Consider the following 57,671-nt stretch of genomic DNA (forward strand, 5'->3'; position numbering starts at 1 on the left):
CCTGGGTTCGGCCCCGATCTGGAGCCATGACGAGATGCCGGTGATGCCCAAGGGGCGTTATAAGCTGATGACCGACTACATGGACCGCGTGGGCACCATGGGCAAGGTCATGATGTATCGCACCTGCACCGTGCAGGTGAACCTCGACTTCTCAAGCGAAGCGGACATGGTGCAGAAGCTGCGCGTGGCGCTGGCGCTGCAGCCGGTGGCCAATGCGCTGTTTGCCAATTCGCCGTTTCTGGATGGCAAGCCCAATGGGGTGAAATCCACCCGGGGTCTGGTCTGGCGGCATCTGGATGATGCGCGCACCGGCATGTTGCCCTTTGTGTTTGAAGAGGGTTTTGGCTTTGAGCGCTGGGTGCAGTATGCGCTGGATGTGCCGATGTATTTTGTCTACCGCGATGGCAAATACATTGACGCGTTGGGCATGAGCTTCCGCGACTTCCTCAAAGGCGAGCTGCCTGCGCTGCCCGGTGAGACCCCAACCCTAAGCGACTGGGCAGACCATCTCACCACCGCTTTCCCGGAGGCGCGGATCAAGAAGTTCATGGAAATGCGCGGGGCCGATGGTGGCCCGTGGCGGCGTCTCTGTGCCTTGCCTGCCTTCTGGGTGGGGCTGATGTATGATCAATCCGCGCTGGATGCGGCCTGGGATCTGGTCAAAGGCTGGGATGCGGAAACCCGTGAGGCACTGCGTGTGGCGGCGAGCGAACAGGCGCTGCAGGCCCAGGTGGGCAAGATCAACATGCATGAGCTGGCGCGCGAAGTGCTGAAGATCTCTGAAGCGGGCCTGAAAGCGCGCGGGCAGGCCGGAGCTGGCGGGCTGGTGCCGGATGAGACACACTTCCTCAGCGCGTTGCAGGAAAGCGTAGAAAGCGGTCAGGTGCCTGCCGATGAGCTGTTGTCGCAGTACCACGGTGACTGGGGCGGCGATCTGACCAAAATCTACGGCGAACACAGCTACTGATTTTAAGGCTGATTTGAAGGGCTGCCCCTCTCAGGGGAGGGCGGTCCTCAGAGGCGTATCTACAGCAGATGCGCTTCTTTCTGACAGGGCTCGGGGAATTGGGCGATCTCTTCGTCAGAGAGATCCAGAACGGCAAAGACCTCAGGATAGCCCTGCACAATCATGACATCGTTGTCGTATTGCATGGCCTGCGCGAGGTCGATGAACATATCGGCAAAGCCGGTTGTGGCCTTATCCGGGGCAATCAGGCAGACGGTGATCTTGTGACCGTATCTGGCATGGATCTCTTGTGAGGTTTTGGCAAAGGCGAGCAGCTCGTCAAAGCCGATGTCAAAATTGGTCACCGCGCTGAAATCCACAACCTCATTCATGCCGCGTTTGAAATCCGGAGAGGTGTAGGCCTCGCGCCAAGGATCTCGAAGACCCTCAAGTGTTACACGGCCGGAATACATAACATGCACCACGGAGAGCTCTGTGAGGATGTTGGCTTTGGAGGACATATTGTCGGTTCCGAAAATGTCTTGTCTCCGGTCAAGGCGGAGGGCGTGAATAATCTTAGCGGCTGGTGTGCCCAGTTCTAGAAGTTTGTTCTGCACAGGTGCAGTTAAACTTGTACTAAAACTATAGCTACTTCTCGGATCTCAAAGAAAAAAGAGTAAATTGAATGCAAATTTCTTTGCTGCCGGAGTTGCGTGGCGTTCCGGGCGGTCGGGGAGGTTTGGCATGCATACAGCCTTAAGGTGAATGTGCGCGGTCGCGATCTTGATTTGAGCCAGTGATCCACGGCCCTGATGCGGTGCATAAGCGTCGGACGCAAGGCAAGGTGATACCGATCCGGCCATTTTTTGTCTGACAAGCCAAGCCTTTGCGGATTTTAGGCATTTGCCTGTGTGAAAAGGGCGCGCGTGGCCGCTGATCCAGCTGCGCACATCTGCGGGATGTGCGGTACTGGTGCCGGGGCCGTTTCAGCATGAGAGATCTGGTGAGTTTGGCAGCTCTTTCGGCCGCGTGTATCGGGCGTCGCGCTGGACTTGGGCGCTGCCGCGTTAGTGTCTCGTAAATCAATCTGTGGGCATCTGGGAGGGACCAGAACAGAGCGCAGCCCGTGAGGTCAAAGGACGTCAAAGGCGCGCGTCATGCGGTCGCTTGGGCCGCTTGGACTAGCAGAGAGAGAACAAGAACAATGGGCGAAGCCGTGATGAACCTTGTAAGTCACTCCGTGCCGACACTGCAGTTGTCGGATGCGGCGCTTGATATTTATGAGGGTGTGCAGGCGCTGCCAATTGTGTCGCCGCATGGGCATTGTTTGCCGGAGTGGTTTGCAGAGAACCGCCCGTTCTCGGACCCGGCAGAAGTCTTCATTGATCCGGATGTCTCCGTGATCCGCATGTTGCTGAGCCAGGGTGTCTGGCTGGAAGACATCGGCATCGGTGTGCCCAGAGAGGCGCGTAACCCGCGCGCAGCATTCCAACTGTTTGCGAACCACTGGCACAAGTTCCGCGGCACGCCGAGCCATCTGTGGATTTCCCATGCGCTTGTGCATGTGTTTGGCGTGGCGATGCCGCTGAACGCGGAGACCGCAGACAGCATATATGATCGCGTGGATGCGGAGCTGAAATCCTCGCGCATGCGGCCTCAGGCGCTGTTGCAGAGCTTCAATATTGATGCGCTGGCCACAACCGACAGCGCGCTTGATGATCTGACCAGCCACAAGGCGGCGCGTCTGCAGAAGCTGCGCGGCAAGATCATTCCCACATTCCGTCCGGATTCCGTGCTAGACCCGACCCATCCGGATTTCCGCGCCGATGTTGCGACGTTGGGGGAAATCACTGACGAGAACACTGCAAGTTTTGCAGGATACCTTGAGGCGTTGCGTGAACGGCGGGCCTATTTCATGGCAAACGGGGCAACCGCCACGGATCATGAAGTGGGTGAGCTGGCCACGTGCTATCTGACGGAAAAGCGTGCGGCGACGCTGTTTGCCAAGGCGTTGGCCGGAAAGATCACACCGAAAGAGTCGCAGGGTTTTTACGGGCATATGCTGACCGAAATGGCGCAGATGTCAGTGGAAGACGGGCTTGTGATGCAGATCCGTGGGGGTAGCATGCGCAACACCAACAAAGTGCTGCACGGAAAATACGGCCCGCAGGTGGGGGCCGATATGCCGGTGGGCGCGAATTGGGTGCGCGGTCTGGATGCGCTTCTGGCGCGGGTGGGCAACGTGCGGGAAATGAACATCCTGCTCTTTACCCTTGATGAAAGCGCTTTTGCCCGCGAGCTTGCGCCGATGGTCAGCCATTGGCCGGCGTTGCGGCTCGGCGCACCTTGGCGCTATTCGGACAGCGCAAACGGCATCGCGCGGTATCTGGATCAGGTTGTGGAGACCGCCGGGTATTGGAACCTTGCCGGGTTCAATGATGACACGCGCGCGTTCATGTCCATTCCTGCGCGTCACGATATGTGGCGGCGCGGCGTGAGCCAGCATCTGGCACAACAGCGTGCGCGCGGTGTGCTGACCCGCTCTGATGCCAATGAGATCGCCCGGCTGCTGTGTCGTGATCTCGCGATTGACGCCTATAAGCTTGGCAGTGTTGTGTGATTTGTGAGCCGCCCGTTGGGCGGCTTTCTTTTTGCGCGCTTTCTGCCTGAGCGAGTCTCTGATTCTTTGCAAGTGATTTCTGCGGCCTGTGCCAGAGGCAGATTTTGCCCTGTGGCCTGTGTTTTGGGGCAGGTTTGAAGGTGGTATTTGCCTCAAATGCGCGGGGTTTGAGTCAGCTTTTGTTAAGGGTTTGGCGGCTGGATTTGTGGAGTTTTCGGGGCTTTTCGGCGCGTTGGAACGCGGTTTTCACGGCGGTGTGAAACCTGCAATGTACTTAAAAATATAGGAAAACTGCGCCTCTCTTCCTTGGGTTGAAAGACGGGCGCGACGCGATAGAGCGTCAGGCCCAATCTCTAGCGCCGAAGAGGGACTGCGGTACCGTCGCCTGCCGCTGGGGCAGGAAGGCGCGCGTCGCGCAGTCTGTGCCCCGAATTCTGCACAAGTGTTATCAGATCAGTAACCACTTTCGCCAAAAATGGAGCCACGGAGACAAGAAATGGCTTCGTGATCGCCGCCGTACAGAAGTGCATTTGGCGACAATGGAAAAAGTCCATTTGTACCATTGGGTTACGCCCGTTGGGCGCGAAACAGAAAGTTGACGACCAAAATGGATACAGACGTAAGAACCGCTGGTCTCAGGCATCATTCCGAAGAGCTTTCGGGATGTGCACTGGGCGGTGCGGCTGGGGGCGCTAACCTGATCGGGCAGGGTGCCCCTGAGGGTGCAATTCGCAGGTTAGCCCCCAAGTCTGGCCCTGACGGCACCGGCCAGCCGATGTTTCGCTCGCAACGGGTGGCGCAAACCAGCGCATAAAGGCGACGCCTGATGAATTTACACCCTCTGACACGTCCGCTTTGCCCCCCTCAGGTCTCTTTTCTGCTGCTGTCTGGCGGTGTGGGCGCACGGGCGGAACACCATGAACCCAAACAGTTTTACAAACTTGCCGGTCATCCGATGGTGGCGCATTCGCTGATTGCGGCGGTGCGCTCGCCGCATGTGGCCGAGGTGCTGATCAACGCGCCAGAAGGGTTTGAAGAGCGCACGCAACAGCTGATGGAGGCCTATTGCGGCAGCTTGCCGTTTCAGGTGGTGCCTGCTGGGGCAACCCGTCAGGAAAGCTGCGCGGCGCTGGCGGCGGCGGCGTCTCACGATGTTGTTGTGCTGCATGAGGCGGCGCGGCCGTTCATCAACCCCGAAATGCTGAGCGATCTGATTGCCTGTGAGGCCGAAAACGCGGGCTATTGCCACGCGATTGCCTTTTCCATGTGCCGGATTGATACCGAAACCCGCGAAGTGCGGCGCGGCGTGTCGCGCGACAGGGTGTTTGACATTCAGCTGCCGCAGAAATTTGACCGTGACACGCTGCGAAAGGCGCATGCTGCCGCGCGCAACACCGGGGCGGTTTACAATGAGGACAGCGTCATGGTCGTGGAAATGACCGGACAGCCGGTGCAGGCGCTGGAAGGGTTCAGCCGCAACCGGAAAGTGACGACGCCCGAGGATTTTGTCATCGCGCAAGAGATGATGAAGGGGTTTCACACCAACAGAAAGGCCGCCGCCCATGACTAAGACTGTTTTGATCAGCGGCGCCTCCAGAGGCATCGGGCTGGCCACGGCGCGGCGCTTTGCCCGCGGCATGGATGATGTGGCCTGTATCGTGATGGTGGCGCGCCGCTCAAGGCATTTTGACGATGCGGTGGCTGAGGTGCGCGCGATTGCTGGCAACCGTCAGATTGTGGCGGTTGAGGCGGATCTCTCTGATCCGCAGGCGGTGTCGGATGTGTTTGACCGGCTCGCGGCGGAAAACATCGCCATCACCGCGATTGTGAACAACGCAGGGTTCACCAAGCCAGCGTCGATTAATGAAACCGATATGGCGGATTTTCAGCGCACGATGCAGATCAATCTCTATGCGCCGTTCCGTTTTGTGCAGGAGGCGCTGTTGCGCAGCCATCCCCTTGAAAAGGTCATCAATATCGCCTCCACGGCCGGTGTGAGTGGGCGCTCTGGCTGGATGAGCTATTCCACCTCCAAGGCGGCGGTGATCAATATGTCAGAGGTTATGCGCGAGGAGCTTGCGCCTTACGGAATTGATGTGGTCTGCCTGAGCCCTGGGCGCTGTGCCACCGATCTGCGTAAGACCTTGGCCCCGGATGAAGACCCCAGCACGATCATGCAGCCGGAGCATGTGGCGGATGTGATCGCGATGATGTCCTCCCCCGCAGGCAAGATGCTGATGAGCGAAAATCTGGTGGTGCGCTTGTGATCTGATGCTTCTGGCGCGCACTCCCAATCCGGATATTTCCCCCAAAAAACCGGCTGCCGCGCCGGAACTTCAGGATATGGAGACGGGGCAATTGCGCGTGTCCGCGACGTCGGGAGGGTTGCCGGATCAGGCGGTCTATCTGGACAGTCCGGTGCTCTCAGCGGTGACACAGATCCGGCCGTTTTTTGAAAGCGGGGCCTTTGGCATCACCGATACGCCGTTGTTTTTGCGCCAGAAACCGCTGCTACGCTTTCAGCGTGCTTTGGGGCGGTTGCCTCAGGAACTGGATGTCAGATGGATCAGGGGACGGGCTGCGCGCCTGCCGGTGGCGGCGGGCGGGGTGGTGTTTTATCCGTTTAATGCGCGCTCCAATCTGCAGACGGTCACGCGGCGGGATATTCGCCATTTGCTGACCCTGCATGGGGAGAGCAATAAAGGCGCGTCGATGCGCCCGGCCGCACGGATTTATGATTATGTCTCCATCGCCGGTCCACTGGCACGGGACCGCTATCTGAAAGCGGGGATTTTCACCGCTGATGACGTGGACAGAGGGCGGCTGGTGATGATGGGCGACACCTTTGTGCAGCCCATGCCGGAAATCCGTGCCGCGCGCAGCTCTGATGCGGATCCGGCCCTGTTTTACGCGCCAACCTGGGAAGGCTTTGGCGGGCAGGCGGACAACTACAGCTCGCTCTCGGGCCTGCGCGGCTTTGCGGCGGTTTTGGCGGCGGCCAAGGCGACAGGCCTGCGCCGCGTTGTCATCAAACCGCACCCTTATCTGGGCCTGCTGCGCCCCGCGATCACCCGCAGCTTTGTCGCCGGGGTGCGCCAGTTGCGGCAGGCGGGGCTGCGGGTCTCGGTGATGATGGAAGACGCCAGCGTGCCGCTGCGCCTTGCGTGTCTGCGCTTGTTGCGCAAGGCGCAGCATTTTGTGCCGGATCGCGCCGCGCCGCTGCCGGTTGCGCTGGGGCTGTGCGATGTCTCCGGTATGGAGGCGATCTTTCTCAAGCAACGCATCGCCCATCTGGTTCTGAGCCGCGAAGACGCGGTGCCGCGCGATTTGGCCGCGCTCTATCTGCGCAAGGCGCTGCTGCCGGACAGTGATATGGCGCGGGTGCTGGCCCGCTATCTGGCGGAGGGTCAGGAGATCGACGCCGCCCACCGCGCGCAGGTGTTTGGCTGGACGGAGCCGTCGCTGGCAGACCGGCCAACCTTTGCCGCGCGCGGCTGGCTACTGGAGTATGTGAAACGTGATCCGTTCTGGCGTGTGGCAGGCGGGTGAGACGGCACGAGTGGGCAGGATTTGTGGGCGCATGTGGAGATGCTGACATTTCGTAAACCCTTCGGGCGTAAACTGGGCAGTAACCAATGGGGCGGGGGCCTCACATTCCGCCAGAAGGGGCCAGAAAGGGACGGCATGGCTGAAATCAAATTGCTCAAACCGGTGCCTGCGTTTGATGGCCCTCTTGGCGTTGTGCAGGCGGGGCCGAAAAACGCGCCGCATCGGCGCAGGCGCTGGGGGCTGCTGGCCTCTTTTGTGGCGCTGTTTCTGCTGCCGGTGGCCATGGCGGCGAGCTATTTCGGCTTTGTTGCGACAGACCGTTACGCGGCCAGCGCGAGCTTTGTGATCCGCTCTCTTGATGGCGGCGGCACGCCGGATCTGATGGCTTCGGTCACCGGATTTCCCGCCAGCAGCAGCCATACCTCTGACAGCTATGTGGTGCGCAACTATCTGGAAAGCCCGGACCTTCTGCGCGAGATCGATGATGAGCTCAATCTGCGCGGTCATTTCTCCCAAGACCATATTGACCCGATTGCCCGTCTGAAGCCGGAAAGCAGCTTTGAGGATATGGTGGAGTATTGGCAGTGGCGCATCAGCACGAGCTATGACAGCACCACGGGCATTGTGAGCTTTGAGGTGCAGGCCTTTGATCCCGGCACGGCGGTGCGGGTCGCGCGCAGCGCGCTGGCGGCCGCGGACCGGCTGGTCAACGACCTTTCTGAGACCGCGCGGCGGGACTCGGTGCAATTTGCCGCTGATGAGGTGGCCCGTGCGGAGGCGCGGGTGCGTGATGTGAGCCTTGATCTGGTGGCCTTTCGCGCAGAAAGCGGCGCGGTGGACCCGATGGTCAATGCGCAATTGGATGCGGAGCTGGTCTCGTCGCTGGAGGCCAAGCTGGTGAAAGTGCAGTCCCAGATTGATGAGGTGGCAGGCTCTGTCGGGGAGAATTCGCCCATCCTGAAACAGCTCAATCGTCAGGCCAAAGCCTATCGCCAGCAGATTGCAGAGCGCAAAAGCCTGATCGGCGCGGCGGGGCAGGCGGCAAGCGCCAAAACCGCGGAAACGCTCGCGGGCTATGAGGCGCTGGTGATCGAAAAGCAATTTGCTGAGCAAACCTATGCCTCTGCCATGGCCTCGCTGGAAGCTGCGCGGCTGGATGCGGACCGGCAACAGCGCTATCTCGGCGTGTTTACCCGGCCCTTTGTGCCCAGTGAGCCGGCTTACCCGCTGCGGCTTCGGGATTTCCTGCTGATTGCTGCCGCCGCTTTTGCCGTCTGGGCGATTGCCGCCCTTGTGGGCTTTGCGGTGCGCGATCATATGCGGTGAGGGCACGGAATGCTGCACGCGATCTGGTTGCAAATGCGGGTGGTGGCCGCGCTCACCCTGCGCGAAACGCGCATGACCTTCGGCACCTCGCATGTGGGCTATCTCTGGGCGATTGCCCAGCCGGTGATTTCCGTGGGCTTTATGGTTGGGCTGTTTTACCTGATCGGGCGGCAGGCGCCCTTTGGCGCGTCGCTGGCGCTGTTTTTTGCCACCGCCGTTCTGACGCTGGACCTTTATAACAAGCTCTCTGTGTCGCTGATGCGGGCCTTTACCACCAACAAATCCCTGCTGAGTTACCCGATGATCAAAGAGCCCGACACACTGTTTGCGCGGCTCACACTGATCGCGCTGACCTTTCTGGTGATCAATGCGCTGGTTTACGGCGGGCTGATGGTGGTGGGTTGGGCGGAGCTGCCTGCTCATCCGGAACGGTTGCTCTATGCCTTTGGCACCACGTGCTTTTTGGGTTTTGGCGTGGGGGCGATCAACGCCATGCTCTATCAGCGCACCCAAGCCTGGCAGCATGTGGAAAAGCTGGTGGCGCGGCCGCTGTTTTTCCTCTCTGGCGTGTTTTACATCCCCTCCGCTTTGCCGCCTGAGGCGGTGGCGGTGCTCAAATGGAACCCGCTGCTGCATATCGTGGAATGGACCCGCGAAGGATTTTACGCCAACTATCGCAGCGATGTGCTCAACATCGCCTATCCGCTGTCACTGGCCGCGGTGCTGGTGATCATCGCGCTGTTTGCAGAGCGGATCACCCGCAAGCAGAGGGCGTGAGCCGTGATCGCCTTTGAGCATGTCACCAAGGATTATCACGTCAAAGGGGTGCACAAACGCATTCTGGAGGACGCCAGCTATCAGTTTGCCGAGGGCAAAAACATCGCGTTGATGGGCCACAACGGCGTGGGCAAATCCACCATGATGCGGATGATTGCCGGGATCGAGCCGCCCACATCCGGTGCTGTGAAATGCACGGAAAAGGTCAGCTGGCCCATGGGGTTTTCCAAAGGGTTCAATGGCTTGATGACTGGCGTGGAGAACGTGCGCTTTGTCGCGCGGGTCTATGGCTGTGATACGGAACAGGTGCTGGCGCAGGTGCAGGAGTTTGCCGAACTCGGGCCTTCGCTGGATTTGCCGATTGAGACCTATTCCAGCGGTATGAAAGCGCGGCTCGCATTTGGGCTTTCGCTGGCGATCCGCTTTGAATGCTACCTGGTGGATGAAATCACCGCCGTGGGCGACCAGCGATTTCGCAAGAAAAGCGAACATGCCCTGCGTGAGCGGATCGAAGCGTCGCGTGTGGTGATGATCTCACATTCGGAGCGCACCATCCGCGAATTTTGCGACGAGGGCGTGCTGGCCTACGGCGGGAAGCTCTATCATTATGATGATCTCAACGCCCTGATCGCGGATTACAAGCGGTTCTGCTAAACGAAAGATTAGTCACGGCTTGCGCGGTCAAAAGCGCGTTTTGAACCTATCTTTGGTTTCGCTTTGCCTCCCAAAACGCGCCTGACTTGCGCGGATTCGCGAAACTCTCTTGGTATTTCTTTCGGTTTGATCTAGAAATCGAAAGAAACGGAGGGGAGATGATGAGGGCACGTGCCAAGACACGCGCGCGTCAGGAGGAGATCCTGAAGCTGCTCAAACAGGCCGGGCGTGCCATGGTTGAGGAGCTGGCGGAGCGGCTCGACACCACGCCGCAAACCATCCGAAAAGACCTGACCATGCTGGCTGAGGACAACCAGATCATCCGCTTTCACGGCGGGGCTACGCTGGCGGCGGGCACGGAATATGCGGGCTTTGATGTGCGCAAGGAAATCATGCGCGATGAGAAGGATGCCATCGGGGCCACCATCGCTACTCAAATCCCAAACCATGCCAGTGTGATCCTCAACGGCGGCACCACCACCATGGCCGTGGCCCGCCATCTGAGCCACCATGTCGGGCTGAGCGTGGTCGTGGATTCTGTGCATATCGCCAATATTTTAAGAGAATTCCCCGGTGTTCAGGTGATGATCCCGGCCGGTGTCGTGCGGGGGGCGGATGGCGCCATTCTTGGCGCCACGGCGGTTGATTTTATCCGCAAGTTCCGCGCCGATATCGCCGTTGTCGGGGCTGCGGCCATGGGGCGTGACGGGGATCTTGTGGACTATGATCTGGAGGAAAGCGCGGTTAGCGCGGCGATCATTTCCAGTGCGCGCAACGTGATCCTTGCGCTGGACAGTTCCAAGTTCGGAAGCTTTGCGCCGGTGTCCTTTGGCACGCTGGCAGACGTGAATTCACTGGTGACCGATGCGCAGTTCGATCCTGAGATGAAGGCCCTCGCCACGGCCCATGATGTGGGCTTTGTGGTGGCGGGGTGAGTCAAATGGGTTGACGCGTAGCTTCGTTTTGTGACCTAATCGAAAAAAACGAAATTACTTTCGATAGAAATGTGGTTTCGGCGCGATATTTTTGGGAGGATATATCGCAATGATGTTGGTCTTACGGCCTTTGGCGTGGGTGAATACCCACATTTTGCGCCTGTGCAGACGTCTGGGGGCTTTGACGCTGGCGCTGATGGTCATCGTGATTCTGACACAGGTTTTCTGTCGCTATGTGCTGAACAACGCCCTCGCCTGGCCGGATGAGGCCGCGCGCTTTTTGATGTTGTGGCTGGTTGGTCTGATGGCGCCTTCGGCGATGCGCTGGGGCGGGTTTGTGGCGATTGATACGCTGCCCAACATGCTGTCGCGGGTGCCGGGGCTGGTGCTCAATCTGGTGCTGCTGTGTTTCTCATTTGCGGTGCTGATGATCGCGGTGCAGCACGGTCAGGCGCATACATTTGGGTTTGGCGGCAACTTTGACAGCTCTTCGCTGCGCGTACCTCTGGAGTGGGTTGGCGGCGAGGGCTTTAAGATCAAGCTGCGTTACATGTATGGCTCATTGCTGTTTTGCGCGGTGATGCTCAGCGTCGTCACGGTTGAGCTGATCCTGCGCACGATCATGGCGCTGATCAGCCCGGACACCGAGCTTCCTGACGCCGATGAATTTGCAATGGCCATGGGGGCGGCGGACTGATGCTGGCGTTTTTTCTACCGCTTTTCCTGATCTTCCTGATGATCGGCCTGCCGGTGTTTTTTGCGCTGCTGCTTTCGCCCGGATTGCTGCTGTGGCTCAATGGGCAGGAGCGTGACATCGCGCTGCTGTATCGTAATGTTTACAACGGCATGGACAGCTTCCCGCTGATGGCGCTGCCGTTCTTTGTGCTTGCAGGTGAGTTGATGAACCGGGGCGGGATCACCACACGTCTGGTGGAGTTTTCCCAAGCTTTGATGGGGCATTTGCGTGGCGGGTTGGCGCATGTGAATATCCTTTCGTCGATCCTATTCGCGGGGCTGTCAGGATCAGCTGTGGCGGACACGTCTGCGCTTGGGTCGACGCTCATTCCGGCGATGGAGAAGAACGGCTATTCGCGCAAATTTGCGGCGGCGATCACGGCGGCAAGCTCGGTGATCGGGCCGATCATCCCGCCCTCGGGCATCATGATCATCTACGCTTATGTCATGGGCGAGAGCGTGGCCGCGCTGTTCCTTGCGGGGATCGTGCCGGGCGTGCTGGTGGGCGTCGGCCTGATGGTGATGGTGCGCCTGATGGCGGACAAATACGACCTGCCCAAGGCGGAGCGGATCGTGACCGCCGGGCAGACCATTAGCAAGACCGAAGCCGGTTTCAGCTTTGTGCTGTTGCGGATCAATTTTGCCGGTGTGCTCTTTGGTTTGTACTCGGCGATTGCGGCTATTCTTGCCTCCTCCGGGGTGAACATCGCGGTGAACGGCTGGCTCGTGTTCCTTGTGTTCCTGCCGATCGCCCATGTGATCCTGCTGCGCATTCGCAAGACGGTGAGCGCGGATTTCCGCATCATCTGCAAAAAGGCGGTGGTGCCGCTGCAGACGCCGATCATTATTCTGGGCGGTATTCTGGTGGGGGTGTTCACACCGACTGAGGCCTCCGCAGTCGCAGTGGGCTATGCGCTGGTTGTCGGGCTGTTCATTCTGCGCCTGCTGAAGGTGCGCGACCTGCCGGGCATTCTGATGCGCGCCGGGCTGGCCAGCGCGACCGTGCTGCTTCTCGTGGGGGCGGCGGTGGCCTTTAAGACCGTGGTGTCGCTCAGCCATGCGCCGGAGACCATGGCGGGCTTTATTCTCGGCCTGTCGGAAAACCCGCTGGTGCTGCTGTTCCTGATCAACGTGCTGCTGTTTGCGGTGGGCATGTTCCTGGATGCGGGGCCGGCGATCATCATTCTGGGGCCAATTCTGGGGCCAATCTTTGTCGATCTGGGTGTGCATCCGGTGCATTTCGCCATCATCATGAGCGTCAACCTGACTGTAGGTCTGGCGACGCCACCGATGGGGCTTGTGCTGTTTGTGGCCAGTTCGGTTTCCGGGGAACGGGTGGAGACCATCGCCAAGGCGATCCTGCCGTTCCTCGCTGTGGAGGTCTTTGTGATCTTCCTCATCACCTATGTGCCTGCCATTTCCATGACAATTCCAAGACTAACAGGATTTGTGCAGTAACATCAAACGCTTGAACCGTATCAGGGAGGATAGACATGTTCAGCAAAACCTTTAAGGCGGTGGCGACAGCCGCGCTGGTGGCTAGCAGCGCAATCGCCGCGCAGGCGGCGGATTACACGATCCGCGCGACCGCCAACTCCAATGAAAACGACGAGGATTATGACGGCCTCGTGGTCTTCAAAAACTTCGTGGAAAGCGCCTCCAACGGGGCCATCGAGGTTGAGCTGTTCATCGGCACGCAGCTCTGCTCCAAGGGGGCAGAATGTCTGCAGGGTGTGGCTGACGGCACGATTGATGTCTACATCTCCACATCCGGTGGCGCGTCGGGCATCTTCCCCTATGTGCAGGTGCTGGACCTGCCCTATCTGATGGCCAATGACCGCATTGCCGAGACCGTTCTGGCAGGTGATTTCACCCGCAAAATGCGCGAGATGGCGCTGGCAGATTCCGGTGACAGCATTCGCCTGATGACCATCGGCAACACCGGCGGCTGGCGCAACTTTGCCAACACCAAACGCCGCGTGGCATCGCCTTCTGACATGGAAGGCCTGAAGATCCGCACCGTGGTGGCCGACCTGCCGCAAGAGCTGGTGCGTGCGCTGGGCGCAAGCCCAACCCCGATCCCATGGCCAGAGCTCTTCACCTCGTTCCAGACCGGTGTGGTGGAAGGCTCCAAAAACGGCATCACCGACATCATGGGCATGAAGTTCCCGGATGCGGGTCTGCAGTATGTGACGCTGGATGGGCATGCCTACATGGGCGCGCTGTGGTGGATGAACAACCAGAAGTTCCTCAGCATGCCGGAAGACATGCGCCGCGTGGTTGTGGATGGCTTCTCCGCGCTGCAGCAGGCGACCTTTGCCTCACCAAAGCGCAAGTCGATCAAAGCCTATGAGGATTTTGTCGCCGGTGGCGGGGATCTCTATGTGCCAACACCTGCGGAAAAGGCTGCGTTCAAAGAAGCGGCGGCACCTGTCTATGACTGGTTCAAAGGCAACATCAAAGGTGGCGATGAGATCTTCAACGCGCTGACAGCTGCGGTGGCCGAAGCTGAGGCGGATATCGAAGCCGGTATGGCGTCTGACCTGAACTAAGGCGTTGATCTAAAAAAAGGATTGGTGTCGGGCCGACGCAGGATTGCCGCGGCCCGACACCCCCAAATTCATCGGAATGGATAGAGCCATGTCCGGTAGTCATCCACCAGAATATGGGCTTTCTGAATTTGCTCGTCCGTCATCTTTTTCACCACTTCCTCAAGGGAAATGGCCGCATCAGGATCGCCTCCGATCGCGGAAAGTGTGTACCACATGTAGGCGCGCACGAGATCGGGGGCGGGCATGCCCCGGCCGATTTCGTAGTACCAGCCGATGCCGCTTTGCGCGCCCGCGTGGCCCTTGAGCGAGGCGCGCAGGTACCACTCAAAAGCACGGACGTCATCGCGTTCCACCCCCAGCCCCAGGGCATACATAACGCCAATCAGTTCCTCGGCTTCCGCATTGCCGCTGTTGGCGGCTGGCAGAAGCTCCTGCATCGCTTTGGTGTACTCTTTGGCATCCATGTAATCCCGGCCGGTTTCAATCTCGGCCAAAACGGGCGTTGTGCTGGCCAAAAGTGCAGCAAAAACAAAGCGTTTCATTCTCTCTCCCTCATCGCAGTTCTTGGCGCTCTCACGTGTGCGCCCGCGTATGGGAGCCCGCTTCCGCAGCCGTTGCAAGAGGATGATTTTATCCAGTTTGATCCGCGTCAGGCGAAGATTGGCCAGCTCTTGTTTTTTGATCCGATCCTGTCGGGCAACCGCAACATTGCCTGCGCCACCTGTCACCATCCGGAGCTTGGCTCCGGCGACGGGCTGAGCCTCGGGATTGGTGAGGGCGGTGACGGGCTGGGGCGACAGCGGACGCCGGGCACAGGCGACAGCCGGATTGTGAAGCGCATCCCGCGCAATGCGCCCGCGCTGTGGAACCTGGCTGCGAAAGAGATCGACATCCTGTTTCACGATGGCCGCCTGTCGGTGAGCGATATTTACGAGACCGGCTTTGACAGCCCAGCGCAGGAATGGCTGCCGGATGGCTTGAACTCGATCCTCGCAGCGCAAGCGCTGTTTCCGATGACCGCCGAGTTTGAGATGGCGGGCAACCCGAAGGAAAACCAGATCGCAGGCGCGGTTTATGACCGGATCGACAATGTCTGGCCGATTGTGGCCAAACGGGTGCGGATCATTCCGGAATATGCGGAGATGTTCATTGCCGCCTATGACGATGTGGATCAGGCACTCGACATTAATATCACCCATATTGTCAATGCTTTAGCGGCCTTTGAAGGCACGGAGTTCAAGAGCTATGACAGCCCGTTTGACGCCTATCTGAATGGCGACGCGGCGGCGCTGAATGCCGACCAAAAGGCCGGTATGGATCTGTTTTACGGCAAGGCGATGTGCAGCAGCTGCCATGCGGGGCCGCTGATGACGGATCAGAAGTTTCATGCGCTGATGTTGCCGCATTTTGGCCCCGGAAAGACGCGGCAATGGGATCCGATTGTGCGCGATGTGGGGCGCATGGGGGCGTCTGACCGGCTGGAGGATGCCTACCGCTTCCGCACCCCCGCGCTGCGCAATGTGGCGTTGACGGCGCCTTATGGCCACAACGGGGCGTATGACAGTCTTGAGGGCATGGTGCGCCATCACATGGACCCGCGCGGCGCCTTTGCGGTTTGGGAGAAAGGCAATGCGGTGCTGCCGGAGGTGCCGTGGCTGGCGAAGGTGGATTTTCTGGCGTTCTCCGACACACGGGAGCGGGCGCGTTTGGCGTCGCGCACCGATATCGAGCGGATTGAGCTGGATGATGCAGAGGTGGCGCAGATCGTGGCGTTTCTGAACGCGCTGACGGGGACGGAGAGCATCAAGGGGCGGCTGGGCGTGCCGGACAGTGTGCCAAGCGGGCTGGAGGTGCCGGAATGAGCAGGATCCTGTGCGTCGGCGCGGCGGTGGTGGATTTTGTCTTTCACCTGCCAGCTTTGCCCAATCGGGCGGAGAAATACGGCACCGAAGAAGCGGACATCGTGGGCGGTGGCTGTGCCGCCAATGCCGCCGTGGCGATTGCGCGGATGGGCGGCGCGGCCGTGCTGGGCGCGCGGCTGGGGGAAGACAGCATCGGCGATATGATTGTGGCCGATCTGGCGCGCGAAGGCGTGGATGTCTCCAACGTTACACGCACAGAAGGGGCGCAGAGTTCTTATTCCTCGGTGCTGATTGATGCGCAGGGCGAACGTCAGATTGTGAATTTCCGCGGCGCGGGGCTGGCGCTGAAAACCGACTGGTTTGACGGCCTCACTGATCTGGGTGCCGTGCTAACGGACACGCGGCGGGTGGATGCGGCGCTGGCGGCGTTGGAGCTGGCCCGTGCGCGGGGCATTCCCGGCATTCTGGACGGCGAAGCGCCGATTGATCCGGCGCTGATGGAGGCTGCGAGCCATGTGGCGCTGTCGATGCAGGGGCTGCGCTCGCTCTATCCGGAGGCGGATATCGAAGACGCGCTTTTACAGATCGCCAAGGACCACGGCTGCTGGGCCTGCGTGACCGACGGCGCGGATGGCGTTTGGTTTACCGAAGGCGATGCGGTGCGCCATGTGACGGCCTTCCCGATCACCCCGATTGATACGCTGGGCGCAGGCGACGTCTGGCACGGCATTTTTGCGCTGATGCTCGCAGAGGGCATGGGCGCTGAAGAGGCAATCCGTCACGCAAACGGCGCGGCGGCCCTGAAATGTTTGACAAAAGGCGGGCGGGCCGGGGCTCCGAGCCGCGCTCAGCTCAACGACTTCCTTAAGGAGACGAAGGTATGATTTCCCTGACACCCGGCAAGCTGAGCGGGATGCGCCGCATGGCCGATGAGAACGGCATTTACAAGATGACCGCCGTGGATCAGCGCCCGCCGATCAAGGGCCCGATTGCGAAACACCACGGGGTGGAGACCGCGCCGTGGGAGGAGGTTGCGAAGTTTAAAGGCATGTTGGTGGAGACGCTTCAGGGGCATTCCACTGCGATGCTGCTCGACCCGCATTATGCCATTCCCTACAGCTTTGATGCGCTGTTGCCCCACAAAGGCCTGGTGGTCACGCTGGAGGACAGCCTGTTCAAAGAGACCCCCGGTGGGCGGCTGTCAGATAGCATCGACAATTGGTCGGTGGGCAAGATCAAGCGCATGGGCGGCGACGCGGTGAAGGTGCTGGCCTGGTATCGGCCGGATGCCTCAGACGAGGTCAATCAAGCGCAGAAGGATTACGTGAAGCAGGTGGGCGAAGCCTGTGCAAAATATGACATTCCGTTTCTGTTTGAGCTGTTGGTTTATCCGCTGGCCGCAGACGCCCATCAGACCAAGGAATACGTGGAGATGAAGGGCAAGAAGGCCGATGATGTGCTGAAGTCGGTCGAGGAATTTGCCAAGGCGGACTACGGCGTGGATGTGTTTAAGCTCGAAAGCCCGGTGAACGCGGCGGATGCGGATGGCTCTGCCGAGGTGCAGGCGGTGTTTGATGAGATGGGGCGTCTTGCCGGGCGGCCATGGGTGATGCTGTCGGCCGGTGCGGGCAAGGCGGAGTTCCGCAATGTGCTGGAGCATGCCTTCAAAGCCGGGGCGAGCGGCTTTCTGGCGGGACGGGCGATCTGGCTTGATGCCTTCAATGCCTATCCGGATTGGGACGCGGTGCGCACCGGGCTTGAGGGCGATGCGGTGGATTACATGAAAGACATCTCTGCCTTGGCGGATGCGCAGGCGGCCAATTGGGCGCAGCACATCTGTTATGGTGCAGGCGGCGCGCGGCTGGCGGCAGAGGGTGCCAGCTTCCGCAACAGTTACGCAGACATCTGAGGGCTTAAGCGCATGAAACTCGGCATTCTTCCATTGGGGCGTCCCACCTTTGACGTGCCCTTTGCAGAGGAAAACCTAACCGCGATGCTGGCCGCGCTCGACGCGACCGGCCATGAGATTGTTGGCCCGCGGGAGCTGCTGTTTGATGAGGCGGCGACCAAGGCAGGTATCGCGGCACTGAAGTCTGCGGAGGTGGATCAGGTGATGATCCTGCAGGTCACCTTCACCGATGCGTCGATGACCGTGGCGATTGGCGCGGCGTTTGAGCAGCCACTGTCGATCTGGTCGATCCCTGAGCCACGTTTGGGCGGGCGGCTGCGGCTGAACTCTTTCTGTGGTCTCAATCTGGCGAGCCATGCGCTTGGCTTAAACAACCGCGCCTTTGGCTGGCTTTATGCGGACCCGACAGGTGATGTGGCTGCGGACCTGACTGCCATGCTGGCGGGCGCGCGGCCTTCGGGCAAGCTGGCGCTGGGCGCGGTGCCGGAGGCCACGGAGGCCGGACGGGCGATTGCCAAAGCGGTCAACGGGCAGCGGATTGCGCGGATTGGCGAACATCCGGCGGGATTTGACACCTGCGCCTATGACAAGGCGGATATGAAGGCGCTGTCCGGCGTTGAGGTGGATGAGCTGGCGCTGGAGGATCTGTTTGGTCTGGCCCGCGCGGTGCCAGCCGAGGCCGCCGCCGAAGTGCGCAAACAGGCGGATGCGGAGCTGTCGGGGCTGGATGAGGTGGACCCGGAGGAGCTGGATCGCTCTCTGCGCCTGAAGGTGGGGCTGGATACGCTCAAGGAAAAAGGCGGCTACGGGGCCTTTGCCATTCGCTGCTGGCCGGAAACCTTCACTGAGTATGGCGGCGCGGTCTGTGGCCCGGCATCCATGATGGGGGAGGCGCGGGTGCCATGCGCCTGTGAGGCGGATGTTTACGGCGCGCTCACGCAGATGGTTCTGGCGGCGGCGGCGGATGCGCCGGTGTTTCTGACTGATCTGGTGGATATGGACGCGGATGATGACACCGGTGTGGTCTGGCATTGCGGGCAGGCCCCGATCTCGATGATCGAACCGGGTGTCGCGGCTGAGGCGACTATTCACACCAACCGCAAGCAGCCGTTGCTCTATCAGTTTCCGCTGAAGGCCGGTGAGGTCACGCTGATGCGGATCAGTCAGGCGCATGGGCGGCCCCATATGGTGTTGAGCCATGCCACCATGCTCACGCGGCCAATGGCCTTTACCGGCACCTCCGGGGTCTTGCGTTTTGGGCGCGGGGCGGGTGATGTGCTGACCGATATCATCGCGAGCGGGCTCGAGCATCATATGGCGCTGGCCTATGGCGATCATCGGGACGCCCTGCGTGGCGCTGCGGGGGCCATGGGGCTGCCGCTTTTGGAGATTTAAGATGACGATACGATATGGCCTGATCGGGTCAGGTATGATGGGGCAGGAGCATATCCGCAACCTCACCCTGCTGGAGGGCTGTGAGGTGACCGCGGTGAGCGATCCGGATGCGGGCATGCGCCAGCTCTCGGTGGACAGCTCGGGCGGGACGGCCAAGGCCTTTGGTGACTATAAAGAGATGCTGGGGTCCGGTCTGGTGGATGCGCTGTTGATTGCCGCGCCCAATGACACGCACCATGAGATCCTGCTGGATGTGCTGCAGACACCGCACCCGATTTTGGTGGAAAAGCCGCTGTGCACCACATCGGCGCATTGCGCGGAGGTTCTGGCAAAAGCAGAGGGGCGGGCGGCGCCGGTTTGGGTGGCGATGGAGTATCGCTATATGCCGCCGGTTCAGCGCCTGCTGAAGGAATTGAACGACGGCACCGTGGGCACGCCGCGCATGATGGCGATCCGCGAGCACCGCTTTCCGTTTCTGGAAAAGGTTGGTGACTGGAACCGGTTCAATGCACGCACGGGGGGCACATTGGTGGAGAAATGCTGCCACTTCTGGGATTTGATGCGGCTGACGCTGCAGAGCGATCCGGTGCGGGTTTATGCCAGCGCAGGTGTGGATGTGAACCATCTGGATGAGGCCTATGACGGCCGCACGCCGGATATTCTGGACAATGCTTTTGTCACAGTGGAATTTGCCAATGGCGCGCGCGGGATGCTGGATCTATGCATGTTTGCGGAAGGCTCTTACTGGCAGGAAACCATTGCCGTGACCGGCGAAAAGGCGCGGGTGGAGGCCAAAGTGCCGGGGCCTGCGCGGTTCACCCATGACGGCAAAGAGCGCCACAGCGAGGTGGAGATCAGCTTTCGCGCGACCAAAGAGGTGGTGCGCGAGGAAATCGAGGTGGATGAGGCTGTGCTGCAAGCGGGCGATCACCATGGCTCGACCTACTTCCAACACGAACGCTTCCGCGATCTGGTGCAGAGCGGGCAAGGTGACCCCGAAGTGAGCCTAGAGGATGGGCTGTGGTCGGTGCGTGTGGGCGAGGCGGCCGAAGAAAGCGCGCGCAGCGGGCAGGCGGTGACCCTGTGAGCGAGATTTGGGGCCATATGCCGGATGGCCGCGCCGTGCATCGGATCACAATTCAAGGTGGCGGGTTGACCGCCCATCTGCTGACCTATGGCGCTGTGTTGCAGGATTTGCGGCTGGCGGGGCATGACGCGCCCTTGGTGCTGGGCTTTCCTGAATTCGCGCCCTATCTGACCCATTCACCCTATTTCGGGGCCACAGCGGGGCGGTTTGCCAATCGCATTCGCGACGGGCATCTGGAACTCGACGGGCAGAGCTATCAGCTGGATCGCAACTTCATCGGCAAGCACACGCTGCACGGTGGGGCGGACAGCATGGGTAAGCGGCTTTGGGAGATCGTGGCGGAGGCGGAGGACAGCGCCACCTTGCAGATCACGCTGCCTGACGGCCATATGGGCTTTCCAGGCAACCTGACCGCGCGGGTGAGCTTTGCGCTCCTGGAGAGGGGCGTGCTGGACATTCGCATGCGTGCCGAGACGGATCAGACCACGCTCTGCAGTCTGGCGCATCACAGCTATTTCAAGCTCGACGGGGCGGAGACGATCTCCGAGCACAGTCTTGAGATTGCTGCGCAGACCTATCTGCCGGTGGATGCGGAGTTGATCCCGACCGGCGCGCAGGCACCTGTTGCGGGCACCGGCTTTGACTTCCGCCAAAGCGCGCCGATGCAGCAGGCCCATCCGGTGGACCATAATTTCTGTCTCTCTGTCGCGCGGGAGGCTTTGCGCCCCGTGGCGACGCTTAAATCTGCGGCATCCGGGGTCACGATGCGTTGTCTGACCACCGAGCCGGGCTTGCAGGTTTACGATGGGGAAAATATCAACATCGCACTGCCCGGATTGGACGGGCGGCCGATGGGGGCCTATGCCGGGATTGCGATGGAGCCGCAGGTCTGGCCCGACGCCCATCACCATGACGATTTTCCACAGGCCGTGCTGCGGCCTGGCGAGACCTATCAACAACATACGCAGTTCGTCTTTTCGAAAGGTCAGACATGAGCAATTTCAACGGATTGATGCAGCAAGCCAACCTGATTGGCGGGCAGTGGATGGGCGCTGATGATGGCGACACCACAGAAATCACCAACCCCGCCACCGGCGCTGTTCTGGGCACGGTGCCCAACGCCGGTCACGATGAAACCGAGCGCGCCATTGCCGCCGCATCCCAAGCATTCAAAAGCTGGTCCAAGACCTCGCTGGCGGAACGTGTGGGCCTGCTGCACAAGCTGCATGACGCGCTGATGGACAACCAAGAAGACCTCGCGCAGCTGCTGACTGCTGAGCAGGGCAAGCCGCTGTTTGAGGCGCGCGGTGAGATCGCGATTGGCGCGGCCTATGTGCGCTGGTTTGCCGAGGAAATCCGCCGCACAAAAGGCGAAATCATTCCGGCCCCCAGCAATGACAAGCGCCTGCTGGTGACCCACCATCCGGTGGGCGTGGTTGGCATGATCACGCCATGGAACTTCCCAAGCTCTATGCTGGCGCGCAAGATTGCCCCGGCGCTGGCGGCGGGTTGTACCGTTGTGGCCAAACCTGCCCCACAGACGCCTTACAGCGGTCTGGCCTGGGGCAAGCTGTGTCAGGATGTGGGCTTCCCGGATGGGGTTGTGAACATCGTCACCGGCGATGCGCCCGCGATCGGCGGCGCGATCATGAGCAACAAAGAGGTGCGCAAAGTGACCTTCACCGGCTCCACCAATGTGGGCAAGCTGTTGATTCGTCAGTCTGCGGATCAGGTGAAGAAGGTCTCCATGGAGCTGGGCGGCAACGCGCCGTTCATCGTGTTTGACGATGCCGATCTCGATGCCGCTGTCGAAGGTGCGATGATCGCGAAGTTCCGCAACATGGGGCAGACCTGTGTCTGTACCAACCGTTTCTATGTGCAGGCGGGCATTCATGATGCCTTTGTGGCCAAGCTGAAAGACGCGATTGCGGCGATGAAGATTGGCGATGGCACCGAGGATGGCGTGGTGCAGGGGCCGCTGATTGATGAGAATGCGGTCAAAAAGGTGGAAGGCATGATTGCCGACGCCAAAGCCAAAGGTGGCGAGGTTGTGCTGGGCGGCGGACGCCACGCGCTGGGCCAGACCTTCTTTGAGCCGACCCTGATCACCGGCGCGACATCGGAGATGCAGTTCACCACCGATGAGATCTTTGGCCCGCTGGCAGCGATCTACAAGTTTGAGGACGAAGACGATGCTGTGGCGGCGGCCAATGCCACCGACTATGGCCTCGCGGCCTATGCCTACACCAAAGATCTCGCCCGTGCGTTCCGCATGAACGAGGGGCTGGAATACGGCATGGTGGGCATCAACTCGGGCCTCATCACCACCGTCGAAGCGCCCTTTGGCGGCGTGAAGGAAAGCGGCATGGGCAAAGAGGGCGGCAGCCAGGGTTTGGAAGACTACCAGATCACCAAATACACCTGCGTGGCCGGGCTCTAAGCCAAACTGGGAAGGAGGCCTCTGATGATTTTGATCACGGAGTTCATGGATGACACAGCGGTGGGGCGGCTCAAAGCAGCCCACAGCACCACCTATGCGCCAGAGCTGGCCGATGCGCAGGACGAAATTCCTGCGCAGATGGCCGGGGTGCAGGCGCTGATTGTGCGCAACCGCACGCAGGTCACCGCCGCGCTCTTGGAGGCCTCCCCCGATCTGAAATGTGTGGGCCGTCTGGGTGTCGGGCTCGACAATATCGACGTGGCGGCCTGTGAGGCGCGCGGCGTGGAGGTCATGCCCGCGCTGGGGGCCAACACGCTCTCGGTGGCGGAATATGTTGTGACCAATGCGCTGGTCCTGCTGCGTGATGCCTATCACGCCAAACATGCGATGCTGGCAGGCCATTGGCCGCGCGCGCAATGTTCCGGCCGCGAGGCGGGCGGGCGTGTGCTCGGCCTGCTGGGCTTTGGCGCCAATGCGCAGGAAACCGGCCGTCTGGCGCGGGCCATGGGGATGACGCTGATTGCCTATGATCCGTTTTTGCCCGCCGACCATCCGGCGTGGCAGCACGCGGAGCGTGGCGAGATCGCCGATGTGCTCACCAAGGCGGATGTGGTGAGCCTGCATGTGCCGCTGACCGAGCAGACGCGGCATATGATGAACGCTGAAGCCTTTGCGCAGATGAAACCGGGCGCGGTGGTGATCAATGCGGCGCGCGGCGGCGTATTAGACGAGGCGGCCTTGGTGGCGGCCATGCAGTCTGGCCACATCGCAGGCGCGGCGTTGGATGTATTTGAGACGGAACCTCTGACCCAAGATGCGGCAGAGATTTTCAAAGGGGTCAGCAATCTGATCCTGACCCCGCATATCGCGGGGGTCACGCAGGACAGCAATGTGCGCGTGAGTGCGATGATTGCCGATCTGGTGCTTGACCGGTTGGCGTAGAGCTTGAGTTTAGGGAGGAACAATGGCCACACAAATGGATCAGCAGATCGTCAATGATCTGAAGGCGGCGGGGATCGACTATGTCACCTCGGTGCCGTGTAAACAGCTGGCGGGCGTGATTGAGGTGCTCGATGAAACCTCGGAGATCATGCACATGCCCTCCAACAAGGAAGACGAAGGCATGGGGCTCTGCGCCGGTGCCTATATGGGCGGCATGAAGCCCTGTATCGTGATGCAGAACACCGCGCTGGGCGTGGTGGTGAACACGCTGGCAACACTCATCCAGTTCTATCAGATCCCGCTGCCGATGCTGATTTCCTATCGCGGGGAGGTGGGCGAGCCGGTGGCCTGTCAGGTGGAGATGGCGTTGCACACCAAGGCGATCCTGAACCAGCTGCACATTCCGACCTATCACTTCCACAAGCCTGAGGATGCGGCTGAGCTGCCGGGCATTCTGGAATATTGCCAGATGTCCTCCAAACCGGTCGCCATTCTTTGTGACGCATCTTTCTGGAGGGCTTCCGCATGATCCGTAATGACGTATTTCAGACGCTGAAACCGATCATCAGCGAGCATCTGGTGGTCTGTAATATTGGCGCGCCGAGCCAGGAGCTGCATGCGATGGACGATCAGCCGTCCAATTTCTACATGCTGGGCACCATGGGGCTGGCGTCGTCTATTGGTCTGGGGCTGGCAGCGGCGCAGGACAAGCCGGTGATCGCGATTGACGGGGATGGCTCTGTGCTCACAAACCTCGGCACGCTGGCGACCATTGGCAACAATGCGCAGGGCAACTTCACGCTGTTGATCATCGACAATGGCTCTTATGGCTCCACCGGGGATCAGCCGACCTATGCGGGCATGAACACCGATCTTGCCGCCGTGGCCCGTGCCTGTGGCGCGCAGAATGTGCAGACGGTCTCTGCCGAGGACACTGCAGATGCGGTACAGGCGGCGATTGCCAGCGACGAGATGACCATCATCGTCTCCAAATGTGAGAGCGGCAATGTGAAGGTGCCGGTGATCAAGACCAATCCGATCGTGATCCGCGAGCGCTTCATGGAAGAGGTCCGGCGCTGAGCGCTTGGTTGGCTGATTTACTGGCTGAATAGAAATTCACCGAAACCCGGAGAGGCGCCGATTTTGGCGCCTTTTTTCATTGGGTCGGGCCGATTTAGGTCCAGATTTGCTGAAATATGAGGCGGTTGTGGCTTGATAATTTCCGCGTGGACGTGGATCATCGCGCCACCAACTTTATCAGGGGAGTGAAATTGATGAAGTTCAAAACAATGATGCTGGCGACCGCTGCGATGGTGGCGATGCCAATGCTGGCACAAGCTGAAACCCTGCGCTGGGCGCGTGCGGGTGATGCGCTGACACTTGACCCACACGCACAGAACGAAGGCCCAACCTCTGCGCTTGCACACCAGATCATGGAAACGCTGGTTATGCGCGACCATGCCGGTGCGATGGTGCCATCGCTGGCCACCGAATGGGGTCCGTCCGCGGACAATCCAAATGTGTGGGTGTTCAAGCTGCGCGAAGGTGTGACCTTCCATGACGGCGCGACCTTTGACAGCGAAGATGTAAAATTCTCGCTTGACCGCGCGATGACCGAAGACTCTGACTACAAAGAGTTGCTGGCCTCTGTGAAAGAAGTGCGTGCCACCGATGCCTATACGATTGAGATTGAGACCAACGGTCCCAACCCGATCATGGCCAACAACCTGACCAACATGTTCATCATGGACAAAGACTGGGCAGAGGCCAACAACGCCACCAAGGTTCAGGACTATGAAGGCGGCGAGGATACCTTTGCAGCCAAGAACGCCAATGGCACCGGCCCTTACAAGCTGGTCAGCCGCGAGCCGGACGTTAAGACCGTTCTGACGATCAACGAGAACTACTGGGGCAAAGATGAGTTCCCGCTTCAGGTGACCGAGATCATCTACACCCCGATCCAGAACGCAGCGACCCGTGTGGCGGCGCTTCTGTCCGGTGAGGTGGACTTCATTCAGGATGTGCCTGTGCAGGATCTGGGCCGTGTGGACAGCACCGCTGGTCTGGACGTGCGCACAGCCCCACAGAACCGCGTGATCTTCTTCGGGATGAACCAGGCGGCAGAAGACATCGTGAATGACGATGTGGACGGCATGAACCCGATGTCTGACGTGCGCGTGCGCAAGGCGATGTCCATGGCGATTGACCGCAACGCGATCATGAAGGTTGTGATGCGTGGCCAGTCCGCCCCTGCGGGCATGATTGCGCCGCCGTTTGTGAACGGCTGGAACGAGGCGATGGACAGCTCCTCCACCACCGACATCGAAGGCGCGAAGGCGCTGATGGCGGAAGCGGGCTATGCGGACGGCTTCGGCATCACACTGAACTGCCCGAACGACCGCTATGTCAACGACGAGAAGATCTGTCAGGCGGCTGTGGGCATGCTCGCCAAAATTGGCGTGAAGGTGAACCTGGACGCCAAGCCCAAGGCACAGCACTTCCCGCTGTTGAGCAATCTGGAAACAGATTTCTACATGCTGGGCTGGGGTGTTCCGACCTATGACTCCGAGTATATCTTCAACTTCCTCGCCCACTCCAAAGGTGAGAAGTATGGCTCCTGGAACGCGACCCGCTTTGCGGATGCGGATCTGGATGCGAAGATCGAAGCGCTGGCCGGTGAAACCGATCTGGAGAAGCGCAACGGCATGATCAACGAGATCTGGCAGGTTGTGCAGGATCAGCAGCTTTATATCCCGATCCATCACCAGGTGCTGAACTGGGGCATGAAAGAGAACGTTGGCACCATCGTGGAGCCGGAAGATTCTCCGAAGTTCAAATACTTTGAAATGAACTAAGCCCGCGGGTCTAGGACAATAAGAAACCCCCGCAGTTTGCGCTGCGGGGGTTTTCCTTTTTTAGCTGTGATCGCCGTTTAAGGCTTGGCCCAGAGTGCGCGGGCGGCCTCTGCGATGCTGTCGCGCGATGGCATGGTGGCGGCATAGGCCGGGCCGGTGGCGATAAAGCTGTCATGGGCGGCGATGCGGGCATGGGGCAGGGTGGTCTGCTCATGCAGCAGCGCCATCAGTGCCTCAGACTGGCTGCCCGTGGTGCGGCATTCATCCACGACCAAGACTTTCTCAGCCCCTTCAAGCGCGGCAAGGATACCCTCGGCAGGCAGCGGCGCGAGCCAGCGCATGTCGATCACGCGGGTCTGGATGCCCTCTTTGGCAAGGTCGGCGGCGGCCTGTGTGGAAAGATACCGCCCGTTGCCATAGGTCAGAATGGCCAGCGGGCCGTCGCCCTCAACGCCAACCTCACCCAGAGCGATGGATTGATCCGGCGCCGGATAGGTGGCCATCCAGCCGTTGTCTTTGTCCTCCAGCAGGTCGCGCATCGGGTAGAGCGCGATCGGCTCCACCATCACCACGACGCGGTTTTCCGCATGGGCCAGCCGCACACATTCGCGCATCATCCTGGCCGCGTCATCGCCGTGTGAGGGGCAGGCGATGATGATGCCGGGGATGTCGCGCAGCACCGCCAGCGAGTTGTCATTGTGGAAGTGCCCGCCAAAGCCTTTCTGATAGCCCAGCCCAGCAATGCGCAGCACCATCGGGTTGGCGAATTGACCGTTTGAGAAGAACGGCAGCGTCGCCGCTTCGCCACGCAGCTGGTCTTCGGCATTGTGCAGATAGGCGAGGAACTGGATTTCCGGGATCGGGACAAAGCCGTTGTGCGCCATCCCGATGGCCAATCCCAGAATGCTCTGCTCGTCCAGCAGCGTGTCGATCATGCGATCCGCGCCAAAGCGGTCTTTGAGCTTTTGCGTGACGCCGTAGACCCCGCCCTTGGTGCCGATGTCCTCGCCCATCATCACGATCTCGCCGTGCTCCAGCATCAGATCGGTGAGCGCCCAGTTGAGCAGGCGCGACATGGGCTGGGGTTTGTCCATCTGCTTGAGATCCGCGCCAAAGGCTTTTTCGCGGGCCTCCGGTGTGGGGCCGTTGCTGGCGGCGATCTCTCGGGCCGGTGGCACCAGCGACGCCATGACCTCGGTGGCATTTGAAAGACGCGGGGTTTTCACGGCCTTTTCCGCCAGCGCGGCGCAGCGGTCCTCGGCCTCCTGATAGACCGCAAGAGAGACCTCAGGCGTCTGCGCACCGGCCTCAGACAGCAGGCGCACGGAATGCAGCAGCGGATCATCCGCTTCCCAGGCCTCAAAGGTGGCTTTGGGCAGGTAGGCCTGCTGCATGTCAGAGCCGGCATGGCCGTAAAGGCGCACAAGCGTCAGGTGCAGGAAGGCTGGTTTGCGGTGTTTGCGCACATAGTCAGCGGCCTCCTGGGCGGCGCGGAACGTGTCATAGATATCAAGCCCGTTGGCGGTGAAATACTTCAGGCCGGGTTTATTGGCGAAATTGGCGTTGATCCAGCCGCCCGGCGTGCGGGTCGAGATGCCGATGCCATTGTCCTCGCAGACAAACAGCAGCGGCATGGGGGCGGATTGATAGGCCGTCCAGCAGGCGGTGTTGATTGCGCCCTGCGCGGTGGAGTGGTTGGCGGAGGCATCGCCAAAGGAGCAGATGACGATGCTGTCATCGGCCAGTTGTTTATGCTCGGGCGCGCGGCGCTTGGCGAGGCCGATAGAATAGGCGGCCCCCACGGCCTTGGGCAGATGGGAGGCAATGGTGGAGGTCTGCGGCGGGATGTTGAGCGCCTTGGAGCCCAGCACCTTGTGACGCCCGCCGGAGATCGGATCCTCCATCGAGGTGCAGAAGCTCAGAAGCATGTCCCAAGCCGCATCCACGCCTTCGACCTGCGTTGAGCGCATGGTTTGAAACGCGCCGTCGCGGTAATGCAGAAACGCCATGTCATCGGGGCGCAGGGCCGCAGCCACAGCGGCCATGCCCTCATGCCCCGAGGAGCCGATGGTGTAATAACCATTGCCCTCAGACTGCATTTTGCGCGAGCGGCGGTCCAGATTGCGACTGAGACACTGCGCGGCAAAAATCTCGCGGGCGCGCGCGTCCTCCAGCGGCCCTGATGCGGCGGCCCCCTGCGGCAGGGGCCCTTTGGTCAGGCGCTCTCTGAAGGCCTGATCGACAATATCGGCACGGTCCATTTGCTCTCCCCGTAGTTGTTGGAGAATGCGTAGCACCGGGACTGTGCAAAGGCCAAGAGCCTCTGTTTGGGCAGGACGTACAGTCTTTTGCGGTGTCGCGGAGAGACCTGCATCCAGAGCGGCAGTGGGGCGGACAGAATTTCGCCTCAAAAGAACCCGATTTTGCCCCAATCGGCGTCCTCATCGAGACATCTTTACATTTCATTCATGATTGACGAGACGCCCAGCAGAAGTTGGGACGCCGCAGTTTCTTGGGGGCGGCAGTACGAGGTGAAATAGACCTATGAGACATGGGTTTCGTTTGGGAGATTTTGATCCGGAGCAGCCGCAGGATGCGGTTTTCGGAGGCAAGGACAGCTTGGATGGACCGCCAAGCGATGACCGTCGTTTGATGCGTGAAGCCAAGCGCCGTATGGGGCGATTGTCCCTGCGCAAGAGCAAAACGCCAGCACTCTCAAATGTAGACCGTGCCATGCTGCGCAACGCCCCTGACCTTGTGTCGGCAGAAAAACGTGCCTTGGCGGAGCCGGAGATGGCTGATTGGCGCAGACGCTGGCCGCGCCCGCGTCTCTTGGCGCTGATTGTGGTGATCACACTGGCAGCCGTGGTGCCTTCGGTGGCCATGCGTCTGATGATCTGGCTGGTGATCATGCTGTTGCTGACCGCCGTGCTTCTGGGGCCGGAACGCGCCCGGGATGCGGTGCAGGCGGTGGCGATTCACTTTGCCCATGTCTGGGGGCGGGAGATCGGCCTGCTGCGCAAGCTTCTGGCACGCAGCGACTCCTGAACCTAAATCCTAGCGGGAACGCCGCGCGGCGCTTGCATCTTCCGGGTGGTGCGACACCGGAGTTGCCACATTTTTTCCCAAGTTTGACCGCATCAATGTCGTGATGGCCTTTGATTTTAGAGGGCTACCGCACCCTCTGTTTGGTGCACTGGTGATCTAGTAAAGCAGGGTAGAGAGATGAGTGAAGATCTGACACTTGCACGGCCCAAGAAACCGAATCAATTCGGCGAGGATATCATTCAGCCGGGCGAGCCCTACACAGACGCGACCTTGGACACCATTCGCGCCTTGTTGGCGGAATCCAATCCGGTGCCGGAAGCCAAACCCCTTTCACCAAGCAACCCCTTTGCAGCCCGACCGCAATACACTGGTGCAGGCTATGAGCCGCCCGTGCGTGCCGCGCCGCAGCCGTCCACGGAACGTGTGGCGCAGGTTGCAGCGGAGCCGCAATCAAGCGCGCCGCAAGCGCCTGAGCCCATCTATCCGGACCCTTACATCGACAACCTTCAGCCCGTGAAACGCAGCTGGCGCAAAATCGAGGTGGTGGAGGGCCGCACCGGGCGCAGCCTGCGCCGCGTGGTCACCTCTCCGCGCATGATTTCTTTCATGTTTCTGTGCAGCGTGGTGATCTGGCAGCCCTGGTTCATTCCGATGCTGATCCTCAGTGTGATCTCTGCGGTGCTGCTGATCGGCGCGCTGATTGGCCAGGACCGCATGGCGCGGATCGTGCTCTATATGCTGAAACGCTATGTCTGGGCCGATCAGTCCCGCGCACGCTTCCTGCAACGGATTTTGCCACGCCGCTGGCATGGCATTCTCAACCGCCCTGTGACGGAGGCCGATGCATGGGACGGGTTGGTGGATCCGAGCTTTGAAGCACGGCTGGCACGTATCAGAGGCTAAGCCCCAACCAATTGCCTGCGCATTGCCCCCGCTTGGGCCTTGAAATTGCCGCAAGCCCCAAGTATGTCAGCCTTTGATCAAGGCAAAGAAGAAGCGTCATGGCGAAAACCAATCCGATCACCTTTATTCAGCAAGTCCGCGCGGAAGTTTCCAAAGTGGTCTGGCCGACCCGTCGCGAAGTGCTGTTGACCACTGTGATGGTCTTCATCATGGCAGCGCTGACAGCGGCCTTCTTCTCGCTGGTGGACATTCTGATCCGCTCCGGCTTGCAAGGCATTCTGGCGCTTTTCGGCTAATCCCCACAGGCCTTCGCTCGCCGGTTGTCCCTTGAATTGAGCGGGCAAGGGCGGTAGGGACTGCTTCTACAAGATGCATGGCGTGTGGCGATTCGAGTTGCACGCCGATTTTTTGTTCCTGATAGTCTGATTTGAGACTTCGAACATAAACGACACTCCGGCCAGACGCCGGCAAGGACGGGAAGAACAACAGATGGCGAAACGGTGGTATTCGGTTAGCGTGCTTTCGAACTTCGAAAAGAAGGTCGCCGAAACAATTCGCACGTCGGTCGAAGAGCAGGGGCTTGAGGACCAGATTGACGAAGTGCTGGTGCCGACCGAAGAAGTGATCGAAGTGCGTCGCGGCAAGAAAGTGACCACCGAGCGCCGCTTTATGCCGGGCTACGTGCTGGTTCACATGGAAATGAGCGACCAGGGCTATCACCTGATCAACTCCATCAACCGCGTCACCGGCTTCCTCGGCCCACAAGGCCGCCCGATGCCAATGCGCGACGCCGAAGTTCAGGGCATCCTGGGCCGCGTTGAGGAAGGCGAAGCCGCACCGAAGCTGATGATCAGCTTTGAAGTGGGCGAGAAGGTCAAGGTCAACGACGGTCCGTTTGAAGACTTCGACGGTATGGTTGAGGAAGTGGACGAAGAGAACCAGCGCCTGAAGGTGACGGTCTCCATCTTCGGCCGTGAGACCCCGGTTGAGCTGGAATACACGCAGGTGACCAAGCAGATGTAAGCTGCTGCACTTTGCAGAGATAAAAAAGCCCCGCATCCGGTGATGCGGGGCTTTTTCTTTGTCTGGTGGTTGCCTGAGCACAGGTCATCGTCCGACAAATCTGCAACGACTGTATCGGGGCGCTTAGGCCAGCCCGCGACCCTGGGTGGGGGTAAAGCCCCCTCCCATGGGGAGGGTCGGGGGCTGGTCGGCTTCGCCTCCTGTGCGTCGGTGGCGATCGTGTGTTTCAGATTTTAAGGACGACGCCCTAGGCTTCGATCATGTCCACGCGGGTGGCGTGGCGGCCGCCTTCGAACTCGGTGGAGAGGAAGGCATCTACGATCTCAAGCGCGAGGCCTTCGCCCACCACGCGTGCGCCAAGCGACAGCATGTTGGCATTGTTGTGCGCGCGGATCATCGCGGCGGAGAACGTGTCAGAGCAGACACCGCAGCGGATGCCTTTGACCTTGTTGGCAGCCATCATGATGCCTTGGCCGGTGCCGCAAAGGATGATGCCAAGATCCGCTTCGCCAGCGACAACGCGCTCGGCAGCGGCTTGGCCGTGTTTGGGGTAGTGGGTGCTTTCGGTGGTGGTCGGGCCGATGTCGAGCACCTCATAGCCTTGGGCAGAGATGTGGTCGGCCACTGCGCGGCGCAGATCAATGGCGGCGTGGTCGCTGGAAAGCACGATGCGTTTGTTGGATGTCATGAGGGAGCCTCAGAAGGTTGCGGAGGAGATGGAGTGCGGCGCGCTTGAAGCAGGTGAGGCGGGGTTTGTCAAATTTGAGCTGAATTGGGCTGGGGCGCACAGATCATAATTCTCTAGAGGTCGATGATCTTGGTTTTCTTGGCGTACGAGGCCTGAAGCTGTTGATTATCCAGTTAGACTATGGTCCCAACCGCATTGAAAATGCCATGTTGACCGCCCATTTTTACATAATGGAAAACAATCAGCGGCTACTTTTACATGTAGAAACCATATACGCGAAGCATCTTGAATTGTTCCGGCACTCGGATGACTTTGTGCAGCAGCGCACTACTCAATTTGCTACTACAAATACAATTCTCGTGGCAGCTTACGGTGTTCTTTTGGGGGTCGCCTACGAAGCAAGTCCGCTTGCAGCAAACTCTAAACTCTTACTGTCTCTGGCGATAATTTTGTCCGCAGTTGGGGTCTTTTATTCATACGTTTGGTACTGCTCTTATAAGCGCAGCGCCGCCTATAGAAAGATCCATCGAGACACGTTGAAAGAACTGGATAGCTATATTTTAGAGTTGCAGCCCGAGCTAAAGTTGCCTCGCCGAATTCTCATCGGCCCTTTTCAATTGCGCCATGATATTATGTACTTAGGTAAGTCTTATCCAATAGGCAGCGAAAGCGAAACTACACAGATCGGTCGGTTTGAAACAAAGAGAACGTTTTTCAATGTGGAGTCGATTCCTTTGTTTTCGCTTTTTCTCTGGCTATCGTTTTGCGGAATCGCGGTTTGGTTGATCCTTCGCTAAAGCTCTTTCAAAATGATGTCCCATTGAAGCTCTGGGAATAGAAGTCTTAGGCGGTAATCAGATACTCAGAGTCAGTCTCGCCTATTTATTTGAACCCCTTGCCAACGCCCTAAAACAGGCGTAAACGCCGCCTCTATCGTCTTCGGGCGAGATTCTCTCGTGGGAGGTCTTGGGCATCGCGATGCACAGATCGGACCACGCAACACAAACCGGGCAGATCGCGTTCTGCCTATGTTGAAAGGAAAACCAAATGGCTAAGAAGCTTGCTGGTACAATGAAGCTGCAGGTTCCTGCAGGTCAAGCCAACCCGTCCCCGCCCGTAGGTCCGGCGCTGGGTCAGCGCGGCATCAACATCATGGAATTCTGTAAGGCGTTCAACGCCAAGACACAGGACATGGAGCCAGGTGCGCCTTGCCCAACCGTGATCACCTACTATCAGGACAAGTCCTTCACCATGGACATCAAGACGCCACCTGCGTCTTACTACCTGAAGAAGGCTGCCAAGCTGAAATCCGGTGCAAACCTGCCAGGTCGTGAGACCGTAGGTTCCGTGACCGCTGCCCAGGTGAAAGAAATCGCCGAAGCGAAAATGAAAGACCTGAACGCAAACGACATCGATGCTGCAATGCAGATCATCCTTGGTTCCGCGCGTTCCATGGGCATCGAGGTGAAGTAATGGCGAAACTTGGTAAGCGTACTGCCGCCGCGCGTGAAGCGTTCGCAGGCAAAGAGAACCTGAGCGTCGAAGAAGCTGTTGCACTGGTCAAAGGTGCGGCGACTGCAAAATTCGACGAGACCGTTGAAATCGCTGTTCAGCTGGGTGTTGACCCACGTCACGCAGACCAGATGGTCCGTGGCGTTGTTGGTCTGCCTAACGGCACCGGCAAAGACGTGCGCGTTGCAGTATTTGCACGCGGTGCAAAAGCTGAAGAAGCACAAGCAGCAGGTGCCGACATCGTTGGCGCAGAAGACCTGATGGAAACCGTTCAAGGCGGCACCATCGACTTCGATCGCTGCATCGCGACCCCTGACATGATGCCTGTTGTTGGCCGTCTGGGTAAAGTGCTTGGCCCACGTAACCTGATGCCAAACCCAAAAGTTGGCACCGTGACCATGGACGTTGCTGACGCTGTCAAAAACGCCAAGGGCGGCGAAGTTCAGTTCAAAGTGGAAAAAGCCGGTGTTGTACACGCAGGTGTTGGCAAAGTGTCTTTTGACGAAGGCAAGCTGGTTGAGAACGTAAAAGCCTTCATGGGCGCAGTTCTGAAAGCCAAGCCTGCTGGCGCAAAAGGTGCCTACGTGAAGAAAGTTGCTCTGTCCTCCACCATGGGCCCAGGCGTGACCATCTCCGTGGACGCCGCTGCTTCTGAGTAAGCGCAACACTTTGCAGAAGAATTTGAGGGCGTCCCGGTTGGGGCGCCCTTTTTCGTGGACAGGCGGCGCCCTGCAGGATGTATTGCGCAGCGAAGGTGGCGCCTCACCGAATGGTAACCCAAGCGGTGCATGATGAGGTCACATAAAGGGAACGACAGCCTGAAGGTCGATGTGACAGAGAGCAACGCCGAAAGACTTCTGATTTATGCGCCGGTGCCGCTTTACCGGGCGGAGGGGCAGTTGTTTCTGGAGGATCAGGCGCGGGTTGGCTTGCGTCTCTGGGCGGATAATTTTGCCACTGTGGCCGCGATGATGCCGGTGATTGATGCACCACCACCCGTGGGATGGAGCGCATATCAGCCCGCCGACCTTGATCGGGTGGCGCTGCATCCGCTGCCTGCGGCCTATTCCCTGGCTGGCTTTGCAAGGCGTTACCCCGCCACGCGCCACAAGATCCAGTCGCTGATCAAAGAGGCGGATGTCCTGTCCTTTGCCATTGGCGGGCTTTTGGGGGACTGGGGCGCGGTGGCGTGTTTCACTGCCAAAAGCGCCGGACGTCGCTTTGCGGTCTGGACTGATCGGGTGGAAAGCGAAGTGACCCGCCTGACCGCCACGCAAGGCCCGTTGAGGACCCGGCTGCGCAAGCGGCTGACCGCGGGGCCGATGTGGGCGCTTGAGAAAGCGGTGATCCGGCGCGCGGATCTGGGGTTGTTTCACGGGCGGGAGACCTTTGACACCTACGCGCCTTTTAATCGCAATCCCCATGTGGTGCATGACATTCTGCTCGACCGCAGTTTTCAGATCGACACGTCGTGTTTTCAGGCCAAGCAGAGCGCCCTGCAGCAGGGGGCGCTGCAGATCGTTTATGCCGGGCGCGCGGATGCGATGAAGGGGCCGCTGGAGTGGCTCAGCGTTTTACAGGCGCTCCGCGACGCGGGTGTGGCGTTTCACGCCAGCTGGCTGGGTGGTGGTCCCATGCTCGAAGAGATGCGGCGTGCGGTGGTCAAGACGGGGCTTGAGGCGCTGGTCTCCTTGCCGGGCTTTGTGCAGGACCGCGAGGTGGTGATGGCCGCCCTACGGCGTGCGCATATCTTCCTGTTTTGCCACAAAACCCCGGAAAGCCCGCGCTGTCTGATCGAGGCGCTGATGTCGGGCACTCCGATTGTCGGCTATGACGGCGCCTATCCGCGCGAGCTGGCGGCCGCCCATGGCGGCGGACGCTTTGTGCCGCGTGGCGATGTGCAGGCGCTGTCAAAAACGGTGAAGACCCTGGCCCAGCAGCCCGAGGCGCTTCTGACCCTGCAGGCAAATGCCCGGCAGGACGGGCAGGCCTTTGATCAGGACAGCGTGTTCCGCCACCGCAGCGCGATTTTGAAGCAGGCCTTGGGCGGGGTGTGACCCTGCAAGCACCGCTTTCTTCTGGACATGTGCGTTTTCTCGCGATGTAGTTGAAACCATTAGAACAACCGGCGGACAGCGCTGGTGGAAGTGACTTTTGGGGGAGCGGGATATTGAAACGCATTTTGACCGTGGCAGCTCTGTGGCTGGCCAGCGCGGAAGTGGCGGCTGCAGATTGTGCTGAGGCGCGCAGCATCTGGGGAGATGTGAAAGACAGCGGCTCGGCGCAGGTTTTTGAGGAATATCTCTCGTTTTTTGGGGATTGCGCGATCTATTCGGGATTGGCGCGGGAAAAGCTGGCGGCTTTGGGCAACGTCCAGCCCTCAGCGCCGGTCTCCGCACCGGAACATGACCCGGAACCCGCGGTGGCCGAAAATGACGAAGGGCAGCTCACGGACTGGGAGGTGTTTGAAATCGAAAACGCCTGTATGCGTGCCGCCATCGCCCCTCTGCATGTCGAGGATTACATGGGCAGGGCCTGGGATGACATCGTCACCGAAGAAGCGCTTGCCGCCTGCGCTCCGGTGATGGATTTGGACGATCCGGACCCAGAGGCCATGGCGGCCTATGGCCGGGCGCTGATGAAGGCTGAGGACTACAAGGAGGCGGCGGATGTGAGTCTGGCCGCAGCCATGCTGGGCAGTGGGCTTGGGGCCAACAATCTGGGCGTGCTCTATGAAGACGGAAACGGTGTACCGCAGGATTATGGTGACGCGCTGCTCTATTACACCATCGCGGCAGATTACGGCTCTCCTTTCGGGCACATAAACGTCGGGGATCTCTATCGGGATGGCAAAGGCGTTTCTGTGGATGCCGCGCGGGCCATAGAGGCCTATGAGGCTGCGGCCGACTTGGAGTATGGACCTGCCTTTGAGCGCATCGGCGACCTCTACCGGGATGGGGACATTGTGCCACAAAGCAGCTCGAAGGCGATCTATGCCTACAGCTCGGCCCATGAGCTGGGGGAATACGCCTGCGGTAATGAGATTGCCTATATCTATGAAACGGGTCAGGGAGATCAGCCGCAAAATGAAAGTGAAGCCTTCAGTTGGTATCTTGATGTGCTGCTGAAAGGTGTCACCGAGGAATGGGCGACCTATCGCGCAGGGCGCATGATGCTGGACGGGCGCGGCGTTGAGGCGGATGAGGAAAAGGCGCGAAACTGGTTTGCCCTTGGCGCGCACGGTGGCCATGCGCCGAGCCAGCGGGAGCTTGGCCGTCTGTTGCACCGTTGGGGTGAAATTGATGAGGCGGAGACCTGGCTGCGTCAGGCGGCGGATCAGAACGATGAGGATGCGCAGGCTTTGCTGGCGATCTGGTTCTGAGGCGTCAGCGCAACGCGCGTCTGCGGCACAGCGGCTCTGAGCGGACCGCTTGTTTTTGGACAAATTTCAAATGGCCAAGCGCGGGTTTGAAGGCCATGCGCCGGTCATCGCGCGCCATGTAATCCAGGATCCGGTAGATGTTGATCGGCTGCTGTTTGATCAGCGCAAGGATGCGCTCCTGCGCCTCCTCAGGCGGGTAGCTGTCGATCAGCACGCAGGCGCTTTGGGTGGGGGTCAGGATGTAGAAATTCTGCGGCCTGCGTTTGGTGAAATGGGTGGCGTTGAACGGGGATTCGCCAAGCGCGCGGAACTTGGGCATGACCATCTGCATGTCCGCCGTGGTGTGCGCGATGACATGACCGGTGATCTGCTCAAACCCCAGCGGTTTCAGCTTCTGCATCACATGGCTGCGCATGGGGCCGGCCAGAGCATCAACGTCGGCGCGGTCATATCTGAGATCGTCAAACACCGAAATGATCTGCAGATCCCAGTCGACCACATAGAGATAGGGATCCTGATCGAGCACCTGCAGGCTGTCTTTGAGCTCAGTAAGACTTGGTACCGCAGTTGAGGCTTCCGCGCCGCGTGAGGGCGGGGCGGCGGGCGCTGATGCAAAGGCGGAGGTGATCCGCCTGATAAAGCTGCTGGCAAAGCTGCGCGTGGTCATGGGCGTCGTTCTCCTGCTCAGAGGGTAGCACAGATTTCATACGGCGCGGGGCAGGGGGCGGCTCACTTTACCGGCAGGGCGCGCGGTTTTGCGTCATCCCTTGATCGCGCCGTTTCGTATGCGCATCTAAGAGATGAGAGAATTGCCTCAGGAGGGCCAGCCATGTTGCAGGAAAAGCGGAAAGATCTGGATGCGGAGAAGCTCAAGAAGCTGCTGCAGCGGCTGGTGTCTGAGCTGAGCGGGCTTTATCCGGATCTTTATTATCAGCCCACCAGCGAAGTCGCCGCCCTGATCCTGCGCCATGTGGCGGGGGAGGCAAAGCTCAACGCCGATGAGCACGCCTTGCTCAATCCGCTCAGTCAGCGTGACGTTGAGGTGCTGCTGAGTTTGCATTGAGCGGGGCAGACCAGACGGCCTGAGAGTGGCAGTGTGCCACAAGGATCCCGGAGGCAGAGTCGCCTGCCTCCGGTTTTGCATTTATTGAGACATGCCGCCTTCGGTGGCGATTTGCTCTTCGACGTGGTCCTGATTGGTCACGGCGACACCGCGTGGCGGGAAGTCCTCAAAGGTGGTCAGGTGCTTCTGGACCAGTTTTGCCGCAGGACCGAAGGCCCACATTTTGTTGCCCATCCAGCGGGTGTACATGCCGGATTCATCTGCCGCTTTCTCGTAGGGATCGCGCCGCAGGTTGAAGAGCAGAGGCGCGTTGAGCTCCTCTTTGGGACCGGCCCAGCCTTGCGTCTGGACAGTGAAATGCGCTTTCCAGTCGCGGTAGCGCACCGCCTGAAGGTCTGGCCCTTCATAATAGATGATCTCATCGCGGTTGCTGTCGCCTTGTCCGGTGATCAGGGACATCTGATTGTAGCCGTCCAGATGCACCTGATAGCCTTCGTGGCCTTCCAGCAGACGCTCTGGCAGGTTGTCTGGGCCACCGGCTGCAGCAACAAGGGTGGGCATCCAGTCAAGGCCGTCAAAGATGCCGTTGCTCACCGTGCCTGCAGGCACTTTGCCGGGCCAACGGATGATGGCAGGCACGCGGAAGCCTCCTTCCCATGTGGTGCCTTTTTCGCCGTGAAACGGCGTTGTGCCGCCATCCGGCCAGGTCATGGTTTCAGGTCCATTGTCGGATGTGAAAACAACGATGGTGTTGTCGGCAATGTTGAGCGTGTCCAGATGCGCCAGGACCTTGCCGACATTGTCGTCGAGCTCTTTCATCACCACATCCTGCAGGCCGCGCCCGTCGCCGAGCATGGCTTCATATTCCGGGCTGAGGTGGGTCCAGACGTGGGCGCGCGCAGGGGCCATCCAGACAAAGAACGGCGTTTCGCTGTCCACGGCGCGGTTGATGAAATCCAGCGTGTGGGCTGTGACCTCGTCATCAAGCGTTTTCTGGCGTTCGGGCGGGGCCGGGCCGTCATCGACGATGCGCTGTTTGCCCACCGGGCCCCAGCGCGGATCGACGGTGTCATCCGCGGTCTCTGTGGCATAGGCGTGGATGATATTGCGCGGGCCAAAGGTGTCGTTGAAGGTCTGATCCTTGGGCCAGTCCGGGTCAGACGTATATTCCATCGCGTTCAGGTGGTAGAGCCAGCCCCAGTACTCATCAAAGCCTTTCACCGTTGGCAGGAATTTGTTCATGTCGCCAAGGTGGTTTTTACCAAACTGCCCTGTGGTGTATCCCAGCGCCTTGAGCATGTTTGCCAGCGTAGGGTCGTTTTCATTCAGACCTTTTTCAGGATCGCCCGGCAGACCCACCGTATGCATGCCGGTGCGCACCGGCAGCTGGCCGGTGATGAAAGCAGAGCGCCCCGCGGTGCAGCTGGGCTGGGCGTAGTAATCTGTCAGGCGCAGGCCGTCAGCAGCCAGTTGATCCAGATTGGGGGTCTGGATGCTTTTGACACCCTGATGGTAACTGCCAAGGCTGGCCCAGCCCACGTCATCGGCCATGATCACCAGAATGTTGGGTGGGGGCGTTTCTGCCCAGATCGGGCTGGCGTAGAGCGTGGCCGCAGCCACGGCACTGGCCGCCGCGAGAGACTTCAGTTGGTGCATTTTAGACCTCACACTGGTTAGACATCACGTAAAGCGTGTATCGTCGATGGTGTTTCTGCATAGCGATCAAGCATTTGATGCCGCAACGGGGCTTTACCCAGATTTCAGATTGTGAAACCTAGAGGTTGAAAACTGAAAGCAGGTGCGCCCGTATGATCCCCGAAAACGCATTGACCGCTTTTCTCGCTTTGGCTGAAAAAGGCAGTTTTCAGGGCGCAGCGCGCGCGATGGGCGTGTCAAACGCCTCTCTGTCCCGCTACATCAATCAGGCGGAACAGCACGTCGGGACACCGCTGTTTCACCGCAGTCGCAACAGCAGCACGCTGACACGTGCGGGGCAGGAGTTTCTGCCGATTGCAGAAGGCTTGCGTCAGGATCTCAACCGCTATGCCACCCATGTGGCCAAGCTGCGCGACAGAGGGCCGGGGGTGTTGCACATCGGCTGTGGCCCGCTGACCACCAGAACCTTGATACAGCCCGCGATCCGCGCGGTGCGCGCCGTTCTGCCTGATTTGCGGTTTAGGGTTCTGGTAAGCGCCTATGGCCGCCCCCTGGATTTATTGCAGGCCGGGCAGTTTGACATTTTCCTCGGGGATCTGACCTACACGCCTGAAGCCGACAATGTCGAGATCATGGTGATGCAGAAACGGGCGATCCAGTTTATGGCTCACCGTGATCATGCCATTCACGACGGTGGACCGCGCACACTGTCCGAGGTGTTTGCCTATCCGTTTGCCTCACCTTACTTGCACAAGCACTGGCGCAGCACGCTGACAAAAGCTCTGGGCGGAGATGTGCAGGCGGAGGCCACCGTGTCCGCGCTGCCGCAGATTGAAAGTGACGACTATCATCTGCTGACCGGGCTGCTCAGTGAGCCTGAGTATATTGTTGGCGGGGTGGCAGAGAGCTTTTCAGAGATCATGCCAACCGGTCAGGCAAAACCTGTGTCGATGGCGCAGGAGATCTCATGGAACATCTGCGCGGCACGGAAGGTGGAGAACACCTCCTTGGGGCTGGAGGCTTTCTGGGAGGCTTTGGCCGCACACAAGATATAAGCGCTATGGCGCACTCCTAACTTTCCCGTGCACAAACCAGCGCGCTCTTTCTAAAGGCCCGCTTGCGCTGGGGGCTCATCCTTTGGCTTTTTTTGGCGGAAGGGACGCGCCTGAGGCTCCAACAAACTCCACATCATGGTAGTGCGCGTTTAGGGGCAAGCGCACCGCGCGCTCCAGAATTTCAGGCAGTGTGACAGGCCGAAAGCCCCATTGATCCACGCCAACATTGATGCTGTTTCGTGAGCCGGCCCAGAGGTCATGGACATGGCCAAAGAGCTGTATGGCGCCTCGTCCAGATCCCGGGAAACTCAGCATAGGGTAGTGGCAGAGGGCCACTTCCTGCTGATCGTCTTCTATTTGGACCAGCTCGTGTTGCGTGGCCCAAGGCAGGGTGCGCACCACATCGTTGTCATGATTGCCGACAATCAGGTGCTTGCGACCGGGGATTGCATCAAACCAAGCTCTGAGTGTGCTTGCGTCGCGGTTCTTGCCGAAGGAAAAATCCCCCAAGAACCAAAAGTCGTCGTTTGCGTCGATACATGAGCACGCATCTATGAGCGCCTGATCCATCTCAGCCGTTGAGGCGAATGGGCGATTGCAGTTTTCAATCACCCTCAACAGACCGAGATGCCAGTCTCCGCTATACCAATTTGTCATACTGTCACCCGCGACTGCCTTGAGGGATGTTATAGGGCATTGATTGAGGGGTTGAGCAAGGTGGTTTATTTCGAGCGCAGTTACTCGACGGAGCGCTTGCAGCCCCTTTTCCGCATTCGCCGTCCCCTAACTTTCCTGTGGACAAACCCGCGCGCCCCTTCTAAAAGCCCGCTTGCCCACCTTGGGTGTCGCGTCAGCGATTCTTCTGAGGTGGCCTGTCCAAGACGGAGGGTTCCGGCAGCCGCCTGAATAATTCCTTCCCGAGATGGGGTAAGAGACAAGAATTCTAAGAAGGCCCTTTCCGGGCGCTTCGGCGATCTTGGTTCCCAACCCTTTGTTTGGACCTAAACGCATGCCGCTTTGCGGTGTGCAAAACTGAGCCGGGGTGCAAGCCCCATATTTGGAGTAAAACTGTGGATAGAGCACAAAAAGAGAAGGTGGTCGAGGAACTCGGCCAGATCTTTGAAAGCTCTGGCGTTGTAGTGGTTGCCCACTACGCGGGTCTCACGGTTGCTGACATGCAAGACCTGCGTGCACGTGCGCGTGACGCGGGTGGTGCAGTACGTGTCGCCAAGAACAGGCTCGCCAAGATCGCCCTGGAAGGCAAACCATGCGAGAGCATGGGTGACCTTCTGTCGGGTATGACCGTTCTGACCTATTCCGAGGACCCTGTGGCAGCCGCCAAAGTGGCCGAGGACTTCGCCAAGACGAACAAGAAGTTCGAAATCCTTGGCGGTGCAATGGGCGAGAACGCTCTGGACCGTGCCGGTGTTGAAGCCGTGTCGAAAATGCCTTCCCGCGACGAGCTTATCGCTCAGATCGCTGGCATGCTCGGCGCACCTGCTTCCAGCATCGCCGGTGCAATTGGCGCACCTGCTTCGAACATCGCATCCATCCTGTCTACCATCGAGGAAAAGGCAGAGGCTGCGTAAGCAACTTTTTGAACCGCGTAGGGTGAATGCCCAACGTTGGAACACATATCTGATAACGGAAAGAGTCTAAAATGGCTGATCTGAAAGCACTCGCAGAAAGCATCGTGGGTCTGACCCTGCTGGAAGCACAAGAACTGAAAACCATCCTCAAAGACGAGTATGGCATCGAACCAGCCGCCGGTGGCGCGGTTGTAATGGCAGCAGCTGGCGGCGACGCCGGTGGCGCAGCTGAAGAAGAGAAGACTGAATTCGACGTGATCCTGAAATCCGCAGGCGCATCGAAAATCAACGTCATCAAAGAAGTTCGCGGCATCACAGGCCTGGGCCTGAAAGAAGCCAAAGAGCTGGTCGAAGCTGGCGGCAAAGCAGTTAAAGAAGGCGTGTCCAAGGACGAAGCCGAAGACATCAAAGGCAAGCTGGAAGCAGCTGGCGCTGAAGTCGAAGTTAAGTAATTCGGTTTTTGACCGATTTGCTGCAGGCGTCCCATTCGGGGCGCCTGTTTTCGTTTGGGCAACCTGTTGCGGTCACCATTCATACGGCGTTAATCCCTTGGCTTTGGCCATCTAGCGGTTGCCATCAGGCGCACAATGGGCAATCACAGAACCGAGAGCGCCTGTCAAAAACAGCGCCAAGCAGCAAACCTGGCCTCCCGTTTTGCTTTTGGGGCCACAGATAAGAAGTCGACTATGAAACACTCCATTCCCCTGACGGCACTTCCTGAGAATACAGTTTTTGGCGCGGGCGATGTTTTCGTCCTGTTTGGTGAACTCTTCGGGCGCGGCTATGCGACAGGCCTGATCGAGGCGGCGAAGGCCGCTGGCATGGAGGTGATCGGCATCACCGTGGGGCGCCGCGAAGACGATGGGGCTCTGCGGGCGCTGACCGATGAGGAGCACGCAGCGGCGGAGGAGAACCTCGGCGGCAAGATCATCAACATTCCGCTGATGGCGGGCTTTGACATGGACGCGCCTGCCGGTGGCGAAACCCCGACCGACATGCTGGGCGATATGACGCTGGACAACTGGCAGGAGTACAAGCTCGACTGGGCCAAAGTGGACGCCTGCCGCGAGATCGGCACCGCGCGTTTCACCGAGGCGCTTGGCCGTGTGATGGCAGAGCTGGAAGGTCTGATCCCTGAGGGCAAGAACGTGTTCTTTGCCCACACCATGGCGGGCGGCATTCCGCGCGCAAAAGCGTTTCTGGCGATTGCCAACCGCATCTACAAAGGCCGTGGCGCACGTCACATGCCGTCTCAGGCGCTGATGGACAGCGATCTGGGCAAGCTGATCCTGCAGAACTTTGACGAGGTGACCGCCAACAGCTTTGGCCATCTGCTTGAGCAAAGTGCCGCGCTGCGCAGCAAGATCGAAGCGGGCGGCGGGCAGGTGCGTTACTCCGCATATGGCTACCACGGCACCCGTGTGCTGATCGACGGTGCCTATCAGTGGCAGACCTACACCAGCTACACGCAGGGCTATGCCAAGATGAATCTGGAAGCGTTTGCGCAGAAGGCATGGGAGCAGGGCGTGAAGGCGACCGTGTTCAACTGCCCTGAAATCCGCACCAACTCCTCTGACGTGTTTGCGGGGATCGAACTGTCGCTGGTGCCGCTGCTGGAAGCCTATCGCAAAGAGGGCGGTGGCGACTGGGTACAGGGTGTCTGGGATGAATGTCAGGCGCTGCTCAAAGAGGGCGAAACACTGGAAGCCATTCTGGAGACCGTTGGGGCCTATCAGCAGAACCCGGTGATGCAGTCCTTCTATAACTTTGAAGCCTGGCCGATGCAGAACAGCCCGGAGCAGGTCGAAATGACCGTGGGCACATCTGCTGACATCGTGGCGCTGCACAAGAACCGCAAAGAGCTGGTGAGTGACGTGCTGAGCGCCCATGTGGTGAGCGCAACCGGTGCCCTGATCTTTGGCGCATCCAGCAATGCGGATGGCCCTGTTCTGTGGCTCGACCACGATTTGGTGGCACAGCAGCTGATCGCTGCGAACAGCTGATCCTGCGCATTATCGCAAGCTTTTGGCAGGCGTCCTTCGGGGCGCCTGTTTTGCGTTTGAGCGGTGCCGCCTCGCAAACACGATTGTGTCAGTCCCTTGTTTTTTGCCGCCACTTCGCTGACGCTGCTGGGAAATTCCAGAAGAGACGCAGGAAAAGACGGAGAGTACAGCCACAAAAAGGAGCGGCGGAATGTGCGATATATGTGTGATCAATGCGGTCAAAGACAAAATGCTGTCGCGGCGGGAGTTCTTCCGCGCGGGCGCGGCGGCAGGGGCGGTTGCCGCTGTCGGGGCGGCCAGCGCAACCCCGGTGCGGGCGCATAATCACGGGGGCATCACGGATCTGACCTACAGCCTGTCACCGGAGTTTCCCACCTGGGGCGGGGAGCCGGGCTTTGCGGCGGAGCAGGTCTTTAAGTTTGCCAAGGATGGCTTCAACCTGCTGAACCTCACGATCAACGAGCACACCGGCACCCATATCGACGCACCGCTGCATTTTTCCGCGGATGGCAATTCGGTGGACGAAATCCCCGTGGAAAATCTGATCGCACCGATCTGTGTGGTGGATATCGCGGCGCGTGCGGCGGAGGATGCGGACACCACGGTGACGCCGGATGATCTGAAGGCCTGGATCTCTGCCCATGGGGACATTCCGGACGGGGCCTGTGTGGCGATGCATTCGGGCTGGGGCGCACATGTGACCACGGAGAAATTCCGCAATTTTGACGGGCAGGCCCAGCACTATCCGGGCTTTCACGTGGAGGCGGCACAGATGCTGATGGAGGAGACCGGCGCGGCCTCGCTGGCGGTGGACACCCTGTCGCTGGATCCGGGCAATTCAGCGGATTTTGCCACCCATTACGCTTGGCTGCCGTCAAACCGGTTTGGCATCGAGAACATGGCCAATCTGGACAAGCTGCCAGCCTCGGGCGCGACCGTCTTTATCGGCGCGCCAAAGTTTGCCGGCGGTACCGGCGGTCCGGCCCGCATCATCGCGATGGTGTGACGCGGGATTTGGAGCTAAGCTACGCTACGACCCCATAGGGTGCCGCGCCCGATCTCGGGTGCGGCGCTCAGGTCGGCGGAGGCCTTTGTCCAAATGTCAAGCCCTGAGGGGTTGCAAAGGCACGGGCGATTCACTATTCGGTAGTCTCTTGCGGTTTCGAGCGATTCGGGGCCGCTTTTGCCCTATGCGGACACGTTGTGGCCGGAGTGGCGCGGACAGAATGGCGAATGAACAGCTAGGGCAGGGCATAGGGGCAGCAAACCCCGCGATCAGATCAGACTGACGGAAGTTACTACACGGACCTTAAAAATCGACGAATAGCCCCGGCTTGGTAAGCCTCTCGGGGTGCGATCTAGGCGCACATGAGAGGTTTTCCAAGGCAGGGTTTGGAACGGGAGGCTCCCTTTGGGACGGGGGCCGGGAATTGTCCAGATCTTGACCGTCTCGTATGGGCGTGGTGCCGGGGACCCGACGGCACTTGCGTTCGGTGAGAAATGAAAGGTGACGATAGTCATGGCTCAAAGCTTTCTTGGCCAGAAACGTTTGCGCAAATATTACGGCAAGATCCGCGAAGTGCTGGAGATGCCGAACCTGATCGAGGTTCAGAAATCCTCATATGATCTTTTCCTGAAATCCGGTGATGCACCGCAGCCAACCGCTGGCGAAGGTATCATGGGCGTGTTTCAGTCGGTATTCCCGATCAAAGATTTCAACGAAACCAGCATTCTGGAATTCGTGAACTACGAGCTGGAAAAGCCGAAGTACGATGTTGAGGAATGTCAGCAGCGTGACATGACCTACAGCGCGCCGCTGAAGGTCACTCTGCGTCTGATCGTGTTTGATATCGACGAAGATACCGGCGCGAAATCCGTTAAAGACATCAAAGAACAAGACGTCTTCATGGGCGACATGCCTCTGATGACCCAGAACGGCACCTTTGTGGTGAACGGCACCGAGCGCGTGATCGTGTCTCAGATGCACCGTTCCCCTGGTGTGTTCTTTGATCACGACAAAGGCAAAACCCACTCCTCCGGCAAACTGCTGTTTGCCTGCCGCATCATTCCCTACCGCGGCAGCTGGCTGGACTTTGAGTTTGACGCCAAAGACATCGTCTACGCCCGTATCGACCGCCGCCGTAAGCTGCCTGTGACCACCCTGCTGTATGCGCTGGGTCTGGACCAGGAAGGCATCATGAATGCCTATTATGACACGGTGAACTTCAAGCTGGAGAAGAACAAAGGTTGGGTCACCAAGTTCTTCCCTGAGCGTGTGCGTGGCACCCGCCCTGTGATGGATCTGATCGACGCCGCAACCGGCGAAGTGATCTGTGAAGCAGGCAAGAAAGTCACCCCGCGCGCGGTCAAGAAGATCATCGACGAAGGCACCATCACCGAGCTGCTCGTGCCGTTTGACCACATCGTGGGCAAATTCGTCGCTGAAGACATCATCAACGAAGAAACCGGTGCGATCTACGTTGAAGCCGGTGATGAGTTGACGCTGGAATATGACAAAGACGGCGATCTGATCGGCGGGTCCCTGAAAGACCTGATCGACGCTGGCTTCACCGACATTCCGGTGCTGGACATCGACAACGTCAATGTCGGTCCATACATGCGCAACACCATGGCGGCAGACAAGAACATGAGCCGCGACACCGCGCTTATGGACATCTACCGTGTGATGCGTCCGGGTGAGCCACCCACCGTTGAAGCGGCAAGCGCGCTGTTTGACACCCTGTTCTTTGATTCAGAGCGTTATGACCTCTCCGCGGTTGGCCGTGTGAAGATGAACATGCGCCTTGCTCTGGATGCAGAAGACACCCAGCGCACCCTGCGCAAGCAAGACATCATCTCCTGCATCAAGGCGCTGGTTGAGCTGCGTGACGGCAAAGGCGACGTGGACGACATCGACCACCTCGGCAACCGTCGTGTGCGTTCCGTTGGCGAGCTGATGGAAAACCAGTACCGCGTTGGCCTGCTGCGCATGGAACGTGCGATCAAAGAGCGTATGAGCTCTGTTGAGATCGACACCGTGATGCCGCAAGACCTGATCAACGCCAAACCGGCCGCAGCGGCTGTGCGTGAATTCTTCGGCTCCTCGCAGCTGTCGCAGTTCATGGACCAAACCAACCCGCTGTCCGAGGTGACCCACAAGCGTCGTCTCTCCGCGTTGGGCCCAGGCGGTCTGACCCGTGAGCGTGCGGGCTTTGAGGTGCGCGACGTGCACGCGACCCACTACGGTCGTATGTGCCCGATTGAAACGCCGGAAGGTCCAAACATTGGTCTGATCAACTCGCTGGCAACCTTTGCCCGCGTGAACAAATACGGTTTCATCGAAACGCCTTACCGCAAGGTTGAGAACGGTGTGGTCTCCGACGATGTGAGCTACATGTCCGCAACCGAAGAGCAGCGTCACACCGTTGCTCAGGCAAACGCGGCGCTGGATGAAAACGGCAAATTCGTGAACGAGTTCGTCAACACCCGTCAGGCCGGCGAATACACGCTGGCAGCTTCGGAAAACGTCGATCTGATCGACGTGAGCCCGAAACAGCTGGTGTCTGTGGCGGCCTCGCTCATTCCGTTCCTTGAAAACGACGACGCCAACCGCGCTCTGATGGGCTCGAACATGCAACGTCAGGCGGTTCCGCTACTGCGTGCTGAGGCACCGCTGGTGGGTACCGGTATCGAGGAAAAAGTGGCGATCGACTCCGGCGCGGCCATTCAGGCCAAGCGTGCGGGTATCATCGACCAAGTGGATGCACAGCGTATCGTGATCCGTGCCACCTCCGATCTGGAGCTGGGCGACGCGGGCGTGGACATCTACCGTCTGCGCAAGTTCCAGCGCTCCAACCAGAACACCTGCATCAACCAGCGTCCGCTGGTGAAAGTGGGCGATACGGTTGCGAAGGGCGAGGTGATTGCTGACGGTCCGTCCACCGATATCGGTGAACTGGCGCTTGGTAAAAACGTGGTCGTCGCCTTTATGCCTTGGAACGGCTACAACTACGAAGACTCCATCCTGATCTCCGAGCGCATCGCGCGTGACGACGTGTTTACTTCGGTTCACATCGAAGAATTCGAAGTCGCCGCACGTGACACCAAGCTTGGCCCAGAAGAGATCACCCGCGACATTCCAAACGTCGGTGAAGAAGCGCTGCGCAACCTCGATGAGGCCGGCATCGTTTACATCGGTGCGGACGTTGAGCCGGGCGACATTCTCGTTGGTAAGATCACACCGAAGGGCGAAAGCCCGATGACTCCGGAAGAAAAGCTTCTGCGTGCCATCTTCGGTGAGAAAGCTTCTGACGTGCGTGACACCTCGCTGCGTGTGAAGCCGGGTGACTTCGGGACTGTTGTGGAAGTGCGCGTCTTCAACCGCCACGGTGTGGAAAAAGACGAGCGTGCGTTGCAGATCGAGCGTGAAGAGATCGAACGTCTGGCACGTGACCGTGACGACGAACTCGCGATCCTGGATCGGAACATCTATGCCCGTCTGAAAGACATGATCCTTGGCAAAGTGGCTGTGAAAGGCCCACGTGGCGTGAAAGCAAACTCGGAAATCACTGAGGAACTGCTGGCAAGCCTGAGCCGTGGTCAGTGGTGGCAGCTGGCGCTTGAAGATGAGGCCGACGCACAGATCGTTGAGGCTCTGAACGAGCAGTATGAGATCCAGAAGCGTGCGCTTGAGCACCGCTTTGAGGACAAGGTCGAGAAAGTCCGTCGCGGCGACGATCTGCCACCGGGCGTGATGAAGATGGTCAAAGTCTTCATCGCTGTGAAGCGCAAGCTTCAGCCGGGCGATAAGATGGCCGGTCGTCACGGGAACAAAGGTGTTATTTCCAAGGTTGTGCCTATGGAAGACATGCCGTTCCTCGCAGACGGTACGCCGGTTGACTTCTGTCTGAACCCACTGGGTGTGCCTTCGCGTATGAACGTTGGTCAGATCCTTGAAACCCACATGGGTTGGGCCGCACGTGGCCTTGGTCTGAAGATCGACGACGCGGTGCAGGAATACCGCCGCTCCGGCGACCTGACACCGGTTCGCGAAATGATGCGCCTGGCTTATGGCGAAGATGTCTACGAAGAAGGCATCGCTGGCATGGACGAAGGTCAGCTTCTGGAAGCGGCGGGCAATGTGACCCGTGGTGTTCCAATCGCGACCCCGGTCTTTGACGGCGCCAAAGAAAGTGACGTGAACGACGCTCTGGTGCGTGCTGGCTTCTCTGAAAGCGGTCAGTCCATCCTGTTTGACGGCCGTACCGGTGAACAGTTTGCGCGTCCGGTGACCGTGGGCATCAAGTACCTGCTGAAACTGCACCACCTGGTGGACGACAAGATCCACGCGCGTTCCACTGGCCCATACTCCCTCGTCACACAGCAGCCGCTGGGTGGTAAGGCACAGTTTGGTGGTCAGCGCTTCGGGGAGATGGAGGTCTGGGCTCTGGAAGCTTACGGCGCCGCCTACACCCTGCAGGAAATGCTCACCGTTAAGTCGGATGACGTGGCAGGCCGGACCAAGGTCTACGAAAGCATCGTCAAGGGCGAGGACAACTTTGAAGCGGGCGTCCCAGAATCGTTCAACGTTCTGGTCAAGGAAGTCCGTGGCCTCGGCCTGAATATGGAACTCTTGGATACGGAGATGGATGAGTAACGGTGCGCCCTCAGGGCACACCCTACGTAGGGTGCGCAGTTTCTGCGCACCGTCCCCTCTGCACCCTCTAACCTTTGAGGTACCAAAATGAACCAAGAATTGACGAACAATCCGTTCAACCCGCTGACACCGCAAAAGGCGTTTGACGAGATCAAAGTGTCTCTCGCGTCTCCTGAGCGGATCCTGTCGTGGTCCTACGGTGAGATCAAAAAGCCGGAAACCATCAACTACCGTACGTTCAAGCCAGAGCGTGACGGCCTGTTCTGTGCGCGTATCTTTGGCCCGATCAAAGACTACGAATGTCTTTGCGGCAAATATAAGCGCATGAAGTATCGCGGCGTTGTCTGCGAGAAATGTGGTGTTGAAGTTACCCTTCAGAAAGTGCGCCGTGAGCGTATGGGCCACATCGAACTGGCCGCGCCAGTGGCACACATCTGGTTCCTGAAATCGCTGCCATCCCGCATCGGCCTGATGCTGGACATGACCCTGCGTGATCTGGAACGTGTGCTGTACTTTGAAAACTACGTTGTCATCGAGCCGGGTCTGACCGACCTGCAATACGGCCAGATGCTGACCGAAGAAGAGTACATGGATGCGCAGGACGCATACGGCATGGACGCTTTCACCGCCAACATCGGTGCTGAAGCGATCCGTGAGATGCTGGCGCAGATCGATCTGGAAGCCGAAGCCGACCAGCTGCGCGCTGATCTGGCCGAAGCCACCGGTGAGCTGAAGCCCAAGAAGATCATCAAGCGTCTGAAAGTGGTTGAGAGCTTCATCGAGTCCGGCAACCGCCCGGAATGGATGATCCTGACCGTGATCCCTGTGATCCCGCCAGAGCTGCGCCCGCTGGTGCCGCTGGACGGTGGCCGCTTTGCGACCTCCGACCTCAACGATCTCTATCGTCGTGTGATCAACCGGAACAACCGTCTGAAGCGTCTGATCGAACTGCGTGCGCCTGACATCATCGTGCGTAACGAAAAGCGTATGCTGCAGGAATCCGTGGATGCGCTGTTTGACAACGGCCGCCGTGGTCGCGTGATCACCGGCGCCAACAAGCGTCCGCTGAAATCGCTCTCTGACATGCTGAAAGGTAAGCAGGGTCGTTTCCGTCAGAACCTTTTGGGTAAGCGCGTCGACTTCTCTGGCCGTTCGGTGATTGTGACCGGTCCGGAACTAAAGCTGCATCAATGTGGTCTTCCCAAGAAGATGGCGCTCGAGCTGTTCAAGCCGTTCATCTATTCCCGTCTGGAAGCCAAAGGTCTGTCCTCCACTGTGAAGCAGGCCAAGAAACTGGTGGAAAAAGAGCGTCCCGAAGTTTGGGATATTCTGGATGAGGTGATCCGCGAACACCCTGTCATGCTGAACCGTGCGCCAACGCTGCACCGTCTTGGGATTCAGGCGTTTGAGCCGGTACTGATCGAAGGTAAGGCTATCCAGCTGCACCCGCTCGTATGTTCTGCGTTTAACGCGGACTTTGACGGGGACCAGATGGCTGTTCACGTGCCGCTGAGCCTTGAGGCACAGCTGGAAGCCCGTGTTCTGATGATGTCCACGAACAACGTTCTGTCGCCGGCCAACGGTGCACCGATCATCGTTCCGTCTCAGGATATGATCTTGGGCCTCTACTACACCACCATCATGCGCGAAGGCATGAAGGGTGAAGGCATGGTCTTCTCCTCCATCGAGGAAGTGCAATACGCGCTGGATTCCGGTGCGGTACACCTGCACGCCAAGATCCACGCCCGTATCCCGCAGATTGACGAGAACGGTCTGGAAGTTGTTGAGCGTTTTGAAACCACCCCGGGCCGTGTGCGTCTGGGTGCGCTTCTGCCGCAGAACAACAAGGCGCCGTTTGAGCTGGTGAACAAGCTTCTGCGTAAGAAAGACGTGCAGAACGTGATTGACACCGTCTATCGCTACTGCGGTCAGAAAGAGTCCGTCATCTTCTGTGACCAGATCATGACCATGGGCTTCCGCGAAGCGTTCAAGGCGGGCATCTCGTTTGGTAAAGACGACATGGTGATCCCCGACAACAAATGGACCATCGTGGATGACACCCGTGATCAGGTGAAAGACTTCGAACAGCAGTACATGGACGGCCTGATCACTCAGGGCGAAAAGTACAACAAAGTTGTCGATGCGTGGTCAAAGTGTAACGACAAAGTCACCGACGCGATGATGAACACCATCTCCGCAGGTCAGACTGACGAGGACGGGGCCGAAGCGGAACCAAACTCCGTTTACATGATGGCGCACTCCGGTGCGCGTGGCTCGGTCACGCAGATGAAGCAGCTGGGCGGGATGCGCGGCCTGATGGCGAAGCCGAACGGCGACATCATCGAGACCCCGATCATCTCGAACTTTAAAGAAGGCCTGACCGTTCTGGAGTACTTCAACTCTACCCACGGTGCCCGTAAGGGTCTGTCCGATACGGCGCTTAAGACGGCGAACTCGGGTTACCTGACCCGTCGTCTGGTGGACGTTGCGCAAGACTGCATCGTGCGTATGCACGATTGTGGCACTGACGCTGCGATCAACGCCGAAGCGGCTGTGAACGACGGTGAGGTTGTCTCTTCGCTGGCAGAGCGTGTTCTGGGCCGTGTTGCGGCTGAGGACATCATGAAGCCGGGCAGCGATGAAGTGCTGGTGGCCCATGGTCAGCTGATCGACGAACGTATGGCGGACGCCATCGACGAAGCAGGTGTTCAGAACGCCCGCATCCGCAGCCCGCTGACCTGTGAGGCCGAAGAGGGCGTCTGTGCCATGTGTTATGGCCGTGACCTCGCACGCGGCACCATGGTCAACACCGGTGAGGCCGTTGGCATCATCGCGGCGCAGTCGATTGGTGAACCTGGTACACAGCTGACGATGCGGACCTTCCACATCGGCGGTGTTGCGCAGGGTGGCCAACAGTCGTTCCTCGAAGCGAGCCAAGAAGGCACGATCGTCTTTGAAAACGCCAACATCCTTGAGAACGCCAAAGGCGAAGCTCTGGTGATGGGCCGCAACATGAAGCTGATCATCCAAGGCGAAGACGGCGACGAGCGCGCAAACCACAAAGTGGGTTATGGCTCCAAGCTCTTCGTCAAGGACGGTCAGGTCATTGCCCGCGGCGACAAGCTGTTTGAATGGGACCCATACACCCTCCCGATCCTCGCGGAGAAAGATGGTAAAGCGAAGTTCGTTGACCTCATCACCGGCCTGTCGGTGCGTGACGAGACCGATGACGCAACCGGTATGACCCAGAAGATCGTGTCTGACTGGCGCGCCGCACCGAAGGGCAACGAGCTCAAGCCGGAAGTGATCCTTGTGGACGCGGATGGTGAGCCTGTGCGCAACGATGCTGGCAACCCGGTTCACTACCCGATGTCCGTGGACGCCATTCTGTCTGTCGAAGACGGTCAGGACGTTCAGGCCGGTGACGTTGTCGCGCGTATCCCGCGTGAAGGCGCTAAGACCAAGGACATCACCGGTGGTCTGCCTCGTGTGGCCGAACTCTTTGAAGCGCGTCGTCCGAAAGACCACGCAATCATCGCGGAAATCGATGGTTACGTGCGCTTTGGCCGCGACTACAAGAACAAGCGCCGCATCGCGATCGAGCCGTCTGATGAAGGCCAGGAAACCGTGGAATACATGGTGCCCAAGGGCAAACACATCCCGGTGCAGGAAGGCGACTTCGTGCAGAAGGGTGACTACATCATGGACGGTAACCCGGCACCGCACGACATCCTCTCCATCATGGGTGTTGAAGCGCTGGCGGACTACATGATTGACGAAGTGCAGGACGTGTATCGACTGCAGGGTGTGAAGATCAACGACAAGCACATCGAGGTGATTGTGCGCCAGATGCTGCAGAAGTGGGAGATCCAGGACTCTGGTGAAACCACCCTGCTCAAAGGCGAGCACGTTGAGAAGGCGGAGTTTGACGCCGCCAACGAGAAGGCACTGGCCGAAGGCCGTCGTCCTGCTCAGGGGGAGCCGATCCTGCTGGGTATCACCAAAGCGTCGCTGCAGACCCGTTCCTTCATCTCCGCGGCATCGTTCCAGGAGACCACCCGTGTTCTCACCGAGGCTTCTGTCCAAGGTAAGAAAGACAAGCTGGTCGGCCTGAAAGAGAACGTCATCGTGGGTCGCCTGATCCCGGCCGGTACCGGTGGGGCCACTCAGAAGGTGCGCCGCATCGCGTCTGAGCGCGACAATGTGGTGATCGAAGCCCGTCGTGAGGAGGCAGAAGCCGCCGCACGTCTGGCCGCGCCAACCGATGATGTGACCGCCGAGGACGTGTTTGACAGCGGTCTGGTGGAAACACCGGAAAGCCGCGACTTCGACTGAGATCTCTCAGACTGAATGACAATTAAAAAGGGCCCCCGGCATCAAGCCGGGGGCCCTTTTGCCTTCGGCGAGGATATTTGCGGCAAGAGGAAACCCGGGGTTGGCAAATCCCGCGCTCGGCCCTAACGTCGCGCGGTTGCTAAACGGGGAGGGCGGTCCATGGCGATGTCAGACAACACCAAGGGCGCGCTTCTGATGATGTGCTCCATGGCGGCCTTTACGTTCAACGACACCATGGTGAAGTCGCTGGGGCCGGATGTGCCGCTGTTTCAGATGTTGTTTCTGCGCGGTGTGGTTGCCAGCGCCTTGATCTATCTGCTGGCCAAATCGCTCGGCAAACTGCGCTGGCAGCTGTCGCGCCATGACTGGGGGCTGGTGGCGCTGCGCACGCTCTCTGAAATCGGCGCGGCCTATTTCTTTATCACGGCGCTTTATCACATGCCGATTGCCAATGTGACGGCGGTTTTGCAGATCCTGCCATTGACCGTGACCCTTGGCGGGGCGCTGTTCTTTGGCGAAGCGGTCGGGTGGCGGCGCGCCTCCGCAATTGCCGCCGGCTTTTGCGGGATGCTGCTGATTGTGCGCCCGGGGCCGGATGGCTTTGACCAATACGCGCTGTATGCGCTGGTGGCGGTGGGGTTTGTCACGCTGCGCGATCTGGCGACACGCAAGATGTCCTCTGATGTGCCCTCATTGACCGTGACCCTTGTGGCCTCGCTGGGAGTGATGCTCTTTGCCGGAGTGGCGAGCCTCGGCTCTGAGTGGGGCGTGATGGACCTGCGCCAGTGGGGGCTGCTCACCGGGGCGGCGGTGTTCATTCTAGGCGGCTACCTGTTCTCGGTGCTGGTCATGCGTGTGGGTGAGATCAGCTTTATCGCGCCTTTCCGCTACAGCAGCCTGCTGTGGGCGCTGATGCTGGGCTATGTGGTATTTGGCGACTGGCCCGATCCGATCACCCTGACCGGGGCCGCGATCGTGGTCGCCGCCGGGGTCTTCACCTTGATCCGTGGGCGGCGCCTGTCTCAGGCAAAAAGCGCGCGCACCTGATCTGCATCCACCGCAAAGCGCAGGCGGTACTCTTCCTCCTGTGCAGCGCTGAGCGGTTCCACAGGCACCGGTTTCACCTTTTTCTGGCGGCTGTCGTTATACCCGTTGTGGGTGCGCAGCCACATGGGGGCGTCGGTGAAAGAGACCGTGGGCATATGCTGGTTCATGATGCCGTGGCGAAAGTTCATGATGGTTTGGGAGACGCCGCCGCGCACATACATGCCAAGCGCGGCCACATAGAGGTTGCGCACCATGTCAGTGGCGGCAATGCCCGCTGCGCTCATCTCTGCGATGTAGCCCCGGTTCCAGTCAAAGGCCACGGTGGCATTGTCGCGCAACAGCCCCGGCACATCGTCCACCGCCGCGCGCAGCCGTTCAAAGAAATCCACAGAGATGGCGTCATCATCGTCATGGCGGAACTGCAGGCAGGGCGCTTTCATGTCCTTGCGCGCGCGGTTGATGATCTCTTTCATCAGCGGGCGGTGCTGTTTGGGCGGATGGGCTTCAATGCGGACCTGCGGCAGGTCGGCGGTGATGTCGTGCAGCCGCTCTTTGTGGTGTTTGGGCAGGCTGTCACCGATCACCACGATCAGCTCGAAATTCTGATCAGACTGTTCCCGCAGGCAGGGCAGGGCGATGGCCTCAAACAGCTTGAAGCGTTCCTCCAGCCGGTGCTCCTGATAGAGAAAGGCGATGCGGTCCTCGATGCTCTCATGTTCCACTTGAAACCCGCCCAATGCCGGGTATGAAAACCGGCACAGGCCAATCACCTGCATGTCTTTGCTGTGCATCTTACGCGCCTTATTTCCTGCTGGCCGCACCTTGGCAGCAGCGGCGGGCCAGCGCAACAGGGGGCAGCTGTTGACAAGTGCTCCGACTCCCAATATACGCGCGCTCATCCGGCAATGGGAGCAGTGTGCCCAACGCCGTTTCATACCTGTAGTGGTCAAGTTCCGGTCTACTTTGAAGGCCGCAACCTCTGAGACTCCACCGCGTCGTTCGCCTCGGAATGGGAACGAATGCGGTTTTTGCGCATGTGGCAACATCATGTGCAGAAAAAACGAAAACCGTGTGGGGCTCGCCCCGCGCATAATGGAAGCAATAGGAAAGAGACCCTATGCCAACGATTCAGCAGCTGATCCGCAAACCGCGTCAGCCTAAAATCAAGCGCTCCAAGTCACAGCACCTGGAGCAGTGCCCTCAGAAGCGCGGCGTATGTACACGTGTGTACACCACCACGCCTAAGAAACCGAACTCCGCTATGCGTAAAGTTGCAAAGGTTCGCCTGACCAACGGTTACGAAGTGATCTCTTACATCCCAGGTGAAAGCCACAACCTTCAGGAACACTCCGTGGTTCTGATCCGTGGCGGCCGTGTAAAAGACCTTCCGGGTGTCCGTTATCACATCCTGCGTGGTGTTCTGGATACCCAAGGCGTCAAAGACCGTAAGCAACGTCGTTCGAAGTACGGCGCGAAGCGTCCTAAGTAAGAAGGAGAGGCTGATATGTCACGTCGTCACGCCGCCGAAAAACGCGAGATTCTGCCTGACGCCAAATTTGGCGACAAGGTCCTGAGCAAATTCATGAACAACCTGATGATCGACGGCAAGAAATCTGTTGCCGAAAAGATCGTTTACAACGCGCTGGACCGCGTTGAAAACAAGGTGAAGCGCGCCCCTGTTGAAGTGTTCCACGAAGCACTCGACAACATCAAACCATCGGTTGAGGTTCGCTCCCGCCGTGTGGGTGGTGCCACCTATCAGGTTCCGGTCGAAGTGCGCCCTGAGCGCCGCGAAGCCCTGGCCATCCGTTGGCTGATTGGTGCTGCGCGTGGCCGCAACGAAAACACCATGGAAGAACGCCTGGCCGGTGAACTTCTGGATGCCGTGAACTCCCGCGGTACCGCCGTTAAGAAGCGCGAAGACACTCACAAGATGGCAGAAGCTAACAAAGCCTTCAGCCATTATCGTTGGTAAAGCCCAGAGGACATTAGACCAATGGCACGCGAATATACGCTCGAACATTACCGTAACTTCGGTATCATGGCGCACATCGACGCAGGTAAAACCACCTGTTCCGAGCGCATCCTGTATTACACCGGCAAATCCCACAACATCGGTGAGGTGCA

The 57,671-nt window shown here is 59.3% G+C and carries 52 protein-coding genes (2 of these 52 running past the window's edge); 44 read left to right on the top strand and 8 right to left on the bottom strand.

The window, feature by feature from the left end:
- Positions 1-967, top strand: the 3' portion of a protein-coding gene (locus J7412_RS19385) for a glutamate--cysteine ligase (RefSeq protein ID WP_209080620.1). The gene continues 404 nt to the left of window position 1, outside the view; the window shows 967 of its 1,371 coding nt (coding positions 405-1,371); its start codon lies off the left edge, out of view; the stop codon is at positions 965-967.
- 59 nt (positions 968-1,026) lie between these two features.
- Here the strand turns inward: J7412_RS19385 and J7412_RS19390 are convergent, their stop codons facing one another.
- A complete protein-coding gene (locus J7412_RS19390) occupies positions 1,027-1,467 on the bottom strand; it encodes a hypothetical protein (protein WP_209080628.1) in 441 nt (146 codons plus the stop codon).
- A 698-nt stretch (positions 1,468-2,165) separates the two neighbouring features.
- Here J7412_RS19390 and uxaC point away from each other — a divergent pair.
- The 11 genes from uxaC to dctP all read left to right on the top strand — a co-directional run bounded on the left by uxaC (position 2,166) and on the right by dctP (position 14,094).
- Positions 2,166-3,566, top strand: a complete 1,401-nt coding sequence (gene uxaC, locus J7412_RS19395) for a glucuronate isomerase (RefSeq protein ID WP_209080662.1) — start codon at positions 2,166-2,168, stop codon at positions 3,564-3,566.
- A gap of 826 nt (positions 3,567-4,392) precedes the next feature.
- Positions 4,393-5,136 carry a 2-C-methyl-D-erythritol 4-phosphate cytidylyltransferase gene (locus J7412_RS19400; RefSeq protein ID WP_209080664.1) on the top strand — a complete coding sequence of 248 codons (744 nt, stop codon included), beginning with the start codon at positions 4,393-4,395 and terminating at the stop codon, positions 5,134-5,136.
- Entirely contained in the window at positions 5,129-5,833 is a 705-nt protein-coding gene (locus J7412_RS19405; protein WP_209080666.1) for an SDR family oxidoreductase, read from the top strand. Before J7412_RS19400 ends, J7412_RS19405 begins: the two co-directional genes overlap by 8 nt.
- A gap of 4 nt (positions 5,834-5,837) precedes the next feature.
- Complete coding sequence (locus J7412_RS19410) at positions 5,838-7,115, top strand: hypothetical protein (protein ID WP_209080668.1); 1,278 nt, start codon at positions 5,838-5,840, stop codon at positions 7,113-7,115.
- A gap of 135 nt (positions 7,116-7,250) precedes the next feature.
- Positions 7,251-8,441: a hypothetical protein gene (locus J7412_RS19415; RefSeq protein WP_209080670.1), complete on the top strand. Its 1,191-nt coding sequence runs from the start codon at positions 7,251-7,253 to the stop codon at positions 8,439-8,441.
- Between the two features lie 9 nt (positions 8,442-8,450).
- Positions 8,451-9,218 (top strand): ABC transporter permease, encoded by a 768-nt coding sequence (locus tag J7412_RS19420; protein WP_209080672.1) that lies wholly within the window; start codon positions 8,451-8,453, stop codon positions 9,216-9,218.
- Between the two features lie 3 nt (positions 9,219-9,221).
- A complete protein-coding gene (locus J7412_RS19425; protein WP_209065862.1) occupies positions 9,222-9,872 on the top strand; it encodes an ABC transporter ATP-binding protein in 651 nt (216 codons plus the stop codon).
- A 158-nt stretch (positions 9,873-10,030) separates the two neighbouring features.
- On the top strand, positions 10,031-10,807 hold the full coding sequence (locus tag J7412_RS19430) for a DeoR/GlpR family DNA-binding transcription regulator (RefSeq protein WP_209080674.1): 777 nt from the start codon (positions 10,031-10,033) through the stop codon (positions 10,805-10,807).
- Positions 10,808-10,916: 109 nt separating this feature from the next.
- A complete protein-coding gene (locus J7412_RS19435; RefSeq protein ID WP_209080676.1) occupies positions 10,917-11,504 on the top strand; it encodes a TRAP transporter small permease subunit in 588 nt (195 codons plus the stop codon).
- Positions 11,504-13,000, top strand: a complete 1,497-nt coding sequence (locus tag J7412_RS19440; RefSeq protein WP_209080678.1) for a TRAP transporter large permease — start codon at positions 11,504-11,506, stop codon at positions 12,998-13,000. Before J7412_RS19435 ends, J7412_RS19440 begins: the two co-directional genes overlap by 1 nt.
- A 35-nt stretch (positions 13,001-13,035) precedes the next feature.
- Positions 13,036-14,094: a TRAP transporter substrate-binding protein DctP gene (gene dctP, locus J7412_RS19445; RefSeq protein WP_209080685.1), complete on the top strand. Its 1,059-nt coding sequence runs from the start codon at positions 13,036-13,038 to the stop codon at positions 14,092-14,094.
- A gap of 68 nt (positions 14,095-14,162) precedes the next feature.
- Here the strand turns inward: dctP and J7412_RS19450 are convergent, their stop codons facing one another.
- Entirely contained in the window at positions 14,163-14,636 is a 474-nt protein-coding gene (locus J7412_RS19450; protein WP_209080687.1) for a tetratricopeptide repeat protein, read from the bottom strand.
- 72 nt (positions 14,637-14,708) lie between these two features.
- Here J7412_RS19450 and J7412_RS19455 point away from each other — a divergent pair, with 72 nt between their 5' ends.
- The 11 genes from J7412_RS19455 (at position 14,709) to J7412_RS19505 (ending at position 26,584) form a co-directional block, all read left to right on the top strand.
- Positions 14,709-15,956: a cytochrome c peroxidase gene (locus J7412_RS19455; RefSeq protein WP_247744022.1), complete on the top strand. Its 1,248-nt coding sequence runs from the start codon at positions 14,709-14,711 to the stop codon at positions 15,954-15,956.
- On the top strand, positions 15,953-16,840 hold the full coding sequence (locus J7412_RS19460; RefSeq protein ID WP_209080689.1) for a PfkB family carbohydrate kinase: 888 nt from the start codon (positions 15,953-15,955) through the stop codon (positions 16,838-16,840). The genes J7412_RS19455 and J7412_RS19460 overlap by 4 nt, the downstream gene beginning before the upstream one ends.
- The gene (locus J7412_RS19465; RefSeq protein ID WP_209080691.1) at positions 16,837-17,865 is read left to right on the top strand and encodes a tagatose 1,6-diphosphate aldolase; all 1,029 of its coding nucleotides are present in this window, start codon (positions 16,837-16,839) and stop codon (positions 17,863-17,865) included. The genes J7412_RS19460 and J7412_RS19465 overlap by 4 nt, the downstream gene beginning before the upstream one ends.
- 12 nt (positions 17,866-17,877) lie before the next feature.
- Positions 17,878-19,260, top strand: coding sequence for a hypothetical protein (locus tag J7412_RS19470; protein WP_209080693.1), 1,383 nt, complete (start codon positions 17,878-17,880; stop codon positions 19,258-19,260).
- Between the two features lies 1 nt (position 19,261).
- Positions 19,262-20,347, top strand: coding sequence for a Gfo/Idh/MocA family oxidoreductase (locus J7412_RS19475; protein ID WP_209080695.1), 1,086 nt, complete (start codon positions 19,262-19,264; stop codon positions 20,345-20,347).
- Complete coding sequence (locus tag J7412_RS19480; RefSeq protein WP_348540515.1) at positions 20,344-21,342, top strand: aldose epimerase family protein; 999 nt, start codon at positions 20,344-20,346, stop codon at positions 21,340-21,342. The genes J7412_RS19475 and J7412_RS19480 overlap by 4 nt, the downstream gene beginning before the upstream one ends.
- Positions 21,339-22,787: an NAD-dependent succinate-semialdehyde dehydrogenase gene (locus tag J7412_RS19485; RefSeq protein ID WP_209080703.1), complete on the top strand. Its 1,449-nt coding sequence runs from the start codon at positions 21,339-21,341 to the stop codon at positions 22,785-22,787. Before J7412_RS19480 ends, J7412_RS19485 begins: the two co-directional genes overlap by 4 nt.
- Positions 22,788-22,811: 24 nt before the next feature.
- Positions 22,812-23,729, top strand: coding sequence for a hydroxyacid dehydrogenase (locus tag J7412_RS19490; RefSeq protein ID WP_209080705.1), 918 nt, complete (start codon positions 22,812-22,814; stop codon positions 23,727-23,729).
- A gap of 22 nt (positions 23,730-23,751) precedes the next feature.
- Positions 23,752-24,258: a sulfopyruvate decarboxylase subunit alpha gene (comD, locus tag J7412_RS19495; protein ID WP_247738941.1), complete on the top strand. Its 507-nt coding sequence runs from the start codon at positions 23,752-23,754 to the stop codon at positions 24,256-24,258.
- The gene (gene comE, locus J7412_RS19500) at positions 24,255-24,809 is read left to right on the top strand and encodes a sulfopyruvate decarboxylase subunit beta (protein WP_209080718.1); all 555 of its coding nucleotides are present in this window, start codon (positions 24,255-24,257) and stop codon (positions 24,807-24,809) included. Before comD ends, comE begins: the two co-directional genes overlap by 4 nt.
- 194 nt (positions 24,810-25,003) lie before the next feature.
- Entirely contained in the window at positions 25,004-26,584 is a 1,581-nt protein-coding gene (locus tag J7412_RS19505; protein ID WP_209080726.1) for an ABC transporter substrate-binding protein, read from the top strand.
- A 77-nt stretch (positions 26,585-26,661) separates the two neighbouring features.
- On the opposite strand, the gene J7412_RS19510 is transcribed toward J7412_RS19505, so the two are convergent.
- The gene (locus J7412_RS19510) at positions 26,662-28,845 is read right to left on the bottom strand and encodes a thiamine pyrophosphate-dependent enzyme (RefSeq protein WP_209080728.1); all 2,184 of its coding nucleotides are present in this window, start codon (positions 28,843-28,845) and stop codon (positions 26,662-26,664) included.
- A gap of 283 nt (positions 28,846-29,128) precedes the next feature.
- On the opposite strand from J7412_RS19510, the gene J7412_RS19515 reads away from it, so the two are divergent.
- From J7412_RS19515 to nusG, 4 genes are all read left to right on the top strand, one after another.
- Positions 29,129-29,632, top strand: a complete 504-nt coding sequence (locus tag J7412_RS19515) for a hypothetical protein (RefSeq protein WP_209080736.1) — start codon at positions 29,129-29,131, stop codon at positions 29,630-29,632.
- Positions 29,633-29,809: 177 nt separating this feature from the next.
- Entirely contained in the window at positions 29,810-30,535 is a 726-nt protein-coding gene (locus J7412_RS19520) for a hypothetical protein (RefSeq protein ID WP_209080738.1), read from the top strand.
- Positions 30,536-30,633: 98 nt separating this feature from the next.
- Complete coding sequence (gene secE, locus J7412_RS19525; protein WP_209065879.1) at positions 30,634-30,831, top strand: preprotein translocase subunit SecE; 198 nt, start codon at positions 30,634-30,636, stop codon at positions 30,829-30,831.
- Between the two features lie 193 nt (positions 30,832-31,024).
- The gene (nusG, locus tag J7412_RS19530) at positions 31,025-31,558 is read left to right on the top strand and encodes a transcription termination/antitermination protein NusG (protein ID WP_209065880.1); all 534 of its coding nucleotides are present in this window, start codon (positions 31,025-31,027) and stop codon (positions 31,556-31,558) included.
- A gap of 247 nt (positions 31,559-31,805) precedes the next feature.
- Here the strand turns inward: nusG and rpiB are convergent, their stop codons facing one another.
- Positions 31,806-32,246, bottom strand: a complete 441-nt coding sequence (gene rpiB / locus J7412_RS19535; protein WP_209080740.1) for a ribose 5-phosphate isomerase B — start codon at positions 32,244-32,246, stop codon at positions 31,806-31,808.
- A 161-nt stretch (positions 32,247-32,407) separates the two neighbouring features.
- Between rpiB and J7412_RS19540 the strand changes: the two genes are divergently transcribed.
- The 5 genes from J7412_RS19540 (at position 32,408) to J7412_RS19560 (ending at position 37,140) form a co-directional block, all read left to right on the top strand.
- A complete protein-coding gene (locus J7412_RS19540; protein ID WP_209080742.1) occupies positions 32,408-33,043 on the top strand; it encodes a hypothetical protein in 636 nt (211 codons plus the stop codon).
- Positions 33,044-33,293: 250 nt separating this feature from the next.
- Complete coding sequence (gene rplK / locus J7412_RS19545) at positions 33,294-33,719, top strand: 50S ribosomal protein L11 (RefSeq protein ID WP_058239823.1); 426 nt, start codon at positions 33,294-33,296, stop codon at positions 33,717-33,719.
- The gene (gene rplA / locus J7412_RS19550; RefSeq protein WP_209065883.1) at positions 33,719-34,417 is read left to right on the top strand and encodes a 50S ribosomal protein L1; all 699 of its coding nucleotides are present in this window, start codon (positions 33,719-33,721) and stop codon (positions 34,415-34,417) included. Before rplK ends, rplA begins: the two co-directional genes overlap by 1 nt.
- A 132-nt stretch (positions 34,418-34,549) precedes the next feature.
- Complete coding sequence (locus tag J7412_RS19555; protein WP_209080757.1) at positions 34,550-35,815, top strand: glycosyltransferase; 1,266 nt, start codon at positions 34,550-34,552, stop codon at positions 35,813-35,815.
- A gap of 113 nt (positions 35,816-35,928) precedes the next feature.
- Positions 35,929-37,140 (top strand): tetratricopeptide repeat protein, encoded by a 1,212-nt coding sequence (locus J7412_RS19560; protein WP_209080759.1) that lies wholly within the window; start codon positions 35,929-35,931, stop codon positions 37,138-37,140.
- 4 nt (positions 37,141-37,144) lie between these two features.
- Here the strand turns inward: J7412_RS19560 and J7412_RS19565 are convergent, their stop codons facing one another.
- Positions 37,145-37,807, bottom strand: coding sequence for a hypothetical protein (locus J7412_RS19565; protein WP_209080761.1), 663 nt, complete (start codon positions 37,805-37,807; stop codon positions 37,145-37,147).
- Positions 37,808-37,969: 162 nt separating this feature from the next.
- Between J7412_RS19565 and J7412_RS19570 the strand changes: the two genes are divergently transcribed.
- The gene (locus J7412_RS19570) at positions 37,970-38,203 is read left to right on the top strand and encodes a hypothetical protein (RefSeq protein ID WP_209080762.1); all 234 of its coding nucleotides are present in this window, start codon (positions 37,970-37,972) and stop codon (positions 38,201-38,203) included.
- An 81-nt stretch (positions 38,204-38,284) separates the two neighbouring features.
- Here the strand turns inward: J7412_RS19570 and J7412_RS19575 are convergent, their stop codons facing one another.
- A complete protein-coding gene (locus tag J7412_RS19575) occupies positions 38,285-39,859 on the bottom strand; it encodes an arylsulfatase (RefSeq protein ID WP_209080764.1) in 1,575 nt (524 codons plus the stop codon).
- 152 nt (positions 39,860-40,011) lie between these two features.
- Here J7412_RS19575 and J7412_RS19580 point away from each other — a divergent pair, with 152 nt between their 5' ends.
- Positions 40,012-40,914, top strand: a complete 903-nt coding sequence (locus J7412_RS19580) for a LysR family transcriptional regulator (RefSeq protein ID WP_209080771.1) — start codon at positions 40,012-40,014, stop codon at positions 40,912-40,914.
- A 75-nt stretch (positions 40,915-40,989) separates the two neighbouring features.
- Here J7412_RS19580 and J7412_RS19585 read toward each other — a convergent pair whose 3' ends face one another.
- The gene (locus J7412_RS19585; protein WP_209080773.1) at positions 40,990-41,571 is read right to left on the bottom strand and encodes a metallophosphoesterase; all 582 of its coding nucleotides are present in this window, start codon (positions 41,569-41,571) and stop codon (positions 40,990-40,992) included.
- A gap of 413 nt (positions 41,572-41,984) precedes the next feature.
- On the opposite strand from J7412_RS19585, the gene rplJ reads away from it, so the two are divergent.
- The 7 genes from rplJ (at position 41,985) to J7412_RS19620 (ending at position 55,544) form a co-directional block, all read left to right on the top strand.
- The gene (gene rplJ, locus J7412_RS19590) at positions 41,985-42,503 is read left to right on the top strand and encodes a 50S ribosomal protein L10 (protein ID WP_058239829.1); all 519 of its coding nucleotides are present in this window, start codon (positions 41,985-41,987) and stop codon (positions 42,501-42,503) included.
- Between the two features lie 71 nt (positions 42,504-42,574).
- Complete coding sequence (rplL, locus tag J7412_RS19595; RefSeq protein ID WP_209065891.1) at positions 42,575-42,955, top strand: 50S ribosomal protein L7/L12; 381 nt, start codon at positions 42,575-42,577, stop codon at positions 42,953-42,955.
- A gap of 234 nt (positions 42,956-43,189) precedes the next feature.
- Entirely contained in the window at positions 43,190-44,506 is a 1,317-nt protein-coding gene (locus J7412_RS19600; RefSeq protein WP_209080781.1) for a hypothetical protein, read from the top strand.
- Positions 44,507-44,696: 190 nt separating this feature from the next.
- Complete coding sequence (locus tag J7412_RS19605) at positions 44,697-45,512, top strand: cyclase family protein (RefSeq protein ID WP_209080790.1); 816 nt, start codon at positions 44,697-44,699, stop codon at positions 45,510-45,512.
- Between the two features lie 513 nt (positions 45,513-46,025).
- Complete coding sequence (gene rpoB, locus J7412_RS19610) at positions 46,026-50,162, top strand: DNA-directed RNA polymerase subunit beta (protein WP_209080792.1); 4,137 nt, start codon at positions 46,026-46,028, stop codon at positions 50,160-50,162.
- 87 nt (positions 50,163-50,249) lie between these two features.
- The gene (rpoC, locus tag J7412_RS19615; RefSeq protein ID WP_209080800.1) at positions 50,250-54,497 is read left to right on the top strand and encodes a DNA-directed RNA polymerase subunit beta'; all 4,248 of its coding nucleotides are present in this window, start codon (positions 50,250-50,252) and stop codon (positions 54,495-54,497) included.
- Positions 54,498-54,662: 165 nt separating this feature from the next.
- Positions 54,663-55,544, top strand: a complete 882-nt coding sequence (locus tag J7412_RS19620) for a DMT family transporter (protein WP_209080818.1) — start codon at positions 54,663-54,665, stop codon at positions 55,542-55,544.
- Here the strand turns inward: J7412_RS19620 and J7412_RS19625 are convergent.
- Positions 55,520-56,320 carry a putative rhamnosyl transferase gene (locus J7412_RS19625; protein ID WP_209080816.1) on the bottom strand — a complete coding sequence of 267 codons (801 nt, stop codon included), beginning with the start codon at positions 56,318-56,320 and terminating at the stop codon, positions 55,520-55,522. The genes J7412_RS19620 and J7412_RS19625 overlap by 25 nt on opposite strands.
- 341 nt (positions 56,321-56,661) lie before the next feature.
- On the opposite strand from J7412_RS19625, the gene rpsL reads away from it, so the two are divergent.
- The 3 genes in view from rpsL to fusA are tightly spaced (at most 21 nt apart) and all read left to right on the top strand, a layout consistent with a single transcriptional unit that may run on beyond the window.
- Positions 56,662-57,033 carry a 30S ribosomal protein S12 gene (rpsL, locus tag J7412_RS19630; protein ID WP_054000841.1) on the top strand — a complete coding sequence of 124 codons (372 nt, stop codon included), beginning with the start codon at positions 56,662-56,664 and terminating at the stop codon, positions 57,031-57,033.
- Between the two features lie 15 nt (positions 57,034-57,048).
- The gene (gene rpsG / locus J7412_RS19635) at positions 57,049-57,519 is read left to right on the top strand and encodes a 30S ribosomal protein S7 (RefSeq protein ID WP_132861092.1); all 471 of its coding nucleotides are present in this window, start codon (positions 57,049-57,051) and stop codon (positions 57,517-57,519) included.
- A gap of 21 nt (positions 57,520-57,540) precedes the next feature.
- Positions 57,541-57,671, top strand: partial view of an elongation factor G gene (fusA, locus tag J7412_RS19640; protein ID WP_209065896.1) — the 5' end (the start) only. The gene runs 1,987 nt beyond the window's last position; the window shows 131 of its 2,118 coding nt (coding positions 1-131); it begins with the start codon at positions 57,541-57,543; its stop codon lies off the right edge, out of view.

This window comes from Shimia sp. R9_3, assembly GCF_017743755.1.
Lineage (GTDB): Bacteria > Pseudomonadota > Alphaproteobacteria > Rhodobacterales > Rhodobacteraceae > Shimia.

Coding starts and splice junctions, on each gene's coding strand:
- J7412_RS19450 (WP_209080687.1), bottom strand. CDS start 14,636: ATGAAACGCTTTGTTTTTGCTGCACTTTTGGCCAGCACAACGCCCGTT.
- J7412_RS19570 (WP_209080762.1), top strand. CDS start 37,970: ATGTTGCAGGAAAAGCGGAAAGATCTGGATGCGGAGAAGCTCAAGAAG.
- J7412_RS19620 (WP_209080818.1), top strand. CDS start 54,663: ATGTCAGACAACACCAAGGGCGCGCTTCTGATGATGTGCTCCATGGCG.
- uxaC (WP_209080662.1), top strand. CDS start 2,166: ATGAACCTTGTAAGTCACTCCGTGCCGACACTGCAGTTGTCGGATGCG.
- rpsG (WP_132861092.1), top strand. CDS start 57,049: ATGTCACGTCGTCACGCCGCCGAAAAACGCGAGATTCTGCCTGACGCC.
- J7412_RS19430 (WP_209080674.1), top strand. CDS start 10,031: ATGATGAGGGCACGTGCCAAGACACGCGCGCGTCAGGAGGAGATCCTG.
- J7412_RS19580 (WP_209080771.1), top strand. CDS start 40,012: ATGATCCCCGAAAACGCATTGACCGCTTTTCTCGCTTTGGCTGAAAAA.
- J7412_RS19585 (WP_209080773.1), bottom strand. CDS start 41,571: ATGACAAATTGGTATAGCGGAGACTGGCATCTCGGTCTGTTGAGGGTG.
- rplA (WP_209065883.1), top strand. CDS start 33,719: ATGGCGAAACTTGGTAAGCGTACTGCCGCCGCGCGTGAAGCGTTCGCA.
- J7412_RS19625 (WP_209080816.1), bottom strand. CDS start 56,320: ATGCAGGTGATTGGCCTGTGCCGGTTTTCATACCCGGCATTGGGCGGG.
- comD (WP_247738941.1), top strand. CDS start 23,752: ATGGCCACACAAATGGATCAGCAGATCGTCAATGATCTGAAGGCGGCG.
- J7412_RS19470 (WP_209080693.1), top strand. CDS start 17,878: ATGAAACTCGGCATTCTTCCATTGGGGCGTCCCACCTTTGACGTGCCC.
- J7412_RS19460 (WP_209080689.1), top strand. CDS start 15,953: ATGAGCAGGATCCTGTGCGTCGGCGCGGCGGTGGTGGATTTTGTCTTT.
- rplL (WP_209065891.1), top strand. CDS start 42,575: ATGGCTGATCTGAAAGCACTCGCAGAAAGCATCGTGGGTCTGACCCTG.
- J7412_RS19490 (WP_209080705.1), top strand. CDS start 22,812: ATGATTTTGATCACGGAGTTCATGGATGACACAGCGGTGGGGCGGCTC.
- rpoC (WP_209080800.1), top strand. CDS start 50,250: ATGAACCAAGAATTGACGAACAATCCGTTCAACCCGCTGACACCGCAA.
- dctP (WP_209080685.1), top strand. CDS start 13,036: ATGTTCAGCAAAACCTTTAAGGCGGTGGCGACAGCCGCGCTGGTGGCT.
- rplK (WP_058239823.1), top strand. CDS start 33,294: ATGGCTAAGAAGCTTGCTGGTACAATGAAGCTGCAGGTTCCTGCAGGT.
- J7412_RS19475 (WP_209080695.1), top strand. CDS start 19,262: ATGACGATACGATATGGCCTGATCGGGTCAGGTATGATGGGGCAGGAG.
- J7412_RS19420 (WP_209080672.1), top strand. CDS start 8,451: ATGCTGCACGCGATCTGGTTGCAAATGCGGGTGGTGGCCGCGCTCACC.
- rpsL (WP_054000841.1), top strand. CDS start 56,662: ATGCCAACGATTCAGCAGCTGATCCGCAAACCGCGTCAGCCTAAAATC.
- J7412_RS19405 (WP_209080666.1), top strand. CDS start 5,129: ATGACTAAGACTGTTTTGATCAGCGGCGCCTCCAGAGGCATCGGGCTG.
- J7412_RS19565 (WP_209080761.1), bottom strand. CDS start 37,807: ATGACCACGCGCAGCTTTGCCAGCAGCTTTATCAGGCGGATCACCTCC.
- nusG (WP_209065880.1), top strand. CDS start 31,025: ATGGCGAAACGGTGGTATTCGGTTAGCGTGCTTTCGAACTTCGAAAAG.
- J7412_RS19510 (WP_209080728.1), bottom strand. CDS start 28,845: ATGGACCGTGCCGATATTGTCGATCAGGCCTTCAGAGAGCGCCTGACC.
- J7412_RS19575 (WP_209080764.1), bottom strand. CDS start 39,859: ATGCACCAACTGAAGTCTCTCGCGGCGGCCAGTGCCGTGGCTGCGGCC.
- J7412_RS19465 (WP_209080691.1), top strand. CDS start 16,837: ATGATTTCCCTGACACCCGGCAAGCTGAGCGGGATGCGCCGCATGGCC.
- J7412_RS19435 (WP_209080676.1), top strand. CDS start 10,917: ATGATGTTGGTCTTACGGCCTTTGGCGTGGGTGAATACCCACATTTTG.
- J7412_RS19400 (WP_209080664.1), top strand. CDS start 4,393: ATGAATTTACACCCTCTGACACGTCCGCTTTGCCCCCCTCAGGTCTCT.
- rpoB (WP_209080792.1), top strand. CDS start 46,026: ATGGCTCAAAGCTTTCTTGGCCAGAAACGTTTGCGCAAATATTACGGC.
- J7412_RS19415 (WP_209080670.1), top strand. CDS start 7,251: ATGGCTGAAATCAAATTGCTCAAACCGGTGCCTGCGTTTGATGGCCCT.
- rpiB (WP_209080740.1), bottom strand. CDS start 32,246: ATGACATCCAACAAACGCATCGTGCTTTCCAGCGACCACGCCGCCATT.
- J7412_RS19485 (WP_209080703.1), top strand. CDS start 21,339: ATGAGCAATTTCAACGGATTGATGCAGCAAGCCAACCTGATTGGCGGG.
- J7412_RS19390 (WP_209080628.1), bottom strand. CDS start 1,467: ATGTCCTCCAAAGCCAACATCCTCACAGAGCTCTCCGTGGTGCATGTT.
- comE (WP_209080718.1), top strand. CDS start 24,255: ATGATCCGTAATGACGTATTTCAGACGCTGAAACCGATCATCAGCGAG.
- J7412_RS19520 (WP_209080738.1), top strand. CDS start 29,810: ATGAGTGAAGATCTGACACTTGCACGGCCCAAGAAACCGAATCAATTC.
- J7412_RS19555 (WP_209080757.1), top strand. CDS start 34,550: ATGAGGTCACATAAAGGGAACGACAGCCTGAAGGTCGATGTGACAGAG.
- J7412_RS19605 (WP_209080790.1), top strand. CDS start 44,697: ATGTGCGATATATGTGTGATCAATGCGGTCAAAGACAAAATGCTGTCG.
- J7412_RS19410 (WP_209080668.1), top strand. CDS start 5,838: ATGCTTCTGGCGCGCACTCCCAATCCGGATATTTCCCCCAAAAAACCG.
- J7412_RS19515 (WP_209080736.1), top strand. CDS start 29,129: ATGAGACATGGGTTTCGTTTGGGAGATTTTGATCCGGAGCAGCCGCAG.
- J7412_RS19505 (WP_209080726.1), top strand. CDS start 25,004: ATGAAGTTCAAAACAATGATGCTGGCGACCGCTGCGATGGTGGCGATG.
- secE (WP_209065879.1), top strand. CDS start 30,634: ATGGCGAAAACCAATCCGATCACCTTTATTCAGCAAGTCCGCGCGGAA.
- J7412_RS19440 (WP_209080678.1), top strand. CDS start 11,504: ATGCTGGCGTTTTTTCTACCGCTTTTCCTGATCTTCCTGATGATCGGC.
- J7412_RS19600 (WP_209080781.1), top strand. CDS start 43,190: ATGAAACACTCCATTCCCCTGACGGCACTTCCTGAGAATACAGTTTTT.